The sequence below is a fragment of the Streptomyces sp. NPDC021224 genome, from assembly GCF_044332905.1.
GTDB lineage: Bacteria > Actinomycetota > Actinomycetes > Streptomycetales > Streptomycetaceae > Actinacidiphila.
In genome coordinates, this window is record NZ_JBIRPW010000003.1 from 698,369 (window position 1) to 746,501 (window position 48,133).

The following is a 48,133-nucleotide window of genomic DNA, read 5'->3' on the forward strand; positions in this document are numbered from 1 at the left end:
GCGGCCCAGATTCCGGAGCCGCTGCGGACGGCGAGCCCTTCACGCTGCTTGCGCAGGACACCGCTGAGTATTCCGCCGTGCAGCGGCGAATACGGGATCAATCCCAGCCCATAGTGCCGTGCGGCGGGCAGCACCTCCAGCTCCGCCCAGCGGGTCATGAGGTTGTAGATCGACTGCTCGGTGACCAGTCCGAGGAAGTGCCGCGACCGCGCGGCCTCCTGCGCCTGCGCGATGTGCCAGCCGGCGAAGTTGGACGAGCCGAAGTAGAGGACCTTGCCCTGCTGCCGTAGGACGCTGAATGCCTCCCAGATCTCTTCCCACGGCGTGTTCCGGTCGATGTGGTGCATCTGGTACAGGTCGATGTAGTCGGTCTGCAGCCGTTTCAGTGACGCGTCGACCGCGTGCCGGATGTGTAGCGCGGACAGCCCGTTCTCGTTGGGCCCGTCCCCCACCGGTTGGTAGGCCTTGGTGGCGAGGACGGTCTTGTCGCGCCGGCCGCCGCCCTGGGTGAACCACCGGCCGAGGATCTGCTCGGTGAGGCCTTCGCCTTGCTGTGCGCCGTAGGAGTCGGCCGTGTCGAAGAAGTTGATGCCGTACTCGTGCGCACGGTCCATGATCGCGTGACTGTCCTCTTCGGACGTTCGCGACCCGAAGTTCATGGTGCCGAGGACGAGTCGGGACACCGAGAGGCCGCTGCGGCCGAGGCGGATGTACTCCACGTGCTCCAAACCTTTCAGGAGAAGTCGCTAGTTGCATCAAGCAGGGCGCAGTGAATCTACAACGTGCTACATCGTTGATGCAACTCTGCGATGAACCGTGACGCTGTCGTATGCTTTCTCTATGAAGACACAGAGGCAGTCGACGCCCGCCAGCAGCCGGCCGCTGCGCGCGGACGCCGAGCGGACGATGACGGCGATCCTGGAGGCGGCCGAACGCGTCCTCAGCCGCGACCCCGCGGCCACGATGGAACAGATCGCCGAAGCCGCCGGTGTCGCCCGCACCACCGTGCACCGGCGCTTCGCCACCCGCGAAGCACTCCTCGACGCCCTGGCCATGTGGGCCACCCAACGGTTCGCCGCGGCGGTAGGCGCCGCCCACCCGGACACGGCTCCGCCGCTGGTCGCCCTCTACCAGACGACGGCGAACGTCCTCAGCGTCAAGGTCAGCTGGGGATTTGCGATGAGCCATGCCTCCTCGGCCAACCCGGAGGTGGCGCGCGTCCACGGCGATGTACGGGACACGTGCGAACAGTTGTTCCGCCGGGCCCGGGAGGCAGGCGTCTTGCGCGCCGACATCGACATTTCGTGGACCCGCCGCGTCTACTACGCCCTCATCCACGAGGCCGCACAGAACAAGAACGAGAAGGACACCGACGCCCTCGCAACGCTCGTCGTGGACACACTGCTCCGCGGCGCGGGCACCCCACACCCCGACCGCCTGTGACGCCGCCAGTTGCGGGCAGCTCCGGTGTACTCCTCAGGATTCCCCCTTCACGGGGTCGGTTTCGGCAGCCTGCTCCAAGTAGCACCCGTGTGGAGTCCGCGTATCGCATCGCGGTTTTCTCGTCGAGCCCGAACACCTCGGCGAGATGGAGTGGGTCAGGCCCCTTGACCATGGCCTCTTCGAGCTAGCGGTCGACGCGGAGTCGCTCCAGGGTCACGTCCTTGCCGCGCATCGCGGCGCTGATCCTGTGGTTGCTCGCGCGGCTGGTCTTCGTGGCGGTGCTCCTGCCGAAGACTTCGTCTGTGCAGGTCAGGCTGCATGTTGGTATTCGTGGAGGATGCCGCCGAGGCGGTCGCGTTTTCGTATGTCGAGGCAGGCGATCTGCTCCGGGTCGGTGATGGGCGGCGGCAACGCGTGAAGGGGGCGGGCGTTGGCGATGCCCTGGTGCGGGCGGTGCCCGTTGTAGAACCGTTCGAACTCCCGTAGGACGTGGAGCAGGTGGCGGTGGTTCCATATGAGGGTGCGGCCGAGGAGTTCGTGGCGGCAGGTCTGCGTCCACCGTTCCATGATTGAGTTCATGCGTGGGATGCGCATGCCGCTGAGGACCAGCTCGATGCCGGCGTCGGCGACGACGGTGTCGAAGAGGGCGGGAAACTTCCCGTCGCGATCGCGGATCAGGAACCGTGCCCGGCAGCCGGCGTCTTCGAGGTCCATGACGAGGTTCCTTGCCACCTGAGTCATCCAGGCTGCAGTGGGATGAGCGGTCGCGCCCAGGACCCGGATGCGCCAGCTGGAGTGCTCGATCACCGCGAACACGTACAACCGTGCTCCGGACAGGGTGGTGGTCTCGAAGAAGTCGCATGCCGACAGAGCGTCGGCTTGGGAGTGCAGGAAGTCGGCCCAGGTGCTCGAAGCCCGTTCGGGCGCTGGTGGGATGCCGGCGTCCTTCAGGATTTCCCAGACCGTGGACGCGGCTACCTTGACGCCGGGAACGAGCAGTTCGCCGTGCACGGGCCGGTATCCCCAGTTGGGATCTCGTGCCAGGCGTAGTACGAGGGCCTGGATGGAGCGGACGGTGAGTGGCCGGCCTCCGCGATGGGGCCGGGATTGGGCGGCGTTGTGGGCGCCGAGAATCCCATCCGCGCATGTCAGCGGCCTGATGGTCGTCCGGTTCGAAGGACCCGGCGAGGTCGGATCTGAACCTGTTCAAGCAGGCACTGAGAGCCGTCGTAGTGAATTGAGCTGCAGCCAGCTACGTCAACCGTCCTCCCCGTGTGCGGAGCTGCGCTGCAGGGGCTGGCCGTGCGAGCGAAAGCCCGGCCGGCAGCTGAGTTGGCCAAGGATGTCGTAGCGCTGGGGCAATACCGTCGGCACACTGCTCCTCTGCCTGAAGCAGCGGGCGGACCGTCGTACACGGCGACCCGTGGGTGATCCGCCTGAGGGCGACTTCCTGATGCGGTTCACGTTGCCTCTCACGCGGCTCTCACGGACTGTGCGTCATGAGGTGGCGTCAGCTGTCATGCGAGGTGGACGGGACAGGCCCTGACCTGGGAATTGGGACTGGTGAACGACAACCGCACTTGTTCTCGACCGCTGGGGGTCAAGGGGTCGCAGGTTCAAATCCTGTCGTCCCGACGGTGCACGAAGGGCCCGCTGACTGGCATTTGGCCAGGTCAGCGGGTCTTTTGACTTGTTCGGAACGGTATTCATGTGGTGCCGTGTCAGGTCGCCAGGGACCACCTGGGGACCAGAGGGGCCAAAAACGCGAAGTACGGCGCTCTTCCGCCCGGAACCGTGATCGTTTGGGCGAGGAGACGTACTTGTGGGGTTCCTGCAGACGCCGGAGCGTTGCCGCGAGGGCGGGCGGAGCCGGGTTCGCGAACGGTGTTCCGGCCGGGCGAAAGGAACCGGTCGCATGAGTGGCGGCGTTCGGCCGGGCTGCCGTAGGGGATGCGGCGGTCGCTCAGCTGCACGCGCGTCGGGAGCTGTTCAGCGGGGAGGGGTGGGTGGCTGTCATGGCTGGGGTGTGCGGGTGACGATGACCGCGTAGCGGCACTCGGCCTCGGTGGTGTTGTGGAAAGCGCATGGCGCGGGCTCTGCGAGTTCCAGGGTGTCACCGGCGTCGAGTTCGTGGACGGTGTCGCCCTCGTGGAAGGTCAGGTGACCGTCGAGGACCCAGATGACCTGGCGGATGAACGCGAAGGCGGCAGCCGGGTAGGCCACGTGGGCTCCGGCGGGCAGGCGGATCTCGGAGACCTCCGCGGGGAAGGCCGCCCCGGAGATCTGGCGCCGCCGGTATCCCGTATCGGGGTCGCACCACTCGGTGGCGTGGGCACGTCGGGTGAGTCCGGCCGGTCCGTCCGGATCCCGGCTCGCGGGCTGTTCGGCGAGGGCGAGCAGTTCGGACACGCTGAGCTGGAACGCGGCGGACAGTTTGCCCAGGACAACCGCGGTGGGGCTGCTTTCGCCGTTCTCGATCCGGCTGATCATCGCGCGGGACACACCGGAAGCTTCCGCCAGTTGCGCCAGGGTCCAGCGGTGGCGGTTGCGCTCGGTGCGGATACGGGTTGCGATCTGCCCGACCAGTGGTTCTACTATGTTGGACATGGATCTAGTATATAAGAAGAGCCAGGTTGTGGTGCGACCGGCCGTCTCACAGGACGCGGAGGCGGTCCGCTCGATCCGGAATCGGGCGATCGAGCACTCGACTGCGCTGTGGACGAATACGCCGCTGTCGGAAGCCGACGGTGCCGCCTGGCTGGCCGCTCACCTCCGTCGGGGCTCGGCGTTCGTCGCCGAGGTTTCGGGAGAGGTGGTCGGCTTCGCCGTGTACGGGCCGTGGCGGCATTCCGACGGCTACCGCCACACCGTCGAGGACTCGGTCTACGTCAGCGACGGCGAACACCGGCGCGGCATAGGCTCCGCCCTGCTGGGCACACTCGTCGAGGCGGCCCGCCACGCCGGCCACCGCATCGTCATCGCTGACATCGAGGCCGGGAACACCGCGTCCATCACGCTGCACGAACGGTTCGGATTCGAGCACGTCGGCACCATCCGCGACGCGGGCACCAAGTTCGGGCGCCGGCTCGACCTGACGATCATGCGTCTGCCCCTTTCTTGACCGGATCGCCCCTGCCGCCGGCAGCGTCGGCCTTCCGCACCCCCCTCGACCCCGAGGCAGGCCTTTCGCCCGCGGGCCCGGGCGGGGACGCCCTACGACGTGGTCGGATGTTCCTGCGGCGCACCTGCCCGGCACCGGTCCGGCAGCGCCACCCCTCTCGCTGCCACGACGCGCGGGCCCTGGTGGATCCCTCCGGTGGCCGAGTCGATGCCGCAGGGTGCGGCATCGACGCCTGCCCATCGTCGTGCCGGTGGACTACCAGCGCGGGCCACCGGTTTCACGGGCCTGCGGTCCCCGCGGCATCAGGCCCGCCTGCGCCGTCGGTGCCAGGGGAGCGTCCACGAGACTGGCGTGCTGTGCCGTGGCCGCGAGCGGTCGCAGAACCGGAGGGGCAGCCGTTGTGGTTTCCTGCGACCGGTGGGTGCCGAAGACGATCAGTGCCCAGAGCAGGCAGCCGAAGGCGGCGGTGTGGAGAAGGGCGCGGACGATGTTCCAAGCGACCCAGCTGTCCTCGAAGTCCTTGCGCGCGGCTGCCAGGTTCTTGATCCGGTCGGGGCTGCCCGCCTTGGCGAGCTGGTCGTTGAGGGGGACGTTGAGGCTGCTGGTGACCATGAAGGCGAGCAGGTAGAGCACGAGCGCGGCGATGAGCCACGGCAGCGCCGCCCGTCCGTGGCCGCGCCAGGCCAGGACGACCGCGAGGGCGAGCAGTGGGATCGCCGTCATGAAGGGCAGCATGAAGACCGGGTTGAGGATGGCCTTGTTGATGTTCTGCATCGTTTCGACGAAGGTGCGGTCGGAGGAACGCGCCAGGCCCGGCATGACGGAGTAGGCGAAGGCCGCGAACAGGCCGGCCATCAGGCCGGTGGCGAGGGCGGTCAGGATCAGGGTGGTCTGCTGCAGGGTTTTCATGCGTGGTGCCTTTCGTTCCAGATGCCGATGGCGGCGGTGCGGTGGGCGTAGTCGGCGAAGTCGCGCGGGGCACGGCCCAGAGCGCGCTGGACGCCGTCCGCCAGACGGGAGTTACGGCCGTCGAGAGCGGTGGTGAACGGGTGTCCGGGCGGATCGGTGGTGTCCTCGGGCGCCTGCGCCCGGACGAGGGCGTATTGCCGGGCGGTAAGCGGTACGAGGGCGATGTGCCGCCCGGTCGCCGCGCCGAGCCGGGCGGCGACGTCGGCGAGTGTGAGGAGTTCGGGGCCGGTCACCTCGTACAGCCGGCCCGTGTGTCCGTCCCCGGTGAGGGCGGCAACCGCGACGTCAGCGACGTCGTCGGCGTCGACGAAGGGCTCGGGAGACCACTCGGCCGGAAACGGGATCCGACCGGCGATCACCGCGTCCCGCAGGTGTCCTTCGCTGAAGATCTGATGGAAGACGGCCGAGCGCACCACCGTCCACTGCGCGCCGGACCGCTTCAGCGCCTCCTCCGCGCGCATCGCTTCAGGCTCGCCGCGGCGTGAGAGCAGCACCAGCCGGCGCACCCCCGAGGCCACCGCGAGGCCGGCGAGGCGGCCGACCTTGTCTGCCGCGCCCGAGGCGGCCGGATCGGGCTGGTAGGCGACGTACACCGCGCGGGCGCCGGCAAGCACCGGCTCCCACGTGGCCGGCTGCTGCCAGTCGAACGGCAGTCCGCCCGAGCGGGATCCGATCCGTACCGGCAGGTGCAGTGCCGCCAGTCGCCGGACCACCCGGCGGCCGGTCCTGCCGGTCCCGCCGAGGACCAGCACGGGTGCGTGTCGTTGCACGGTGGGACTCCTTCGCCCTCTTCGCCGCGATCGGGGTGTCGATCCGTGCCTCCAGCCTCGGGCCGCGCGAAGCGCGGACCAACTACCGGTCCACGCACCTTTGTTAAGGTGAGCGTTAACGACCGCGGCGGGAGGCTGCCAGGACGAGGGGGCGCGGGCGTGGAGCGTCGCGACATCGAGATCTTCCTGACCGTTGCGGAGGAGCTGCACTTCGGACGCACCGCGGAACGGCTGCGTATCTCCACCGCCCGGGTCAGCCAGACCGTCAAGCAACTGGAGCGGCGCGTCGGCGTGCTGCTGTTCGAGCGGACCAGCCGCCGGGTCGCGCTGACGCCGGTGGGACAGCGCCTGTACGACGACATCCGCCCCGCCTACGACCAGATCGTCGAAGGGATACGGCGGGCCGAGACCGCCGGCCGCGCCGTCGACGGCCTGCTGCGCGTGGGATTCGTCGGAGCGCCCGGAGGCCCGTTCATCCTCGCCGTGGCGCAGTCGCTGCGACGCCGGCACCCCGATGTCGAGGTGCGCATCCGCGAGGTGCAGTTCAGCGACGGCTACGGCCCGCTGCGCAGCGGCGAGATCGATGTCCTCCTGTGCTCCCGGCCTGTCGAGGAGCCTGATCTGACCGCCGGGCCGGTGCTCATCCGCGAGCCCCACGTCCTCGCCGTCTCAGCCCGCCACCCCTTCGCCCGACGTGCCTGCGTCTGCCTCGACGACCTTGCCCGCGACATCGTGCTGCGCTCGCCCCGCTCCGTCCCCGACTACTGGGACGAGCACCACATACCGTCACGCACCCCCGGCGGCCGCCCCGTCGAACGCGGCGAGAGCGTCGAGACCATTCAGGAACTCATCGCCCTGGTCGGCGCCGGACAAGGCATCTACCCTGCCCCCGCTCACGCCGCCGCCTACTACGCCCGCCCCGACGTGACCTACGTCCCGATCAGCGACGCCCCGCCGTACGAATGGGGTTTCGTATGGCGTCCTTCAGCCGCAACGGCCCGGCTCAGGGCCTTCCACGAGGCCGCGCTCACCCACGCCGACGGGAAACCCGACACGGGATGGGGCACCCCCTGACCTACCCGGCGCACTCGGAAAGCAGGCCTGCGCGGCCTGTCGCAGCCTGGCGCCGTTTGAGCAGGTTGCGGTGCCGGCGCAGGACGGTTTCCGGACGTCCAAGCAGCTGGTGCCGCAGAGCGGGGATCTCGATGTCCTTGTCGCGGTCGTTTACCGGCGGCAAGTGATCAGGGGCGTGAACTGGGCGGACGAGTTGTCGGCTCCCGCAGCGTCGTGCACGGCGTGATCGCCCGGTGGTGCACGCCCGTTGACGTGACGGGCTGTCGGCTGGCTCTATGGGAGCGCTCCCAGTACGGCTCCCCGGGCGCCCGTCGCCCGTCCCCTCACACTCGTGGAGAAACCTTTGTCCCCCCGCACCCACCGCCGTGGCAGGCTCGTCCGGCTGCTGGTCGCCTGCCTGCTCACCCTTCCGGCAGCCGCCGTGCTGGCGCCCGGCGCCGCCCATGCGGCGGATCCGCCGCCCACCGTCGTCTACCAGGCCGAGGACGCCGCCCTCGACGGGGTGACCGTGGGCACGTCCGTCCCCGGCTACCAGGGCACCGGATACGCGGAGGGCTTCGACACCGCCTCCGACAAGGTCACCTTCACCGTGCCGGACAGCCCCGGAGGCCTCTACAGCCTCTCGATCCGCTACGACGGCCCGTACGGCGACAAGAAGACCAACCTCCTGGTCAACGACGCGGGGGTCGGTGAGATCTCGCTCCCCGGCACCACCGACTGGACGGACGCCGCCGCGGGCAACGTCCTGCTCAAGGCCGGGACCAACACCGTGACCGTCGTTAACGACTGGGGGTGGTACCTGATCGACTCGATCTCGCTCACCCCGGCCCCGCCCCGCCCGCCGCACCAGGTCACCGGCGAGCTGACCGACCCGCAGGCCACGCCCGAGGCGAAGTCGCTCATGAAGTACCTGACCGCGCACTACGGCCAGGACATCCTCAGCGGCCAGCAGGGCGCCGCCGACGAGAGCTGGGTGGAGGACAGCGTCGGCAAGGCCCCGGCGATCGAGGGCCTGGACATGATGGACTACTCGCCCAGCCGGGTCGAACGCGGCGCCACGTCCACCGAGACGGAGAACGCCCTCGCCTGGGACGCCCGCGGCGGCATCGTCACCTTCTGCTGGCACTGGAACGCCCCCTCCGGCCTCATCGACCAGCCCGGCAAGGAGTGGTGGCGGGGCTTCTACACCGACTCGACGACCTTCGACCTCCAGGCGGCACTGGCCGATCCGTCCGGCACGGACTACCAGTTGCTGCTGCGCGACATCGACGCCATCGCGGTGCAGCTCGGCCGGCTCCAGGACGCCGGGGTGCCGGTGATCTGGCGACCGCTGCACGAGGCCGAGGGCGGCTGGTTCTGGTGGGGCGCGAAGGGCCCGGAGCCCGCGAAGGCGCTCTACCGGCTCATGCACGACCGGCTGACCCGGGTGGACGGCATCCACAACCTTGTCTGGCAGTGGAATTCGGTGGACCCTGCCTGGTACCCGGGTGACGACGTGGTCGACATGGTCAGCGCCGACTCCTACCCGCAGGCGGGCGACCACGGGCCGGTCGCCCTGACCTACGACCACGAGCTGTCGCTCACGGGCGACACCAAGGTCGCCGCCCTGGCCGAGGTGGGCACGATTCCCGACCCCGACCTGCTGCGCGCCTACCAGGCCCAGTGGTCGTACTTCGTCGCCTGGTCGGGCTCCGAGCAGGACCCGGCGAGCAACGACCTCGACTTCCTCAAGCGGGTGTACGCCGACCCGTACGTCGTGACGCTCGACGAACTCGGCGACGTCAAGCACTACGGGGACTGCACGGCCACCTACGTCGTCACCGCGGACTGGGGCAACGCCTTCGTCGCGAACGTCACCGTCACGGCCGGGCCGAGGGACGTCAACGGCTGGGAGGTCAGCTGGGACTACGGCGGCGGCCAGCGGGCGGGCGGCGGCTGGAGCGCGACCCTCACCCAGCACGGCACCAGGGTCACCGCCACCAACGCCGACTACGACGGCCACCTCGCCGCGGGCGGCTCGACCACCTTCGGCTTCCTGGGCAGCTACAGCGGCAGCAACCCGCCGCCCACGCTTACCTGCACCGCCCGCTGAGCACACCGGTCGGTCTGGCCTCCGGCCCCGCCCAGAACCGGGCGCCACCGGCGCCCGGCCGTACCCGCAGGTCAGCGGGTACGGCCGGGCGCCGGTCGGCCTACGGGTCCATCCCGAAGTTCGGCCCCAGGATGTTCTCGTGGTCCTGCAGGGACTGCGTCAGGTTGCGGGCCTGCTGCTTCCAGGTGTCCTGGGCGATCCCGACCTTGACGCCGAGCCAGCCGAACAGGCTCGAGCCCGTCGTGTGCGCCTTCTGCGTCAGGTAGATCCCCTTCTTGTTGGACGAGATCGAGAACTTGATCTGCGAGCCGGGTTTGTCGAAGTAGCCCTCGTTGGTCACGGTGAAGGTGAAGGAGGTCGGATCGTCCACGGACACCGTCACGTCCCCCGGGCCGCCGGCGATCCTGCCCAGCCCGTGCAGCATCGCCTCGGCGGGGTGCAGGGTGCACTTCGCCCCGTCCGTGAATTTGCCGCAGCCGGTCACCTTGAACGGGAAGATCTCATGGGGGTGCCTCATGAAGAAGGCCATGATCCCCTTGGGGTCGCCGAGGCTGTTCGGCCCGATGTACTCCGTGGTCGTGTACGAGTAGCTCAGGCCCGACGTCTGCGCGGGGGGCGGGCTCCGGTATTCCTCAAGCTCCTTCTTGTAGCCGCCGTACACCCACTTGAGCCAGTTCTGGTACATGGCCGGGTAGCCGAGGTAGTACCCATGGCCCGGGACCTGGCACAGGGTGTGGCAGCGCCGCTTGTCGCGGACCTCCCGCTGCTTCTTCAGGGACACGTCCGGGTTCTGGTTGACCTTGCTCGAACCGCACTCGGTGTGCACGCAGTCGCCCGCCTGCGTGGCCCACGCGCTGCAGTCGCTGCCGCAGGCGTTGCCGTGCTCGTTGCAGCCCTCGTGGCCGTTGCGGCAGGTGTAGAGGCCGGTCGGATCGCTCTGGCTGACGGGGTCGTTGCCCGCGTAGGCGTAGCCGTTGAGCGACTGCGGGTCGCTGCTGTCGAGTTCGGGGTCGACGGAGATGAACCGGCCGGTCACCGGGTCGTAGTCGCGGGCCCCGAGGTGGGTCAGCCCGGTGCCCGGGTCCTTGACGCCGCCGACGAAGCCCCGGTCACCGGACCAGCCCGTCGGCGCCGTACCGCGCAGGGCGCCGAACGGGGTGGTCCGGCGCTGCTGCAGGGCCAGGCTCGCGCTGTCGATCTGGAGCTGGCCGGTGCCCTGGCTGTCGGCGATGAGGAAGTACACCGTGTTGTCGTCGGTGCGCATCGCCTGGTTGCCGTCGCCGAGGTCGTAGTAGCGGGTGGCGTGCGCGGTGGTCGCCCCCTTGGCCACGGTGACCTCGGTGCCGCCGAGGTAGAGCGTGCTGCCGGTGTCCGTGCGGGCGATCAGCCGGTTGCCGTCGGCGTCGTAGACGTAGTCGGTGGTCTGCCCCGCATCGGTGACCACCCGGGTGAGCCGGCCCTCGCTGTCCCACGTCAGGGTCTGCCCGGCGCCGTCGACCGTACGGGTGCCGGTGTCGCCGACCGCGTCGTAGGTGAAGGAGTCGACCGTCGTTCCGCCCGGCCCCGTGGTCGTGACCTGGCCGAGCGTGTGCGGCTGCGGCGCGGTGGGAGCGGGGTAGGTGTAGGTCCGGACGGTGTCCGGGGCCGGGTTCGCGCCGACGCCGTGGTCCGTCTCCTTGGTGCGGTCGCCGACCTTGTCGTAGCCGAAGGACTGCCAGTACGCCGCCGGCCCGCCGAGCACCTGGGCGGACGGGGTGGCGGCGCAGCCCGCCGTACCCTGCGCCCAGGCCTCCGTCAGCCGGCCCAGGGCGTCGTACTGGAAGCACTGGGCGTCGGTGCCGTCGCGGGAGACGTCCGTCGTCGAGGTGATGTTGCCCGCCGGGTCGTAGCCGTAGGTGGCGGACTTGTCGGTGCCGGGCACGTCCTGCCGGTCGACCCGGGAGTTGGACAGCCGCTGGGTGCCCCACTCGAAGGTGTTGGTGACCTGGACCGCCTTCTGTCCGGCTGCCTGGAAGGTGTACTGCAGTACCTGACCGGTGTAGCTGTACGCGGTGTCCGTGGTGTAGGTGGCGCCGCCGGAGCCGGACACCGTCACGGGCCGCAGCGCCTCGTCGTAGGTCGGGGTGACCGCCTCCGCGGGCAGGCTGCCCGCCGCGGGATAGCCGACGGACTGGGTGGTGCCGTCCGCGTTGTACTGGACGTTGCTCTGGTAGGAGCCGGCCAGCGCACCCTCCGAGGCCGGGATCGTCGTCGTGGTGCGGTGGGCCCGGTAGAGGTTGTCGTACAGGCTGTACGTCACGGTGTACGCCGAGCCCGTGGCGCCGCCGACGTAGCGGGTGGCCGAGGCCGGCTGGCCCTTGAAGCCGGCGGGGTCCCACACGTGCTTGGTCAGCAGTGGCCCGTTCGCGGCGCCGTCGTGGGTCTCGGTCTCGCGGCCGAGCCCGTCCCGGACGTGGTAGATGCTCTTCGCGCGCTGGTCGGTCGTGGAGACCACCTGGTTGCGATCGTCGTAGACCGTGGTGGTCGTGCCCTTGTCGGGGTCGACCGCGCTGGTCTGGTTGCCGCGCTGGTCGTAGCCGTACGTCCAGGTGGTGCCGGCCGGGTCGGTGATCTTGGTGAGCCGGTCGGCGCCGTCGTAGTCGTACAGCGTTGTGTCGTACGGCCCGGTGGCCGTCGGGGCGTGGTACTGGTCCAGCTCGCGGGTGTTGCCGCGGGCGTCGGTGACCGTGGTGGTCGGCGTGCCGCCCTGCGGCGGGGTGACCGTGGTGCGGTCGCCGCCGTAGGCGGTGGTGGTGGTCGCCAGGACCGCGCCGCCGTCGCTGTTGCCCGCGACCTGCCGGCTCTGGGTGATCCGGCCCATCCCGTCGTAGGTGTTCCAGACCTGCGTCTGCACCGACAGTGCGTCGTCCAGCGTGTACAGGGCGGTGGAGGGCGCCTTGGCCGCGTAGTAGGAGGAGAAGGTCTTGGCGACCAGGCCGCGGGGGTCGTAGAAGGTGTCGGAGACCAGCATGCCGCCCTTCGGACCGGGCGCCTGGGCCTGCCGCACCCGCAGGAATCCGTCGAAGAGGGCGTAGGCGGTCCGGGTCCCGGTGCCGGCCTGGGTGGTGGTGCCCACCGCGGAGGGCTTGCCGTCGGTGATCGTGTAGGAGTACGCGTAGTCGGGCGTCTGGTTGTTGGTCTTGGAACGGTCGGGCAGCCAGACCTTGAGCTTGCGGCCCAGCGCGTCGTACGTGGTGTCGGTGCGCTTGCCGTTGGTGTCGACGACGGTGACCGGCATCCGGCGGACCGGGTCCAGGGTCGTCGTGGTGGTCTGGGCGGTGGTCAGGTCGCCCACGGTGGCCGGCGGCGTGGTGACCGTCGTCGTCTTCGGGAAGCCGGTCGCCGGGGCGTAGGCCGTGGTGGTCACCCGGCCGTCGGTACGGTCGGTGCGCTGGGGTGCGCCGGTCACGGTGGCGGTGACGGTGCCGGTCACGTCGGTGGACGAGACCTGGCGGCCGTAGTCGTCGTAGGCGGCGCCGGCCTCCAGGTAGGTGGCGGTGGTGCCGTTGTGGGACTTCAGCGTCGCCACCCGGGTGGCGTCACCGGCCGTCGGCACCGCGCCGTAGGCGTGGCCGTCGTAGGCGGTGCGGAGGTCGGACAGGACGTCCTTGGTGTAGTCGGGTGTGGCCTTGCAGTGCACCGCGACCGCCTGGACCCGCGAGGGGGAGTCCAGGATCCAGGCGGTGGGGTTGTCCACGTAGCTGGTCGTGGTGCAGCGGTCGTCCGCGGTGGTGGACACGTCGCCGTGGTCGTCGACGGTCAGGACGCGGCCCGCGGTGTTCTCGAAGGTGCGGCCGACGTCGGTGATCCGCCACGAGGAGCCGGCGCCGCCGTCCAGCGAGGTCCAGGAGCGGGTGTCGGCGGTCCCGGTCAGGTTCGCCGCGATGGTTCCCCAGCTGCGGGTGACCGAGCCGGTCTCGTGGTGCCAGGGGGTGTTGACGGTCTTGTCGAGCACCTTGCCGCCGGGTCCGGAGTAGTGCTCCGTCCGGTACTCGAATCCCGACAGCGAGTCGTGGTCGGTGATGGTGCCGCCGTTGTCGTCGGAGACGCTCACGCTGCGCTTGCCGCTGGTGGTCTTGTCGGCGTCCATGCCGCGCAGGTAGTAGTGGTCGGTCTGCGTGAGCATGCCGACCGGGTCCTGGCCGCCGGTCCGTACCTGTACGTGCGCGTAGCCGCGGAAGGTGGACCAGGTCTTGTACTTCTCCTTGGTGATGCCGTCGTCGGAGTCGTAGTGCCAGGCGGGCGTGCCGAGGTAGTCGTACGTCGTGACCTCGTCGGGCGAGGTGCGCGTGCGGTCGGTCTGGACGACCTTGGCGACGACGTACTTGTTGAACCACTGCCGGCTGGGGTTCTCGGCCCCCTGCACGGTGACGTACTGCGGGAAGCACAGGGTGCCGTTGGAGTCCGGCGTCGGCAGGTGGGCGGCGTCGCAGACGGCGGTGGAGTAGGTGACGTCGGTCTGCGCGCCGGACTCGTCGTCGACGGTGGCGACGCGCTCCTTGATGAAGGGCGAGGTGTTGTCGCCGGGGATGTCCAGCCGGTTGGTGCGCTGGTCGTAGCCGAAGGTGACCTTGGGCGTGCTGAGGTCCGGGGCGCCCTCGGGGGTGTCGGCCTTGCCGGTGTGCTGGACGGACGCCAGCTCCAGCTGGTAGTCGATGTCGGCCATGCCCCACTGCTGGGCCATGGTCCAGGTGTCCACCGGGGTGTAGCCGCCGGCGGCGGTGAGCACCTGCGAGGTGACTCCCGTCAGGCGCTTGCGGGTCCAGAAGGACGGCTGGAAGGCGTAGCAGTCACCGGTGGACTTGCAGTTCAGGTCCCACGGCGTGTCGTACCAGGGGGTGGCGGCGGTCTCGATCTTCGCGGCGTCGCAGGCGCCCGCGGTGGTGGACAGGCAGCGCTCGGCGCTGGCGAACTGGAACTGGGCCAGCGCCTTGGCCGAGTAGACCGCCGAGGACTTCAGCCCGTAGTCGATGTGGTCGAGGGTGCCGCCGCGGACGTAGACGGTCGGGTCGGACGCGGTCCTGTCGCGGCCGTAGTAGTTGGTCTCCTTGTCGTAGTAGTAGGCGATGGCGTTGTTGTGCAGGTCGACGGAGTAGTCCAGGTTCCACCGCCAGCCCTGCTGGCACCAGGAGGTGGCGAAGGTGGAGCCGTGGCAGGGCTCGTCGGCGTTGTTGCCGTAGACCGGCACGGTCCAGGCCGAGTTCGTGGTCGCCTTGCCGCTGGCCCAGCCGGGCAGCTTGTTGTAGCCGAAGTAGTACTGGGTGCCGTCGGTGGTGGTCACCCGCCAGTACTCGTCGTTGCGGGCGCCGTTGGAGCGCACGTCGGTGCTGCTGCCGTAGACCCGGTCGACCTTCGTGCCGTCGTCGCCCTTGATCCGGAAGCTGTTGGTGCCGGTGGACACCAGCTGGCCGGAGTGGCCGCCGAAGGAGATGTTCGCGTTGTCGTACGCCCAGCACAGGTCGTCGACCTTGTTGCCGGAGGAGTCCTTGACGCCTTCGTCGCCGCAGGGCTTGTAGCTGCGCTCGATGAAGCCGGGGGACATGTCGAAGCCGTCGCCCACCCAGGACGCCTGGTTGTTGGTGCTGCTGGTGCGGCCGTCGACGGACCCGGAGTCGTAGCTCAGGCTCACGTCCGGGGCGAAGCTGCCGGGGACGTCCGGCGCGGGCATGTCGTAGGACCAGGTGAACGTACCGGTGTTCAGCCCCACGTCCCAGGACGAGGAGGGCGACAGCGACGTGGCGGCGTAGTCGCCGTGGTCGCTGGAGGTGCCGGCGACCGCCGCGAGCACCATCGGGGCGCTGCCGGAGGCGGATGCCAGGGACAGCGCGTCGGCGGTCAGGGTGTGGCGGGCCGCGTCGTTCGCAGTGCGGACCGGGGCCGGCGTGCTGCACGAGGCCTGCGCCGGGGTGGTCAGCGCGCAGGCCGGCAGCCGCACCAGGTGCAGCCGGGCGGCGTAGGCGCCTCCGTAGGCCCGGGCGTAGGCGCTGTCGTCGACCTGTACGCCCACGGTGCCGCCGCCGGCTCCGGCGCCCGGTGCCACGGTGAAGAGCAGGCCGTCCACGCCGGCCGCCTGCGCGGTCCGCCGGTCGAGGACGCGGACGGTCGCGGCGCCGGTCAGCGGGGCGGCCGTACCGGCCGCGGTGACGCCCCGGCTCGTGGCCGCTCCCGCGGCGGGGACGGTCAGGGTCACCGGGAGGTTCCCCGCGCGGACCGCCGCTGCCCCGGCGTGCGCGGCCGGGAGCGTGACGGTGGCGCTGCCCGGCCGGTCCCAGTCGGTGTCCTGCTGTGCCACGGGGTGGTGTGCGAGGCCGTCGTCGGCCCGCTTCAGCCCGGTACTTCCCGAGTGCCCGGCCATCGGCACGCCGGGGGACGGCCGGGCCGCCGCGCCGTCCGCCTGGGCCGCCGGCACGGCAACCGCCTGCAGCATGCCGGCCATCAGCGCTCCGCCGGCGAGCAGCGCGGCCGCGTCCCGCAGTCTTCTCGATGGCATCCGTCTCTTGGTCACGCCTGTCCCGCCCCCATCATCCTTCGATGTCTTCTGCGTCACGCCGTGCGTGCGCGGGCGGCGCGCGATGCCCGCGCGCCGCCCAGGTGATGCCACCGGGTCAGGGCCCGGCGGTGGTGTCCAGATCCGACCCGCTGGCCAGCGCCGCGATCTGGGTGTCGGAGGCCACTCCGCCGAAGGCCCAGACGTCGTCGATCACTCCGGGCCAGAACTCGCCCCAGGTGGTCGCGCCGGTCTTGGCGCGGCCCAGTTGCAGGCCGTAGGTCGCGTCGAACGGCAGCACGGAGGAGTTCCACGACACCGACTCGGTGCACGACGCGTCGTCGGGAGTGCCGTCGTCGTCGCTGTCGGCGCACAGGGCCGCCTGCAACTGGCCGTTGACGTACAGCCGTGTCTGCCCGGCCATCAGGTCGTAGACCACCGCGATGTGGTCCCAGGCCCCGTTGTCCTGGAAGCTGGTGTGGGACGCGGTCGAGACGACGGCGGTGGCGCTGTCGTCCTTGGCGGTCGTCAGCTGCCAGCTGCCGGCGTCGGCCGGATCGGCGGAGTCGGGTACGTAGCGCACCGCGAATCCGTTGGCGGTCTTGCCGGACGCGCTCAGCACCGTCACCGGTTTGGTCGGCCGCGCCGGCGTCGAGACCCACGCGCTGACGGTGTAGCTGCTGTCGGTGTGGATCGGTGTAGCGGTGGTGGACGCGTAGCCGTTCGACGTGCCGTCGAGCACCAGCGATCCGGTGCCCACCATGCTGTCGGCGCCGGTGGCGTCGATCCGCGCGCCGCTGCCGAGGGTCAGCGGGTGCCGGTCCGCCGCCGAGGCCAGCGCGTCGGGGGAGACCTGCGGGCTGCCCGTGGCGGTGTCCAGCCGCCACCGGCCCTCGACCTGGAGCTGGTTGTGGAAGAGCGCCGCGGCCTCCGGTGCCGACAGGGCCCGGTCGTACATCTGGACGTCGTCGATCATTCCGGGGAAGAAGGCGCTCGGGGCGCCGTCGTAGGACCCGGCGCCGATCTGGGTCGCGCCGCCGCCGTAGAAGGGTGCGGCGAACTTGGTCGTCGCCACCCACAGGCCGTTGACGTACAGCCGCATGTCGTCGGTGTTCGCGTCGTACGAACCGAGCAGCTGCGTCCACACGCCGGCCGGGGAACGGGTGGTGTCGCCCTGGGCGGCCCGCACGATGGAGGCCGTGTCGGAGTCCGCGGTGTAGGCGTCGAACGACCAGCCGTAGGTGGCCGAGTAGTACAGCTCGAAGCCCGGCCGGTGCACTCCGGCCTGGGTGGCGACGATGGCGGCCTGGGACGGTTTGGACGACAGTTTCGCCCATGCCACCACGGAGTAGCTGTTCCGGTTCTCGATGTGCGAGGACGTGGTGGACGCGTAGCCGCTGGTCCCGTCGAAGGTCAGCGCGCCGTCCTGCGCCCCGGCGCCTCCGGCGGTGACCCCGCCGTGGAAGACGGCGGGCTCGGTGTCCGCCCGTCCGTGCAGCTGGGTGGTCGCCGTACCGTCGTCCTGCGTGGCCGGCTCGTCCAGCGGGAAGACCGCCCGGGCCTCGCGCCCGGTCCCGATGGGCGCGTCCTGGGCCAGCCGCGCCACGTCAGCGGCCACCAGGGCCTTGTCGTAGATTCTGACGTCGTCGATCGTGCCGGGGAAGTACGAACCCGGTCCCCCCGAGTAGCGGCCCGCGCCGATCTGGAGCCCGCGCCGGGCGTCCCACGCCGTCGTGTAGCTCGTGGTCCCCGCCAGCGTCCCGTTGACGTACAGCGACAGCAGGTGGGTGCTCGTGCTGTAGGACCCCGCCAGGTGGTACCACTGGCCGGCCACCACTCCGCCCGCGGTGGCGGACATCGCCCGCACCGGGACGGCCGTGGCCGTGTCGTCGCTGTACTGGTTGAACACCCAGCGGTCGTAGCCCTTCGAGTAGTACAGCTCGAAGCCCGGCGCCTGGTTGCCCGGCTGGGCGGCCACCACCGCCGCGGCGGTCGGCATCCGGTCGAGTCTGACCCAGGCCGACACCGTCATGCTCTTGTCGGTGTGCACGGTCGGGATGTCGGACGCCAGGTAGGAGCCGGTCCCGTCGAAGCCGACCGCGGTCCCCGTCCTGCCCTCCACGCCCAGGGTCGGGGAGCCCACCATGTCCAGGGTCCGGTCGCCGGCGGTGCCCGCGGCCTGCGTCGCGCCGGCCGGGTCGTCCAGCTTCCACTCCGCGCGGGCGGGCTGGCCCTCCTTGACGCGGAACTGGTACTTCTCCGGCTCGCTGCCGTTGCCGGCGCTGTCGAAGCTCTGCGCGTAGACGAAGTTGGTGCCGGCCCGCGTCGGCCGGAACTTCACCGTCTTCGCCGCACCGCCCGAGGTGGTCAGTGTGTGGCCGCTGTCGCACACCGGCTCCGCGTCGACGCCGTAGCAGTACTTGACGACGTCCGTGGAGACCGAGTCGAACGTGAAGCTCCCGTCCCTGCCGACACCGTCGTACGACGGGTCGTCCGGGTCGCTGTCCACGACCGCCGGGTAGTCACCGGAGGTGATCACCGGGCCGGCCGGCACGCTGGTGTCGTACACCCAGTAGCAGTTGGTCGCGGAGCCGGTGGACGACCACGGCGAGTAGCTGTAGTACGTGCCCTGGTCGTAGTCGACCGCACGGGCCTGCCAGGCGATCGTCTGGCCCTTCGGGATCGTCTTGCCGGACAGGGCCGCCGTGAGCTGTGTGGAGAAGCTGGACCCCGATTTCTTCGGCCCGATCCTGGCCGAGGTCCACTTGGTGCTCAGACCCTTGCCGTCCTTGGCGTCCCACGCCACGGCGAACTGCACGCTCACCTGGTCGCCGTCGGGGTCGGTGACGTCGCTCGCGCTGATGGTCGGCAGGGTGCGGATGCGCACCGGTGACGACGGGCCGTGGCACGAGCTGCCGGGGCTCATCGACAGGTGGGACATGGGGATCTGCCGGGGCGGCATGTTGTAGTGCACGCGCAGGTACGCGTCGTCCGTGAACCGCTTCCAGCTGTACTTGTCGCCCTCGCTGGTGGCCCTCAGCCCGAAGGTGGTGGTCGTGTAGTTGTGCGATGCCGCGTACTTCATGCCGGCGGTGGCGTTGAACTCCACGTCGGAGGACTTGCAGCTGGAGGAGAAGCCGTGCGCCTCGTTCTTGGTGTCCAGCAGGTCCAGCCAGTTGTCGGACGAGGAGTTCCACGTCGTACCCGAGGTGAATCCCTTCGTCCGCCACAGCTCGATCTTGCTCGCGTCGCACGACGCGGACCACACCTCGTGCCCGACGAAGGTGGCGCTCACGATCGTCTTGCCGGCGAACTTCGAGGTGGGGAAGGAGTAGAACAGCCGCTTGACGTCGTAGGGAGCGCAGTAGTTCCAGGCGCAGTCGCCGACGCCGGAGTCCCCGTCGCCGTTGAAGCGGTGCTGCGGGCTGGATGCCCAGTACTTCGACACCATCGTCCAGTCCCCCGCCTTGGGGGTGTACGTCTGGGGGTCGATGTACAGCGGGAAGGAGACGGCCGCGCCGGAGAGCAGGGCCGGGTCGGGTGTCAGCGTCAGCTGCGTGTCGTCCCTGTCGACCGCGACGCCGATGGGGGCGACCTTCGAGGTGTCGGTCGGGCCCTGCGCCGGGTCGTCCGCGGTGGCGGCCCCGGTGCCCTCGTCGGCGGTCCGCGCGCTCCGCGCGGTCTTCGCGCTGTCGGCCGTCCCCGCCGCGGCGCCGGCGCCGGAGTCCCACATGATCGGCTGCGGCGCGGCGAAGACCTCGCCGCCGCCCGCGGTGTCGGTGGCGGTCAGGCCGCCCTCCGCGGTGCGCGAGACGTCCAGGCCGGTCGCCTCGACCCCGAACGTCAGCTTCGCCAGCGCCGGGTTCTTCGCGGCCGCGGCGGTCTTGACCACCACCAGTTCGTGGAATCCGTCGACATCCGCGCGCACCTGGAGGTCGACGTCCGGCAGCACGTTGCCGTACGTGGCCGTGTCACCGCTGAGCGTCGGGGCCGGCAGCGCCGACGGCCAGGTGTACGACAGCTTCCTGCCGTCCTGGTCGAGCGTCACCAGCGGGGCGGAACCGCCGCCCGACAACGTCATGCCGACCGACGCCACCGCGGGTGCGATGCTGCCGTCCGGCTGCTCGACCAGGGTGTTGTCGAGCGTCTTCCAGCCACCGCCGACACGCGCCCGCACCGGGCGCAGGTGCTGGTCGGTCTCCATGCCTCCGTCCGGCGTGGCGTAGGTCTCGCTGGACTCCGTCCGCAGCGAGCTGATCTCCACGTTCTGGCCGGCGTCGGCGGCCTGGGCCGCAGCCGCGCTCTGCGTCAGCGCGGTGCGGACGCTCCGGGCGCCGCCCTTCTTCGCGGGCTGCGCCTGTGCGACGGGCTGCGCCCCCTTGGCGCCGTGCGCCGGTGACACCGCGGCGGCCTGCCCGGCGGTCGTGAGACCGGCCGCGACGACCACGGTCGCGACCGCCCCTGTCAGTAGCCGAACCCGACGCGAACGCGCGCGTCTACCCCCACCCGAATCCATGACCCCCCCGGAACATGAGCGCATCCGCGAGCGTCGCGGCGCGCGAGATATTTCGAGGACCGTAGATCACCGTGCATACGCCAGGCAAGTGACCGAGCCCGAACGGCCTTTTTAGCAAAGCTTTATGATGATCTGTCACCTCGATCTCACTACATGCCGGTTACTGACCTTCGCGGGGTGGTGCGGGGTCCTGGTCATGCCTGAGGAAGACGCCGCCAGGTTTCCCGGCCGGCGGATAACCGAGGTCAAACCGGCGTATTGCTTCCCGGAAAGGGCCCTTCCGGGAGTGACGTCCGGTCACGCCGAGGCGGCTTGGAGAAGGGTTTCGGCTGCGGTTGTACGGGCGTAGAGGACGGAGCGTCCGACGCGGTGGGCGCTGACCAGGCCCGCGTCCCGCAGCGCGGTGAGGTATTGGGACACCCCGGCCGTGGAGAGCCCGGTACGGTGGGCCAGCTGCGTGGTGGAGGCCGGAATTTCCAGCTCGGTCAGCAGCAGGGTCCGCGAACGGCCGAGTACGGCCGAGAGGGTGTCGGCCCGGGTGGCGGGGCGCGCCGTCCACAGGGAGCCGACTCCGCGTGCCTGGTACGCGAGTTGGGGCGGGTCCGGGGGCGTCGTGCGGGTCCGCAGCCCCGGTCCGGAGAAGGCGGAGGGGATCAGCAGCAGCCCTGTGCCGGCTGTCGTGCGGGCCAGCGGCTGCTTGCGGCGGTCCATCCGCAGCGTGTTGCCGTGCCAGTTCAGCGAGGTGTGCAGGTCGTTGAGAAGGTAACCGGTGCCGTGCTCGGCGGCCAGGCGGGCCCGGTGGAGGATGTCTGCGTCGAGGATTGCCCGGATTCGTGCCCAGTAGGGGGCCAGCGCCACCTCCCAGTACATCTCGATCTCTTCGGCGACCTTGGCCAGAAGGCTCTGCGGGTCGGCGTGCAGTGCCCGCAGCCGGGGGCCGAGGTTCCCCTGGTGGCGGGCCAGATGGTCGAGGTCCTGGCGTACCCGGTCGGCGGGTGAGGCCCGGATCGCGTCCCGCTCTGCCGCCGGGGTGGGAGCCGGCCCGGCGGGGGCCGGGTTGAGGAAGTCGGGGACGTAGCCGGGGGTGGGCGGGATCAGCTCGCAGAGCCATCCCCGGTCCAGCCCGGCGGCCACCATACGCGGGCGCACCTGGTCAGCCCAGGGCTGGTGAATCGGATGTGCGGTGCCGTACCGAAGCAGCCGGAAGCTGGGGGCGACCTCCCACAACGGTGATACGGCGAACCGCACCTGCGCCAGATCGCTTGTCGAGAACGCCAGCTCTGCCAGGGCAATCACTCCTCAAAAGATTCAGGCATATATGAATCAATGGCGGGTCGGTCCACTGTGTGGGGATCATCCCGCCATGACCTCACAGACGATCACCGCGGCGGCATCGGGTACCTGGATGCTCGGCGACATGACGGTCAACCGAATCGGTTTCGGCACGATGCGTTTGACGCAGCACGGCGAGGCATTCGCGGCCGATTGTGTCCCACGCGACCGTGAGCAGGCGATTAGCGTGCTGCGCCGCGCGGTCGAACTCGGAGTGAACCACATCGATACCGCTGCGTTCTACTTCTCGGCGCTGCGCTCGGCCAACGAGCTGATCAACCAGGCACTGAGCCCTTACCCGGACGATCTCGTCATCACCACCAAGGTCGGCCCCGGCCGCGATCCCTCCGGCCGGTGGCTGCCGCACGCCACGCCGGACCAACTGCGCGGCCAGGTCGAGGAGAACCTGCGCCAGCTCGGCCGCGACCACCTCGACGTGGTGAACCTTCGCATCGTCGGCGACGATTCCATCGCCGAACGCTGGGGCGCGCTCGCGGAACTGCGCGAGGCCGGACTCGTCCGCCACCTCGGCCTGTCCAACGTCCGCCCGCACCACCTCGCCGAGGCCCGGACCATCGCACCGGTGGTCTGCGTCCAGAACGTGTACGGCCTCGGCGCATCAGCCGAGCAGAGGGAGCTGCTGCGCATCTGCGGTGAGCAGGGCATCGCGTTCGTGCCGTTCTACGCGATCGCCGGCACCGGACGCACCGCCGGCTTGACCACCGACCACAGTCCGGAGGTGCACGCCGTCGCGCGCGCCCTGGGTGCGACCACAGCCCAGATCCGGCTGGCGTGGACCCTGCACCAGGGCGCGCACGTCCTGGCCATCCCCGGCACCGGCGACCTCGACCACCTTGCCCAGAACGTCGCCGTCGGCTCCCTGCACCTGTCGGAGGACCAGCTCACCGCCCTGGACGCCCTTCTCCAGCAGGAGGCCGTGTGAGGAGGACTCGCGAACTCCCGGGCGGTGGCCGGCCCGGACGACGTCGCGCACCTCCGGGTTGCCGTACGGTCCCGCTTCCGCTGCCGTGCGGGGACCTATTACGGTGACCGGGGCCACGGCCGTTTCGAGCGCACTGGCCTTTTGCGAGCGGAGGACCTGGTGGGCGAAGAGGCAGGCGCGCTACCGCAGCTCCGGTTGGACGAGCTGCTGGAGGAGCTGCAGGTCCGCATCGACGCGGTGCGCGGCACCCGTGACCGGGTGCACAGCCTGCTGGAGGCGGTGCTGTCGGTGGGCGGCGAGCTGGACCTCGCCCAGGTGCTGCGGCGGATCGTGGAGGCCGCGGTGACACTGGTCGACGCGCGGTACGGCGCTCTCGGCGTCATCGAGGGGAACCGGCTCTCGCAGTTCCTCACCAGCGGCATCTCGGACGAGCAGGCGCAGGCCATCGGCCCGCTGCCGTCCGGCCACGGCATTCTCGGCGAGCTGATCCGGCATCCGGAGCCGCTGCGGCTGACGGAGATCTCCGACCACCCCGCCTCGTACGGGTTCCCGTCCGGCCACCCGCCGATGCACTCCTTCCTCGGCGTGCCCATACGCGTGCGTGACGAGGTGTTCGGGAACATCTACCTCACCGAGAAACGCGGCGGCGCCCAGTTCGACGGCGAGGACGAGACCGTCCTGCGCACGCTCGCGGTGGCCGCCGGCGTGGCCATCGAGAACGCCCGCCTCTACACCGCCGCCCGCGACCGGCAGCAGTGGCTGGAGGCCAACGCGCAGATCGTGGGCGACCTGCTGTCGGGGTCCGACGAGCAGGCCGTGCTGCGGGGCATCGTCGAACTGGCCGGCCGCATCCTGCACGCCGACCTCGGTGTGATCGCCCTGCCCGTGGGGGAGAGCACGGACCTGCAGGTGGTCATCGCGGTCGGGGTGGCCGCCGACGACCACCGCGGCCTGGTGCTGCCCGCGCGGGGCTCCTTCATGGGGGCCGCGCTGGCCGCAGGGGGGTCCATCTCCACCGGCGAGATCCGCAAGGACCCCCGGGTCACGGTGGGGCCCCCGCGCTGGCAGGGGCTCGGGCCGGTGGTGGCCGTGCCGATGCTGGCCGAGGAACGGGCGCGCGGTGTGCTGCTGCTGGCCCGCGCCGAGCAGGCCCCGCCGTTCACCGAGGACGAGATCGCCCCGCTGGCAGCCTTCGCCGGGCAGGCCGCCCTCGCCATGGAGCTGGCCGAGCGCCGGAGGAGCGCCGAGCAGGTCGCGCTGCTGAAGGACCGCGACCGCATCGCCCGCGACCTCCACGATCTCGCCATCCAGCGCCTCTTCGCCACCGGGATGACGCTGCAGAGCTCCCTGCGCTTCGTCGACCACCCGGAGGCGAACGAGCGCATCATGCGGGCGGTGGACGACCTCGACGAGACCATCAAGATCATCCGCTCGACCATCTTCGGCCTCCGGGCCAAGGAGGCGGACCGCAAGCGGCTGAGCCTGCGCGCACGCGCCGTCACCGCCGTGGAGTCGGCGGCCGGCACCCTCGGCTTCACGCCGTCCCTGCGGATGGAAGGCCTGATCGACACCGACGTGCCGCAGACCGTGGCCGAGGACGTGGTCGCGGTACTGGAGGAAGCCCTGTCCAACGCCGCACGCCATGCAGGCGCCTCGGCGGTCGAGGTCTCGCTGATCGTCTCCTCCGGCAGGCTTGCCGTGACCGTGACGGACAACGGCGTCGGCCTGCCCGAGCAGGGCCACCGCAGCGGCCTGCGCAACCTCGCCGAACGCGCCCGGAACCTGGGCGGCGACATGACCGCGGCCGCCCGCCCGGAAGGCGGCACCCAACTGGCCTGGCGAGTGCCGCTCCCACCCGCGCAGGTGCCGGGCCAGGGCATGTCGGGTACGCCGGCGGCGGGACGGTACGGCCCCGCGGGGACGTGACCGGGGCGGGCGCCGGGGCTCCCGGGCCGCAGGCTGGCCGGCCCCGTGGTCAGCGCCGGCCGGTTCCGGACTCGGACGGCGGCGCGCTGTTCGACGCGATGACGGCGGCCTGCACCCTGCGTTCCACACCGAGCTTCGCCAGCAGCCGCGAGACGTTGTTCTTCACGGTCTTCTCCGACAGGTACAGCTGCTTACCGATCTGGCGGTTGGTCAGGCCGTCGCCGATGAGCGTCAGGATCTCGCGCTCCCGCGGGGAGAGGGCCGCGAGCGCGTCCGGTTCGGAGTCCGCGCCGGAGTGCTCGTCCCGCAGACTGCTCATCAGGCGGGCCGTGGTGGCCGGGTCGAGCAGCGACTGGCCCGACGCGACCGTCCGTACCGCCGAGACCAGATCCGAACCCTTGATCTGCTTCAGTACGTAACCCGCGGCACCCGCCATGATCGCATCGAGCAGGGCGTCGTCGTCGTCGAACGACGTCAGCATCAGGCACGCGAGCGAGGGCATCGCCGAACGCAGCTCCCGGCACACCGAGATGCCGTCGCCGTCGGGCAGGCGGATGTCGAGCACGGCGACGTCCGGACGCAACGCGGGACCCCGGGCCAGGGCGTGGCCCGCCGAGTCGGCCTCGCCGATCACCTCGATGTCGGACTCCGCGTCCAGCAGGTCGTGGACGCCGCGGCGCACCACCTCGTGGTCGTCGACCAGGAAGACCCGGATCGGGGACTCCGCCGAGAACCGCGGCACCTCACTCATGACCATCCCTCACCTGCCGCCCGCCCGGCCCCGTGCCGCGCTGGGCCTCCGATCATCGCGCGCGGGTCCGTCCGGCACCAGGGCCGAACGGACCCGCCCACAGGCCGCTCGGACCCCAGGACCCGCAGCGGGGGCCGCCGGGCTCAGAGGTTGTGCGACCGTTCGCCGGCGACGCCGTGCGCGGACGAGGAGCCCGCGCGCGGTGCGGAGTCGTCGAGCCGGCCGGTGAGGCGGTTGTCGACGGCGACGACGCCGTCGATCCGCGCGGTCGCGCTGCCCGCGACGGACACCTCGCTCCGGCGTTCCAACTCGCCTTCCAGCGTCACCACACCGTCCTCGACCCGCACGTCCACTGCCGGCGGGGTCAGCCACAGGGTGTTGACCACCACCTCCTTGACGACCTCCTCGCGGATGTCGGTGTCGGGGCGGAGGAAGACCTGGAGCAGGTCGCGCCTGGTGACGATTCCGACCAGGCGCTCCTCCTCGTCGAGGACAGGAAGGCGCTCGACCCCGTGCTCGGCCATGGTGCGGGCGGAGAAGGCGATCGAGTCGTCCGCGTGGACGGTCACCGGCGGGGTGGACATCAGCCGGCCGGCCGTCAGCGCCTCGACCTCGGCCTCGGCCGCCATGCGCCGGGACCCCGGGCCCCGGAGCCGCCGGCGCCACGACGTGGCCGCGCGGTCCCGGGTCCGGCGGGCCGCCAGGTCGGATTCCGAGACGACACCGACGACCTTCTCGTCGTCGTCGACGACGGGAAGCCCACTGATCCGATGCCACGCCAGCAAGCTCGCGACCTGTTTGAACGAGGTCCCCTCCGCGACCCGGACGACGTCGCTCGTCATGACGTTTCCTACCTTGCGGTGCTTCATGATGTGCCTCCTGTGAGATGCGGACCGAGCGCTCGGCGCGGACGGCGAGGGCAGGTGGTGGAGTGGAACTCCGGGTGGGCGGCGGGCCGTCCGGTCGGTGCGGTGCACGGCCCGTCCGCAGGCCGGGCCGTCACCCGGCGCCGCCCGGATCGGACGGGTGCGGCGGCTCGTGCCGCCGAAGCCGCGGGTGGGGCGGCTGCTCAGGCGTTGCGGTGGTTCCATGTGGGGCCGACCCGGGCCCATTCGGTTTCCCAGCGGCCGAGGCGGCGGCGCGCGTGGGAGGCGGCCGCGATCCCGCCGCCGACCAGGGCGCCCCCACAGATCCCGACCCCCGCGGCCGAGCCCGTCATGGCCGCACGGAGCCGGGCCGCCGACGGGGAGAGCGGCTCGGCGGCCGGCCTGCCGTGGCCGTCCAGCCAGATCGTGGTCCGCTCGCCGCGGCCGAGCCCGGCGCTCACCCGCACCAGACCCGTACGGGACTCTCCTCCGGGCAGAGCCCAGCGCACCCGGGTCCATGACGGGGTCCCGTAGGTCGCGTCGGTGTCCTCGGTCAGCACCGCCGTCACGGGACACCGGTCGTGCCGCTGGTGCGCGTACCGCACCTCCGCGTCCCTGGCGACGCACAGACCCGTCAGGGCGGCGCCGACCACGGCGGCCGCGCCGAGCGCGAGGAGAGCCCAGCCCTCCACCAGGTACGAACGGCCGCGCAGCGGGTTGCGCCGAAACCGCCAGAGCACCGTGCTGCGCTTCATGATCGGTCCCTCCCTTTCGGCTCCGGGGCGGACAGCCGCCCGCCGCTTTCACCATCCCGGGTGGGACCCGCGGCCGCGGAGAGGCGAACGGCCCTTCCGGGAGGGCGGATCGGGCCGTGAACGCCGTGCGGAACGGCCCTGCCGCCACCCGGAAGGGAGCCCCAGGATCGGTTCGGAAACCGGTGGGTGAAGGGAGCAGCCATGAGTCCGCCACGTGTGCTCGTCGGGATCGACGGGTCGGTGGCGTCCTTCGCTGCCCTGGACGTGGCAGCCGCCGAGGCGCGGCTGCGTACCGCCGGACTCGAAGTGGTCACCTGCGCCGACGATCCGGACGAAACCGGCCCGGTTCTGCGGGCCGCGGCGGCACGGGTGGCCCGGCGTCACCCCGGGACCCCCGTGACCACAGTCTCGGCCGTCGGCGATCCGGCCGACGTACTCGCCGAGCGGGGCGGCGGCGCCGCCCTCACCGTCGTCGGCAGCCGCGACGTCAGCGGCATCGCAGGGCTGTTACTGCACTCGGTGAGCCGGCGGCTGGCAGCACGGACCTCCGGGCCACTGCTCGTCGTGCGTGGTGCGGACACCCGGCCGGTCTCGCGACGGCACCGCGCCGGCACTCTGCTGCTCGAACTGGAGGGCGACGCCGACGCGGACGCGGCGCTGTTCGCCTTCGAGGAGGCGCAACTGCGCGGCGCGCGACTGGACGTCGTACGCGCCCGGACCCACCGGCGGGCTCCGCTCGACGTCGCGCTGATCGCGGCGACCGCGGAGGCGGAGATGGTCGTGGTCGGCACCCACCCGTCGCGCGGCAGGTCCGGCCCCGAACCGGACCCGGTCGCCGTCGCGTTGCTGCGCCGTGCGCACTGTCCGGTGGCGATCGTCCCGGCCCCCGCCGGAGGGGGCCGGGCGCGCGGGTAGGAGCCAGGGAGCGAGGGACCGGTGGCCCTGACGACCGCGCCGCCCTCCCACGTCCTGCGGGGCCCGCCAGGCACGCCCGGCGGGCCCCGCAGTGTGCGGGCCCGCCACCGAGGAGCAGCAGCCCGAGCCCAACCAGCCCCGGCAGCAGGGCCGTTCGGCCCCGCGGCTCGGGCCGTGGGCCCCCAGCGCCCGCGCCCCCGCGCGCAGGACAGTAATGCCGTACCGAACAGCAACCCACCGACCAGGGAGTCACCATGGCCGCCCACGACCACACCCCCCACCGCACCGGCTTCCACCTGCCCACCTGGAGCAGGGCGTCCGCCAGCAGCCTGAGCGACGCGGCGACCACCACCGCTGGCTCCACCGTGGCCGCACGGTCGCTCGCCACCGTGCGCATCGCGACCGGCTTCATCTTCCTGTGGGCGTTCCTCGACAAGACCTTCGGCTGGCACTACGCCACCGGCTCCGGCAAGGGCTGGATCGACGGCGGCTCGCCCACCAAGGGCTTCCTGACCGGCGTCTCCGCCGGACCGCTCCAGTCCTTCTTCCACGACATCGCCGGCAAGGGCTGGACCGACACCCTCTTCATGCTCGCCCTGCTCGGCATCGGCGTGGCCCTCACCACCGGCATCGCACTGCGCGTCACAGCCGCCGCCGGCACCGTGCTGATGGCCATGATGTGGGCCGCCGAATGGCCGCCCGCCCAGCACCTGACCGGCGGCGCCCCGAGTATGTCGTCCAACCCGATCGTGGACTACCACGTCGTCTACGCCCTCGCGATGATCCTCTTCGCCCTCACCGCGGCAGGCACCACCTGGGGACTCGGCCGGCTGTGGGAACAGCTCCCCGTCATCCGCCGCAACACCTGGCTCCGGTAACGGCACCGAGTTCCGATCCACGGTGCACCGCCCAACGGCGGTGCACCGTTTCGCTTCACCCTCCGTCACGGTGAGACCTGTCGACAGGTCGGTAGGACCCAGAAGCCTGATGAGGCCGCTTCCTGCGGAGGGACGGCAACCCCCGAAGTGCGAGGAATCCAGGGTCTCCCACCGCCAGCCCGTAGCCGGCCGGGGGTCAAGGGGGCGCAGGTTGCTGTCACAGAAGGAACCTGCTCACCGGGGCGGGGACGGAACGACAACGGACACCTCGACGACGGCATCGACCTACGGAACAGCCTGAGCTTGCCCGTTGACCATGATGCTGCGCCGAAAAACTCCAGGATTCCCGACAGAGTCAAGCTAACGCGATGTGACTCATGACGGAGCAGCGCAGCCGTGATTCCGGGCTGACGCAGGTCGACGGTGCCGCTCGCGGCTCCCGTCATGGCGCCGGATGCCATAGAGCTCGTCCTGTCCGCGTCAGCGGCCGGTCTGCTCGTGGGCGACGGCCGGGCCGAGCCCGGCGGGGAGGTTGCCGACGACGAGGGACACCGCGGCGGCCTCGGCGGGATGCCGGGCGTCTGGCTGGAGCCGTCGGGACTGATCGTCACGGTGCGCTGCCCCCTTCTTTCAGGAGCGGATGGGGAAGGATCCCTGGAACGCCAGGCGACCGTCGGCGTCATCGCCGATGCGGGAGAGGACTTCGTCGAGTGCGATGAACTCCTCCCATGCCGCTCGGCCGGTTTCTTCGGCCAGCCGGGCAACGAGGAGGTCCTCCAGGTCTGAGACGCGCTTGTTCTTCCAGATCTTGTCGGCGAGGCTCACCAGGAGGTCCTCCAAGCCGACACCGGGGGTCTGGTGCAGGGTTGGGTGACAGGTTCGGTCACGCGGCCTGGAGGGCCGGTGTGGTCGTGGGAGGTCGTCGTGCACGGGCGGGCCGGACTTCTTGACCCGGCCGCGCTTCTTGCCGAATACGCTCCCCCCGTGGTTGTCCCGGCAGAGCCGCCATGCTGCCCGGTCCGCCATAGGCCGCGGCCCGGCGCAGGACCTCGTTCTCCTGCTCCAGCAGCTTGACGCGCCGACGTGCCTCCCGCAGCTCCACGCTCTCCTGGCCGGTCGTTCCGTGCTTTGTCCCCTCGTCGATGTCCGCCCGGCGCATCCACTCGGACAGCGTCATCGCGTGCACTCCGAAGTCGGCAGCCACCTGCCCGACCGTCACGCCCGGCCCGCGGTTCCTCGCGACCCGCGCCGCATCCTGGCGGAACTCTTCCGGACAAGGCTCGGGCACAGCGACATCTTTCCCACCCGCCCCACAGGGCAGGCCAATCCGGACGTCACCCGCTCGTGCCCCAGACCCACCGGCACTGATGAGCGCTCCCGGCGAGCTGGGCTTCCGGTGTTCCGCGCTTCGCTGACCTGCGTGGCGGTGGCCGGCGTTGGGCATTGTCGGTCGGCGCTGGCCGGCCTCGGACGGCCCGCAGGCGGCCCCGAGGCCGGGTGCTGAGGCCGCCGCCGGAACCGGCGGCGGCCCTGCAGGCCTCCTTCCTCATGGGAGGGAGCCCGGCATGGATGCCAGCACCGTCACGGCCGTCGCCGCCACGGCCATAGCGAGCGCGTCGTTCGTGGTCTCGATCAGCGAGGCCCGCACCACGCGGCGCCACAATCGGCACTCGGTGGCACCCGCCCTCGAACTCTGGACACAGCGTCGCCAGGGCGGCACGACGGGCCTGCGGTTGTGCAACTACGGCCTCGGACCCGCCGTCGTCACCGGGACCGCCGTGGCGCTCGACGGCGTCGCATTGGGCGGCTGGACCCGCTCGGTCGTCGATGGTCTCCGTGGCGGCCTCGCCGAATGGCCGCACGCCCTCGCCATCAACCCGGGGCACCACGTGATCCCGGCAGGCACGGAGCGTTTCCTGATGTACGTCACCGCATACGACCCCGCCCGCCATCGCGATCTGTGGCAGCTCCTCACCACGCGGCTCACCCTACGGGTGACGTACGACTCGCTCTACGGCGGCGAGGGCTTCGAAGTCCACCACCCGCTCCCGACCGCCTGAGGTTCGGGCTCGGCCCGCCGCGTACCCCCACCAACGGACCGGCCTCTAGAGCCTGTGCCAGGTTCGGATCATGTTGGTCGGAGGCTGCGGATCCAGATGATGGCTTTGCATAGGTGGAGTCCGGCGAGGTAGCTGGTGGCGGTCTTGTCGTAGCGGGTGGCCGGGCCCCGCCAGTCCTTGATCTTGTTATTGCCAGGCCCAGCCGCCCTGCACCGGCAAATCCCGAAACTCATGATCTGAACCTGGAACAGGCCCCAGGCGGTACGAGCCTGTGGTGCAGCAGGAGGTCGAGGCGCCCGCCGTCGAGCAGGGCGGGTACGAAGTCGAGATGCAGGAGATGGGCGAACAGCAGGGGCGGGCCGCGGGTGCGGCCCGCCCTTCGCGTTCCCGTACGGTCGCGGTTGGTTGTCGCCAATTGGTGACTGGTGGCCGGTGCGGGTGGTTGCGTGTTGGGGTGAGCTCAGCGGGGGGACGAGGTGGCGGACCAGCCGGCCAGAAGTTTGAGGCGGTCTTCGGACGCCGTGCCGGGCTCCGCCGTGTAGATGATCAGGTCGTGCACGGCGCGGCCCGGCAGGGGGAGGTCGAGGGACTGGAAGGTCAGCTCGACGTGGCCGACCTCGGGGTGCCGGAGGCGTTTGACGCCGTCGTGGCGGATCAGGACGTCGTGCGCGGCCCAGCGGCTTCGGAACTCGGCGCTGCGGGTGGACAGTTCGCCGACGAGTTCGCGCAGCGCCCGGTCCCGGGGCTCGCGTCCGACCTCCGCGCGCAGTAGCGCGGCCGTCGCGGCGCAGGCGGCGTCCCAGTCGACGTAGAAGTCGTGTGCGCCGGGGTCGAGGAAGGTGAAGCGGGCGATGTTGGGCCGCTCGCGCCTGTCCACCGTGGCGCTGTCGAACATCGGCGCGAACAGGGCGCCGGCCAGCGCGTTGCCGGCGACGATGTCCGTGCGGCCGTTGCGCACGAAGGCTGAGGACGCCGTCATGGAGTCGAGCAGCCAGCGCACCCGGGGCGGGATCTCGACGTCCCTGCGGCGCGAGGGCGTACGGCTCTCCTGCCGCGACGACCGGGCCAGGTCGAACAGGTAGGTGCGCTCGTCCTCGTCCAACCGCAGGGCGCGGGCGACCGCGTCGAGAACGTCCTCGGACACGCCGCCGATGTGACCCTTCTCCAGCCGCGTGTACCACTCGGTGCTCACACCCGCGAGGACGGCGACCTCCTCACGCCGCAGCCCGGGGACCCGGCGACGCGTGCCGCTCGGCAGCCCGACCTGCGCCGGTGTGATCCTGGCGCGCCGGCTCGCGAGGAAATCCCGGATCTCGCCGCGCTTCCCGGGGGATCGCTCCATGCCACTCATGGTAGGCGCCGGTCACGACGGCAAGGGGGTCGAGCTTGTACCCCCGCAAACGCGACCTTCTCCTGCGGCGGCGATCGCGGTCTCCTGGAGGTCGACCGGCCGGACAGCGCGACGACACGCCTTCCAACACGCGGACCGGCACCCGTTCCGACACGGTCGCAGGAACAAGCACCGGAGGTAAGAGATGACGAGCAACGCGCTGACTGTGCCCGCGGTGGCGCTGGGCACCTGGGCCTGGGGCGACAGCGGAGAGGCGGGCGACGGCTACTTCGGCAGCCGGCTGAGCGAGTCCGGTCTGCGCGAGGTCGTCGAGACGGCGCAGTCCAGCGGGTTCACCCTGTGGGACACCGCCGTGGCGTACGGCATGGGCCGCTCGGAGACGGTCCTGTCCCGGGCGCTGACGGGCCTGGACCGCGGCAAGTACCAGCTGTCGACGAAGTTCACCCCGCAGCTCGCGGGCGACGGCGACGATCCCGTCGCGGACATGCTGGCGCAGAGCCTCGACCGGATGGGCACGGACTACGTGGACGTCTACTGGATACACAATCCCGCCGACGTGGAGCGGTGGACGCCGTCACTGATCCCGCTGCTGCGCAGTGGCAAGGTCAGGCACGCCGGCGTCTCCAACCACAACGTGAAGGAGATCGCCCTCGCCGACCAGATCCTCGGCGAGGCCGGCTTCCGGGTGGAGGCGGTCCAGAACCACTTCAGCCTGCTGTACCGCGGCCCCGAGCGCGCGGGCGTGCTCGACTACTGCCGCGAGCACGGCGTTCCGTTCTTCGCCTACATGGTCCTGGAGCAGGGAGCGCTGACCGGCCGGTACAGCCCGGCGGACCCTCTGCCCGAGGGCAGCAACCGGGCGGCCGCGTACAACGAGATCCTGCCCCGGCTGCGGGCGCTGGCCGACCGGATGGGGGCTATCGGAGAGGACCGCGGTGCCTCCACCGCCGAGGTCGCCACCGCGTGGGCACTCGCCAAGGGGACCACCCCGATCGTCGGGGTCACGAAGCCGGCCCACGTCGACGGGCTGGTACGGGCCCGCGGCATCGAGCTCGCCGACGCCGATATCGCGGAGCTGGAGGCGCTGGCGGACGCGACAGGCGTGGACACGCGCGGCTGGTGGGAGCAGGCGATGTGAATGATCCGAACCTGGCACAGGCCCTAGGTGTGGCTGCGGTGGCGGTGCGGGGTTGAGGCGGTGGATCTGGTCGATGAGGACCAGTTGGACACCTGCGGCGGCGTAGGTGTGGCAGACGGGTCGGTGGTCTGGGTCCGGGTCGTGCGGGTGGGGGTGGGGCTGCCAAGGTAGCGGGCGAACTCGGTGACGAGGGTTTTCGCGGTGGCGCCTTGCGGGACGAGGACGTAGGTGACGGGCACGGTGGCATGTCCTGCACACCCACCGCGAACACGCCAGATGGCTGGTGGAGGAGAGGAAGGCGCACTACGTGTTCGTGGTCAAGCAGAACCAGCCGACGCTGCACGATGTGTTGCGTTCCCTGCCATGGAAGGAGGTGACCGGGCGGCGCTACGAGCGCGATTCCGGGCACGGGCGACGAGAGAGACCCGCTCGGTGCGCGCGCCCACCGTCACGGGCCCTGGCCTGGACTTCCCGCACGTGGCGCAGGCGGCGAAAATCCAACGGCACCGCACCGGCATCAGGACCGGCAAGACCACCCGCGAGACCGTCTACACCGTCGCCGACCGGCCGGTGCCTGCGGCATCACCGCACCGGCCACGGACCGGAGAACATGGCCACCCTCCGAAGCTTCGCGATCAGCACCTTGCGGGCTGCCGGCCATCACACCATTGCCGCTGGGCTACGGCGACGTCTCGTACACGCCCTTCACACACCCACTGGACCTGATCGGCCTGCCCCCTGGGCGGCGGTTTGGCGGGTGGTCCGGCGGAGCCGGGGTAGCCGCTCGGCACACCGCCGTTCCGGTCCCGAGGAGAAGTATGTTCCTGTTGGCGTCACGCAGGCTGCGCAGCACCGCCCGCCGGGTCTTCGGCTGGGAGCGGCTGCGTCCGGCGCAGCTCACGGCGATGAAGGAGGTGATGAAAGGCCGCGACGTGCTTGCCGTGATGCCGACCGGCGCGGGCAAGTCGGCCGTCTACCAGGTGCCGGCGGCGCTGCTGGGCGGGCCCGTCGTGGTGGTCTCCCCGCTCATCGCCCTCCAGCGGGACCAGATGCAGGGCCTGCTCGCCTCCGGCGCGCTGCGTGCTGCCGCGGTCAACTCCGCGCAGCGGCGCGGCGACACCGAGAGCGTGTGGGACCGGATCAGTGCCTCCCGCGTGGACGTGGTCTTCCTGGCGCCCGAGCAACTGGCCAAGCCGGAGGTGATCGCACGGCTGGCCGCGGTACGGCCCCGGCTGCTCGTCGTCGACGAGGCGCACTGCGTCACCTCCTGGGGCCACGACTTCCGCCCGGACTACCTGCGGCTGCGCCAGGCCCGGGAGAGCCTCGGTAATCCGCCGGTGCTGGCGCTGACCGCGAGCGCCGCGGCCCCGGTGCGCCGGGACATCGCCGAACGGCTCGGCATGCGCAGCCCGGTGGAGATCGTGGCCGGCTTCGACCGGCCGAACATCGCCCTGGAGGTGGCGTCCTTCCAGGACAAGGCGGCCAGGGACCGCTTCACCGTGGAGCGGGCGGCGGGGGAGCCCAAGCCCGGCATCGTCTACGCCGCGACGCGCAGGCAGGCCGACTCCGTCGCCGCCGACCTGGCGGAGCTCGGCCTGTCGGCCAGGAGTTACCACGCGGGGCTGCCGGCCCGCGAGCGCGGCGACGTCCAGGACCGCTTCCTCGCCGGCGACGTGGACGTGGTCGTCGCCACGTCCGCCTTCGGGATGGGCATCGACAAGCCCGACGTGCGCTTCGTCCTGCACGCCGCCGTGCCGGGGTCGCTGGACGCCTACTACCAGGAGATCGGGCGGGCCGGCCGCGACGGGGCTCCCGCCCGGGCGATCCTGGCGTACCGTCCGCAGGACCTCGGCCTCCAGCGGTTCTTCGCCGCCGGGGCGCCGGACGCCGACGTGCTGCAGCGGGTGGCCGAGCGGTTGCGGGAGGCCGGCGGGCCGGTCGGCGCGACGAAACTGCGTGCCGCGTGCGGCCTGAGCGCCACCCGGCTGTCGGCCGTGCTCAACCTGCTGGAGGAGGCGGGGGCGGTGCACACCGGGCGCACGGGCAGCCGCTGGACGGGGCAGGACGCCGAAGGCGCCGTCGACGCGGCCGTCGCCGGCGCGCTCGCCGCGGACACCGCGCACCGCCGGCTGGAAGAGTCCCGGGTCGAGATGATGCGCGGCTACGCGGAGACCCCCGGCTGCCGCCGCGCCTTCCTGCTCGGCTACTTCGGGGAGACCGTCCCGACGCCCTGCGGGGCCTGCGACGTCTGCGCGGGGCGGCCCGCGGAACCGCTGCCGGGCGAAGGCCGGGAGGTACCCGCGGGGCGGGAGCCGCGGTCCGGCCGCGCCGGGGTGCCCGCGCAGGGCGGCCGGCTCCGCCGGGGTGCGCGCCACGCGGGCGCGGCGTCGCAGCAACCCGCCGCGGACGCCCATCCGTACCGTCCCGGTGTCCGCGTGCACCACGAGCGGTGGGGCGAGGGCGAGGTGATGAGCGAGGGCGAGGGAAGGCTGACCGTCCTCTTCGCGTCGGTCGGCTACCGCACCCTGTCGCTCGATGTGGTGACGCACAAGCAGCTGCTCGCGGTGCTGCCCGAGCAGGCCCGCTGACTGCCTCCGCCACACCCTCCGCCACCGCCGGACCCGTCCGCGAAGCCGCGCCTGCCGCACGGGGGCCCGGTTTCCGGCAACCGGCTGGTGGACGGCCGTCGAAGCTGCCGCCGAGATGCTGGGGCGAACGGCGAGTTTGTCGTACTGGTGGCAACGGCCCGGACCCGGTCCGGTCGTTTGCGCGGCCTGCCCGCCCAGGCCTGGGCAGGCCGCACCGCCTCCAGGACCGGCTCGAACTTGAGGGCAATCAGTTCCTGCACCCTAGCCTTTTGCCATCGGGTGAGCCGATGTCTTGGATCAGCAACGATCGTTTGTGGGGATGTCTGGGTGCTGTCACGGTAGGGGCATGAACCTGCAGACACGCCCCGACATCCTGCGCTACACCGCTTTCACGACCGATCCTGCCGGTGGGAACCCGGCCGGTGTCGTCCTCGACGCGGCCGCGCTGGACGATGCCGCCATGCTCGCGACCGCTGCCGAAGTCGGCTACTCGGAGACCGCGTTCGTCACCGCCGCGGACCACGGGGCACGGCGGTTCCGGCTGCGGTACTTCAGCCCGCTGGCCGAGGTCGCCTTCTGCGGGCACGCGACCGTCGCCACCGCGGTGGCGCTGGCCGAACGCCACGGCCCCGGCCCGCTCGTCTTCGACACACCGGTCGGGGAGATCGCCCTGGACACCACCGCGGACCCGGCGGGTGCTGTGACGGCGACGCTCACCAGCGTCCCCACCCGCTCCCGGCCGGCGACCGGCGAGGAGGTGAGCACCTCGCTTGCGGCTCTGCGCTGGTCGCCCGGCGACCTCGACCCGGCGCTCCCGCCGCACGTGGCCTTCGGCGGCAACGAGCACCTGGTCCTGGCCGTGGCCACCCGCGAGCGCCTGGCGGACCTCGACTACGACTTCGACGCCCTGGCCGCGATCATGCACCGCCACGGCTGGACCACGCTCCAGCTGGTCTGGCGTGAGAGGCCGGAGGTCTTCCACGCCCGTGACCCCTTCCCGATCGGCGGTGTCGTCGAGGACCCGGCAACCGGTGCCGCGGCCGCCGCCTTCGGCGGCTACCTGCGCACCCTCGCAGCCCTCCCGCCCTCCGGCGCCTTCACCATCCACCAGGGCGAAGACCTCGGCCGCCCCAGCCTGCTTCGGGTCGAGGCCTCCGCCACGGACCCACGCGTCCGCGTGAGCGGCCAGGCCGTGGTGATCACGGGTGCCTAGTCCGAGAGCGCCGGGCGACGCCGCTTGGCCCCCTGGCCGCTTGGAGGAGCCTTGACAGCCGCGGAGGACGGGGCGGATGGCAGTATGCTGTGCGGTTGCGGACGGGGGCTCGGTGGAACGGTACGAGATCGAGACCTTCCTCGCGCTGGCCGAGGAGCTGCATTTCGCACGGACCGCCGAGCGGTTGCAGGTCTCTCCCGGCAGGGTCAGCCAGACGGTCAAGGCGCTGGAACGGCGCATCGGCGGCGCACTGTTCGAGCGCAGCAGCCGGCACGTTGCCCTGACTCAGGTCGGTCGGCAGTTCCGCGACGATCTGCTGCCCGCGTACCGGCAGATGCAGCGAGCGGTCGCCGATGCTCAGGGCGCCTGCGCGGACGTCCGTGGTGTCCTGCGTGTCGGCTTCACCGCTGCGTGGTCCGGTGAGATTGTCGTGCGGGCAGGAGACCTTTTCTCCGCCCGGTACCCTCACTGCACGGTCGAACTGCTGGACGTGTCCTACAACGACACCGCCATCGCGGCACTGCGGGCGAAGCAGGTCGATCTGCTGATCGCTGAGCCGCCCGTTCAGGAACCGGACGTGGTCGTGGGTCCTGTGGTGTTCTGCGAGCCCCGTGCACTCGTGGTGCCCGCCCGCCACCCCCTGGCCCAGCGGGAGACGGTGACGCTGGAGGATCTCGCACTGCTGCCGTTGGTGACCACCGCGGGGATATCGCCGGCCTGGAGCGAGGAGTTCTTCCCGCAGCGCACACCGCTGGGCCGGCACATCGCGCGCGGTCCCACAGCCGGCGGCTGGCAGGGGGTGCTGTCGCTGGTCGGCGCCGGAAAGGGGGCCACGGTGGCCGCGGTCAGGGCCGGGAGGTACTACGTCCGGCCTGACATCGCTTACGTGCCGTTCGAGGACGCGGATCCGGTCGCGTACGCGCTGATGTGGCGGGACGAGGACCGCTCGGCCGGGCTGCGGGCACTCGTCCAGACCGTCCTCGACCTCGCCCAGACCAGCGCCTAGCCGGAGATTCCACGGGAGGAGCGGGCAGCTCTGCCCGCGCCGTCCGGGCCGGTGCTCGTCCCGGCTCCCGGCTTGTCGGTTGGAACGCGGTCCTTGCGCAGTGTCAGCGTTGCCGCCGTGGTGGCCAGCAGACCGGCCGCCGCGAGCAGCACGCTCCAGCGCATCCCGGTCAGAAACGACTCCGCGCCGGCCAGCAGCGCCCCGAACACCGCGACCGCGACCGCGCCGCCGACCTGACGGGCGGTGTTGAGCACGGCTCCGGCGGTGCCCGCCCGGTCCGCGGGCACGGCGTCGAGAAGCATCGCGGTCAGCGCCGGTACCGCGAGCGCGCCGCCGAGGCCGACCGGCACCATCAGCGCCGCAACCGCCCACACATCGGTGTGCGCACCGATGGTGAGCAAGGCCGACAGGCCGACTGCGGAGACGAGCTGGCCGGCCACCAGCGGCACCCGTGGGCCGTGCCGGGCGGCCAGTCGCGCCGAGGCCAGGTTCACCACGGCGACCAGCGCGGTCATCGGGATGAACATCACGCCCGCGCGCAGGGCAGACTCCCCGCGTTCCTGCTGGAGGTACAGGCTGAAGTTGAACACCCCACCGTAATAGGCGGCGTTCAGCATGAAACCCACCACCAGGGACACCGCCACCACCCGGGTCCGGAACAGCGGCAGCGGCAGCATCGGATGGGCGCCCCTGGCCTGTGCGGCGAGGAAGCCGGCCGCCGCGACCGCGGCCACCAGCAGCGACAGGACCACGGCCGGATGCCCGAAGCCCTCGGAGCCGCCTTCGATCACGCCGTACGTCAGCCCCCCCATCGTCAGCACCGCCGTCACCTGGCCGACGCCGTCGAGGCGGGCCGGAAGCCGGGGCGACGCCGGGACCCGGGTTGTCAGGGCCAGGGCCAGAACACTGGCCGGCAGGTTGACGAAGAAGATCCACCGCCATCCGACCGAGGCGGTCAGTGCCCCGCCGACCACCGGCCCGGCCGCCACCGCGACGGCACCGCCCACGGTCCAGATCGCGATCGCTCGCGCTCGCTCGCCCTGGTCGGGGAAACCCTGCCGGACCATGGCCAGGGAAGCCGGCATCATCACCGCGGCCGCCGCTCCCTGGAGCAGCCGGGCCACGACCAGCACCCCGAGCCCGGGAGCCAGCCCGCACGCAGCTGAGGCCAGGGCGAACAGCACGAGCCCGCCGCCGAACGCCCTCGTGGCGCCGATCCGGTCGGACAGCGCGCCCGCGGAGAGCATCAGGGCCGCGAACATCAGCGTGTAGCCGTCCACCACCCACTGCAGCCCTGACATGCCGACGTCCAGGCTCCGGCCTATGTCGGGCAGCGCGACCGTGACGATGAGCGCGTCCAGGGAGATGAGGAAGAAGCCCAGCAGGGCCGCGCCGAGGACGAGGGGAGAGCCACCGCGGGCCGTGCCGGGCGGCGCTCCGGACGACGTCGTGGCCAGGGCCGGCATCAGCCGGCCGCCTGCGTGGGCAGCGCCCGGTTGCCGTCGCTCCAGGTCGCGGTCATCACCACCGCGTCGATCAGCCAGCGGTCACCGGTCCGGACCAGCTCCCAGCGGTACTCGCCTCCCAGCGTCCACAAGGGCGCGCCATGTGCGGCGGCCAGACGGTGGGTGGCCTGGAAGGAGGCGGTGCACACGGCACGGTCGCCGTCGAGGTCGACGAGATGGTTGGTGACGAGATGCTGGGTGGTGTCGAATCCGCCGAGCGTGCGTGCCCAGGCGTCGGTGATCTCCTGCGGGCCCACCCAGACCGGTTCACCGCCGGCCAGGCTTGTGTAGTCGAGCAGAACCTTGTCGGCGAACAGCGCGCGCAGTTGCCGCCATTCGCCGCGGTCGGCGTGCACGGCCATCCGGGTGCAGGTCTCGGCGATGGCGTACTTGGACTCGACAGTCGTGACGGGCTCAGGCAAGAGACGACCTCCTGGAAGCGGTGGTGACGGAGGGGTTGGGGTGTTCACAGCGTGCGGGCGAAGTGCTCGGCGGCCGCGGTTGCGACGGCCGGGCGGGCGGTCAGGAAGTCCGCCGCCGCCCGCAGGTCGCGGATCTTCACCTCCGGTGACTCGTAGGCGCGTGGCGCACCGTCCGACTCGCCGTACCCGGTGAAGTCGAAGGACAACGCCGCGAAGCCGCGCCGGGCGAGTTCCTCCGCGTAGCGGTCGGCCCTCTGTTCCTTGACGGAGGTCCAGGTCCCGGCGACGAGGGCGCCTGCCAGGGGAGCGGTTTCGTCGCCGTCGCCGTCGGGCAAAAAGACCGGCCGGCGAGCTTGCCCGCCTCAGCGGCAAGGCTCACCTGTTCGCATACGGGCATGGGAGGACTCCTTCGAAGGCCGGGCCGCGGGAGAGATCACCACGCTCGCATCCTGCGCGGCCCGGAACAACGCCCACCTGCTAAAAGCAGGTTGAGGAGGGCTAAACCTGGTCCTCGTCCCACGCCCGCCCCCGGGGGCGCCGGTGAACGGTTCACCTCACGGTCGTGGTCGCATCCCGGCGAAGAGGGCGTCGAGAATCCGGTCGACGTAAGCGTGGGTGAGTGGCTCCTGGGTGATCAGGAGACGGAAGTACAGGGGTCCGGAGAGGATCGCCATCGCGAGGTCCAGGTCGAAGTCGGGGGACAGCTGGCCCTGGTCTCGTGCCGCTTCGAGGCGGGCGACGGTCTTGGCCGCCTGGGGGGCGATGAAGCGCTCGTTGAGCGCGGCCGCGACACCGCGGTCGTGCTGGGCCTCGCCGACCAGGGTCTGGAACAGGGGGCTGAGCGGCTCACCGGCCAGGAGGTCGACGGCCTCGTAGATCTGCTTTCGCAGGTCGGCGACGACATCGCCCGTGTCGGGGTAGTCCAGGGCCGACTCGCCGAGCGACAGCAGCGCGTCGAGGAGCAGGGCGCCTTTGGAGGGCCAGCGACGGTAGATGGTGTGCTTGCCGACGCCGGCCCTGGCGGCGATCGCTTCGATGCTGAGTTTGGCGTAGCCGAGTTCCTGGCCCAGTTCCAGCGCGGTTCGCTTGATGGATTCGGTCAGGTCGGCGCCACCGCGACGACGGGCGTTGGTCATGCTCCCAGGATAGCGGCACGGCACGTGCCGTGCTTGACAGGAGCGCATGATCCCCCGCACGCTGTGGGACACACACGGCACGGCACGGCACGTGCCGTGCCTCTAGAAGGAGTGGGGTATGGACACGGACGTGATCATTGTGGGCGCCGGGCCGACAGGCCTGATGTTGGCCAACGAACTGCGCGCCGCGGGCGTGCGTCCCCTGCTCCTGGAAAGGCAGCAGCGGCTTCGCGAGACACCGCGGGCGAACGGCCTGAGTGGCAGGATCCTGGACCTGCTGCACTACCGGGGCATGACGTCCGGCCTCCATGCGGCCGCCACCGACCCTCACCCCGCTCCCCGGTTCCCCTTCGGGAACGTGCACCTGGATCTCAGCGGGCTGGCTGATCCGCCCATGCGCGCTGTGCAGATACCGCAGCCGCGTCTTGAGCGTCTGCTCGAAGAACGCGCGGAACGACTCGGCGCCCGGGTCCGTCGCGGTCACGAGGTGGTCGGGGTCGGCCAGGGGCAGAACGGTGTCCTCGTGGACGTCCGTTGCACGGACGGCCCGTACCGGGTGAGCGCCCGGTACCTGGTCGGCTGCGACGGTTCGCGCAGCCGTGTGCGTGACATGGCGGGCATCCCCTTTCCCGGGGCCACCTGTCCCGAGATCAACCGGCTAGGCCAGGTCACGCTGGGGGAGGGGGCCGAGCGGTCCGGCGACGGCGGCCTCCAGGTGCCGGGGTTCGGAAGACTGCCCGCGGGCTTCACGCGGACCGACCGCGGTGTGCTCGGGCTGGGTTGGCTCACCTCCGAGGTGCTGATGGTCTCCACCACCGAGGACGAGGACACCGGCTACGACGACAACACACCGATGTCGCTGACCGAGCTTCAGGACAGCATTCGGCGGGTTCTCGGCGTGAGCTTGCCGCTGGGTGAGCCGCTTCGCCTGTCGCGTTACCAGTTCCAGGACCGGCAGGCCACTCGCTACCGCGAAGGACGCGTCCTGCTGGCAGGCGACGCGGCCCACCAGTTCCCTGCCACCGGGGTCGCGCTCAACGTCGGCATGCTCGACGCGGTCAACCTCGCGTGGAAGCTGGCCGCCGAGGTTCACGGCTGGGCACCACCCGGCCTGTTGGACACGTATCACAGCGAACGCCACGCAAGCGCGGCGCGGACGGGACTGCACACCCGCGCCCAGGCGGCGTTGCGGCGCGGACACGACCCCGCCGCAGAAGCGCTCCGCGAGGTCTTCCAGGAACTGCTCGGCGACGAGGCGCCTCTGCGCCGGATCGGAGCCATGGTCGCCGGAACCGACATCCGCCACCCGATGCCCGGCAGCAACGAGCACCCCCTGACCGGTGCTTTCGCACCCGATCTCGTCCTGGACACCGGCCGGGGCGCCACCAGCGTCGCGGAACTCATGCACCCCGCACGCCCGGTGTTCCTCGACCTCGCGGACCGCCCGGACCTCCGCGAGGCCGCGGCAGGGTGGGGACACCGTGTTGACGTCCACACCGCGGGCACCCAGGACCGGCCGGCTGACGCCGTCCTGATCCGGCCCGACGCCCATATCGCCTGGGCCGCGCCCGTCGGCGCACCGTCCGACACCCTCCTGCCCGCGCTGCGGCAGGCCCTCGCCACCTGGTTCGGACGCCCGCGGGCCGACGAGGGACCGCACCGCCGGCCGGCCACCGACCCCGTAGCGACCGCCCGCGCATGAAGAGGACCCCGCCGTGCACGTACCCCCCGGCGACCCCGACGTGCTGTACCGCTACGGGCCGGAGTGGATACCCTCACCGCGCTCCTGGCACGGCTTCTGAGCGCCTCCGAGTCCACCACCACCGACCTGGAGGTCACAGCAGCCGGTTGACCAGCTGGTCGATGTAGTCCGGGGTGAGCGGGCTCACGTCGAACAGGACGCGGATGTACATCGGGGCCAGGACGTGGTCCAGCACGTCGAGAGCGTCGGGTGCTTGCTCGCCGCGTTCGCCCGCGCGATCAAGCATGGCCTGCAACTGCCGGGTGCGTTCGGCGCGGAGGGCGTCAGCCGCCCGCTTGCCCGGCTGACCGCCGTTCGACAGGGCGACGGCGAGGCGTACGAGCAGCAGGCCGTCCGGTCCGGTGATCTCGCGGGCCACCTGGGCCGCATAGATGCGCAGGTCACCGCTCAGGCTCCCGGTGTCGGGCATCGGCGACTGCGCGTTGAGGCGGGTGAGGGCCACATCGCTGAGCAGGGTCTCCAGATCGCCCCACCGGCGGTAGATGCTGCTGTCGGCCACGCCCGCGCGGACCGCGACCTCGCCGACGCTGAAATTGCCGTAGCCACGCTCATTGATCAGGTCGGTCACGGCCTGGTGCACCTGCGCGCCGACGCGGGCGCTGCGCCCGCCGGGCCGCCGGGCTCGCTGTTGCTCGCTCATGCCCGCCACCTTAACGCAGTCAGGGCTTGCGTTTGCAGTTGGCCCTCCCTACAGTCATCTAATGCAGTCGCTGACTGCGTTAGCGTGCTCGGCTGCATCGCCACCGCGTCGACCGCGGCAGGGCGCAGCGACTGAGCGCAACCACCAACGAAGGAGAACCCGCGTGACCGCATCGCATGTGGCCGCAGGCGGTCGATCGAACCGGGGCGTGCTGCTCACGGTGACCTGCCTGGGCCAGTTCATGGTGCTGCTCGACAGCACGATCGTCGGAGCGGCGCTGCCCGACATGCAGCACCGGCTGCACACCCAGCTGACCGGCCTTCAGTGGATCGTCGACGCGTACGTGCTGCTGGTCGCGATGCTCCTGCTGTCCGGCGGCATCTTCGCCGACCGGTTCGGTCGCAAGCGGGTGTACCTGACCGGGGCCGTCGTGTTCACCGTCGCGTCGGCGCTGTGCAGCCTCGCCCCGTCGACCGGTTGGCTGATTGCCGGCCGAGCGCTGCAGGGCATCGGAGCCGCGGCACTGGCGCCCGCGTCGCTGGCCCTGCTCGCCGCCGCGTACCCGGTGGCGCAGGAGCGCGTCAAGGCGATCGGGCTGTGGGCCGGGTTCAGCGGAATCGGCCTGGCCGCGGGCCCCGTGGCCGGCGGTGTGCTGACCGACGCCTTCGGCTGGCCCGCCATCTTCCTGGTCAACCTGCCCATCGGGGCGATCCTCCTGCTGGTCGGACTGCGCCACCTGGGCGAGTCCCGCAATCCGAACGCCCCCACGATCGACGTCCCGGGCACCGTGCTGTCCGTGCTGGCTGTGGGGACGCTGACCTACGGGCTGATCGAAGGCGGCGCGCGCGGCTGGACCTCGCCGGTCATCCTGGGCAGCTTCGCCGCCGCGGCGATCCTCCTCGCCGGCTTCGTCGCCGTCGAAGCGCGCCGCCCCGCGCCGATGATGCCGCTGCGGCTGTTCCGCGAGCGACTGTTCACCGTGTCCAACGCCGCCATGGTCGTGGTGGGGTTCGCGCTGATGGGCTCGTCGTTCTTCTTCTCCCAGTTCTTCGTCTACGTTCAGGGCAACTCGATCCTGAGCGCCGGCCTCAAGACGCTCCCCACCTCGCTGACGATGGTGGTCGTCAGCCCGATCGCGGGCCGGCTCGCCGTCCGGTACGGCTTCCGAAGCGTGGTCACCGCCGGCCTGGCCCTGGCCGGCGTGGGGCTGCTGGCGCTCGGCACGGTGCACGCCCACACGGGCTACACGAACGTGTGGTGGCGCCTGGCCCTGGTCGGCACGGGCTTCGCCCTGACCCTGTCCCCTCTGACGGGAGCCGCCATCCAAGCCGTCAGCTCGCAGGAGGGTGGCCTGGCTTCGGGGATCAGCAGCACCACCCGCCAGATCGGCGCGGTGATCGGTGTGGCGGTGCTCGGAGCCGTCGTCCGCAGCCGGCAGTCCGGCGGCGCCTCGTTCGAGGCCGGCCTCAACAGCGCCTTCATCGCGGCCGGCGCCATCACCGTGGGCGCCGCCGTGCTCACCGGCCTGTGGCTGACGAAGTCGCAGCCCGCGGAGGGCTCGACGGCGCCACACCGTTCCACCGAGCCGGATGCGGTGGTCACCACCTCGAACAGGGCGTCCGCGAATAGCTGTTGACGGCAACACCGACCGTGGACCGCATACGTCCCGATGGATGGTCATCGTCCCGCACCAACCATCCGCGCGGCGGGGGCTCAGACGTGAGACGACCGCGCGGTCTGCCGGGCGGATCCTGCACCACTTACGAAACCGAGGAAACAACCGTATGCGTACTCTGACCTACCTCGTGGCGGCCACCCTGGACGGCCATATCGCCGAACCCGGCGGCGCCGATCCCACCGGCACGCTCTTCGACGTCGGCCAGGACTACCTGGACCACGCCATCGCCAACTATCCCGAAACGTTGCCCACCGGCGCCCGCCAGGCCTTCGGCGTCACCGATCCCGGCACCCGGTTCGACACCGTGCTGGAGGGCCGCCGCTCCTACCAGCTCGGCCTGGACGCCGGCATCACCAACGCCTACGCGCACCTGCGGCACCTGGTGTTCTCCCGCACCCTGGCCGACAGCCCCGACCCAGGTGTGGAAGTGGTTGCCGACGACCCCGCCGCAACGGTGCGCAAGCTCAAAGCCGAGCCTGGCCGCGGCCTCTGGCTCGTCGGAGGCGCCGCACTGGCAGGCGAACTGTTCGAGGAGATCGACGAGATCGTCGTCAAGGTCAACCCCGTCGCCTCCGGTACCGGCATCCCGCTGTTCACCGGCCGGAACCAGGCCTTGCGCCGCCGCTTCGCCGTACGCGACCACACCGTCCTGGCCGGCGGAGTGGTGATCCTCACCTACATCTCCGACTGAAGCAGCTGCTACGGCTCACCGATCGGCCGCTCCCGGTAGCGCATCCCGGGACGCTCCGGCCGGCAGCCCCGCCGACGGCTCGGCGTTCCGCCCTGCGGCCTGCCGTATCTCGACCCGCAGCGCGTCAGGGATCCTCTCGACCGTGCCGTCGTCCTGATCGCCCCCTTCCGGCGTCGATTCCCGGACCGGCCGAACCATCGGAGACGGGTCCGGTGGGTACTCCCAGTCGGGCGACGACTGGTACCACTCGGCCAGTCTTGCCAGTTCGTTCTGCGTGCTCCGAGAGATCGGCAGCCTGTTCAGCTCACAGGGGTATCCGTAAGGACTGTCGATGAGATGAGGATCGCCGGACGGGCCTGGCCACAAAGGGGTGTCGAGGCCGTACTCGAAGAAGAACCGCAGATGACAAGGCACCCCGCACCCTCTCACAGCCCTGCTGACGCTGCGCGTGCACGACGACCGACGGCGTTCCTCCTGCGTCCCGGCGGTCGCTGCCCCTCAACTGAGGACGCCCGGGCGGGGACGACGAGCTGGGCGGATACCTGGCCACCCCGCGGCTGCTCGCAGGAACGTCAGGCGGTGGTCCCGACGGGGTAGGCCAGGCGTCATCCCCTCTGCGCCCAGAGGGGATGACGACGTCCGTGCGAGGGCGGGGGAGCCGCTGACCGGTGAGCAAGGCCGTGACCTTGGCGGATGACCTGTCGGGGCCCGGCGAACTGGTGCCGAGGGGGACGTGCCCTACCGAAGCGTGCTGCCGGAGACCTGCGGCTTGCCCGCGCCGATGAAGAAGACGCCGGGGTATCCAGCGGTGGCGAAGCCGTGGCTGGCGTTGGAGCGCAGCTCGCTGCTGTGCAGGGCCAGGGTGCCGGTGTGGTCGTTGCTGACGAAGAAGAACGCCCCGCCGCCCTCCACGGCGTCGTTGTGCGCGATCAGCGAGCCCTCGACGGTGACCGTGTACGTGTCGCCGTCGGTGTAGACGCCGCCGCCGCTGCCGCCCCCGGGCGTGCCGCCACGGGCAGGGTTGGCCCCTTTGCCCACCGCGGAGTTGTAGCTGATGACGCTGTTGAGCACCACCCATGACACCCCGATACTGCTCAGCGCACCGCCGTTGGAACAGCTGCCGCCCAGGCCGGGCGCCCCGCCGAAGGTGCTGCCGGTGATGTAGACGGGCAGGCCGTGGTACTGGTCGAGGACGCGAATCGCCGCCCCGCCGAGGTCGGGGCCGGTGCGGTCGCAGCGGTTGCGGACGAAGCGGTCGTTCACCGCCTTGAAGCGACCGCCGCGGACGAAGATCGCGCCGCCGCCCCCGCCCTCGGCGGTCTCGCCGGTGGAGTTGCCGTCCGCGAAGGTCAGGTTCTGCACGACGAGCTGCGGCGTGGCTTGGTCCTGGCAGTGCGAGGTGGTCCAGCCCTGCGCCTGGTCGCAGGTGTCCATGGAGAGGATGCGCCGCCTGCCCGCGCCGCTGAGGGTGACCTTGCCGCCGCCGTCAAGGACGACGCGGGCGGCGGCGTTGCGCACTTTGGCCGTTGCCTTCATGGTGATCACCAACGGGTCAGGGCCGCAGGAGAAGGTGATGACGCCGCCCGCGGCGACCGCGGCCACGACGGCGGCCGAGGTGCAGCTCGCCGGGGTCCCGTCGCCCACGGTCCGGGTCGGCGACGAGGTGTCCACCGCCCGCGCGGCGGCCGGGACCGCCGCATGGCCGTCCGGGTTCCCCGCGGCGGGAGCGCCCGGCGCGGGCAGTTTCACCGTCGCGGACGGCTTGGGCCGGTGGGTGCTCGACGCGGTGGCCGGCTGCGAGGAGGCGGCACCGGGGGAAGCAGGTGCTGTGGGGGCGGACGCGGACCTGGGGGCTGCCGACGGCGCGGCGTCGGCACGGTCGGAGGACCCGCCGCAGGCCGTGGTGAGGGCGCAGGCCAGCAGGCAGGCGAGCGCTGCTGTGGCAGAGGGCGTGAGGCACATCGCCCGATGCTAGTCTTCTGAGTCAGGAATTTCGTTCATATCTGTAGACTTGGCCTGTGGCACGGACGGGTCGGCCGAAGGCCGAGTTGGTGTTGTCGGTTGAT

At 71.2% G+C, this 48,133-nt stretch carries 36 protein-coding genes, 1 tRNA gene and 1 pseudogene (1 of these 38 only partly in view); 17 read left to right on the plus strand and 21 right to left on the minus strand.

Features of this window, described 5'->3' with window-relative positions; translation table 11 throughout:
• Nucleotides 1-719, minus strand: partial view of an aldo/keto reductase gene (locus ACH4PY_RS11525; protein ID WP_398179147.1) — the 5' portion only. It extends 274 nt beyond the left edge of the window; 719 of the gene's 993 nt are visible here — the first part of the coding sequence; its start codon is at nt 717-719; its stop codon lies off the left edge, out of view.
• Nucleotides 720-840: 121 nt separating this feature from the next.
• Between ACH4PY_RS11525 and ACH4PY_RS11530 the strand changes: the two genes are divergently transcribed.
• Nucleotides 841-1,443, plus strand: a complete 603-nt coding sequence (locus ACH4PY_RS11530; protein WP_398179150.1) for a TetR/AcrR family transcriptional regulator — start codon at nt 841-843, stop codon at nt 1,441-1,443.
• A gap of 309 nt (nt 1,444-1,752) precedes the next feature.
• Here the strand turns inward: ACH4PY_RS11530 and ACH4PY_RS11535 are convergent.
• Nucleotides 1,753-2,562 (minus strand): annotated as a pseudogene (locus ACH4PY_RS11535) (integrase core domain-containing protein); the annotation flags it as partial.
• A gap of 412 nt (nt 2,563-2,974) precedes the next feature.
• On the opposite strand from ACH4PY_RS11535, the gene ACH4PY_RS11540 reads away from it, so the two are divergent.
• Nucleotides 2,975-3,078: transfer RNA gene (locus ACH4PY_RS11540), tRNA-OTHER, on the plus strand.
• Nucleotides 3,079-3,456: 378 nt separating this feature from the next.
• On the opposite strand, the gene ACH4PY_RS11545 is transcribed toward ACH4PY_RS11540, so the two are convergent.
• Nucleotides 3,457-4,050: a helix-turn-helix domain-containing protein gene (locus ACH4PY_RS11545; RefSeq protein ID WP_398179153.1), complete on the minus strand. Its 594-nt coding sequence runs from the start codon at nt 4,048-4,050 to the stop codon at nt 3,457-3,459.
• Between ACH4PY_RS11545 and ACH4PY_RS11550 the strand changes: the two genes are divergently transcribed.
• Nucleotides 4,040-4,564, plus strand: coding sequence for a GNAT family N-acetyltransferase (locus tag ACH4PY_RS11550; protein ID WP_398179156.1), 525 nt, complete (start codon nt 4,040-4,042; stop codon nt 4,562-4,564). The two genes, ACH4PY_RS11545 and ACH4PY_RS11550, sit on opposite strands and share 11 nt — an antisense overlap.
• Before the next feature lie 255 nt (nt 4,565-4,819).
• On the opposite strand, the gene ACH4PY_RS11555 is transcribed toward ACH4PY_RS11550, so the two are convergent.
• Both ACH4PY_RS11555 and ACH4PY_RS11560 read right to left on the minus strand, forming a co-directional pair.
• Entirely contained in the window at nt 4,820-5,473 is a 654-nt protein-coding gene (locus tag ACH4PY_RS11555) for a DUF1772 domain-containing protein (protein WP_398179159.1), read from the minus strand.
• Nucleotides 5,470-6,303, minus strand: coding sequence for an SDR family oxidoreductase (locus ACH4PY_RS11560; RefSeq protein ID WP_398179162.1), 834 nt, complete (start codon nt 6,301-6,303; stop codon nt 5,470-5,472). The genes ACH4PY_RS11555 and ACH4PY_RS11560 overlap by 4 nt, the downstream gene beginning before the upstream one ends.
• Before the next feature lie 159 nt (nt 6,304-6,462).
• On the opposite strand from ACH4PY_RS11560, the gene ACH4PY_RS11565 reads away from it, so the two are divergent.
• Together ACH4PY_RS11565 and ACH4PY_RS11570 are read left to right on the plus strand one after the other, a co-directional pair.
• Nucleotides 6,463-7,377: a LysR family transcriptional regulator gene (locus ACH4PY_RS11565; protein ID WP_398179165.1), complete on the plus strand. Its 915-nt coding sequence runs from the start codon at nt 6,463-6,465 to the stop codon at nt 7,375-7,377.
• 343 nt (nt 7,378-7,720) lie between these two features.
• Nucleotides 7,721-9,469: a glycosyl hydrolase gene (locus tag ACH4PY_RS11570; protein WP_398179168.1), complete on the plus strand. Its 1,749-nt coding sequence runs from the start codon at nt 7,721-7,723 to the stop codon at nt 9,467-9,469.
• 100 nt (nt 9,470-9,569) lie between these two features.
• Here ACH4PY_RS11570 and ACH4PY_RS11575 read toward each other — a convergent pair whose 3' ends face one another.
• The 3 genes from ACH4PY_RS11575 to ACH4PY_RS11585 all read right to left on the minus strand — a co-directional run bounded on the left by ACH4PY_RS11575 (nt 9,570) and on the right by ACH4PY_RS11585 (nt 21,804).
• Entirely contained in the window at nt 9,570-15,998 is a 6,429-nt protein-coding gene (locus ACH4PY_RS11575) for an RHS repeat domain-containing protein (RefSeq protein ID WP_398179171.1), read from the minus strand.
• A gap of 115 nt (nt 15,999-16,113) precedes the next feature.
• Nucleotides 16,114-20,442: a LamG-like jellyroll fold domain-containing protein gene (locus tag ACH4PY_RS11580; RefSeq protein ID WP_398179174.1), complete on the minus strand. Its 4,329-nt coding sequence runs from the start codon at nt 20,440-20,442 to the stop codon at nt 16,114-16,116.
• A gap of 366 nt (nt 20,443-20,808) precedes the next feature.
• Complete coding sequence (locus tag ACH4PY_RS11585) at nt 20,809-21,804, minus strand: ArsR/SmtB family transcription factor (protein WP_398179366.1); 996 nt, start codon at nt 21,802-21,804, stop codon at nt 20,809-20,811.
• A gap of 70 nt (nt 21,805-21,874) precedes the next feature.
• On the opposite strand from ACH4PY_RS11585, the gene ACH4PY_RS11590 reads away from it, so the two are divergent.
• Both ACH4PY_RS11590 and ACH4PY_RS11595 read left to right on the plus strand, forming a co-directional pair.
• Nucleotides 21,875-22,786, plus strand: coding sequence for an oxidoreductase (locus ACH4PY_RS11590; RefSeq protein ID WP_398179177.1), 912 nt, complete (start codon nt 21,875-21,877; stop codon nt 22,784-22,786).
• A 159-nt stretch (nt 22,787-22,945) separates the two neighbouring features.
• Nucleotides 22,946-24,712, plus strand: a complete 1,767-nt coding sequence (locus ACH4PY_RS11595) for a GAF domain-containing protein (RefSeq protein ID WP_398179180.1) — start codon at nt 22,946-22,948, stop codon at nt 24,710-24,712.
• A 49-nt stretch (nt 24,713-24,761) separates the two neighbouring features.
• On the opposite strand, the gene ACH4PY_RS11600 is transcribed toward ACH4PY_RS11595, so the two are convergent.
• The 3 genes from ACH4PY_RS11600 to ACH4PY_RS11610 all read right to left on the minus strand — a co-directional run bounded on the left by ACH4PY_RS11600 (nt 24,762) and on the right by ACH4PY_RS11610 (nt 27,084).
• Nucleotides 24,762-25,463, minus strand: coding sequence for a response regulator (locus ACH4PY_RS11600; protein ID WP_398179183.1), 702 nt, complete (start codon nt 25,461-25,463; stop codon nt 24,762-24,764).
• 143 nt (nt 25,464-25,606) lie between these two features.
• Nucleotides 25,607-26,332, minus strand: a complete 726-nt coding sequence (locus ACH4PY_RS11605) for a CBS domain-containing protein (RefSeq protein ID WP_398179186.1) — start codon at nt 26,330-26,332, stop codon at nt 25,607-25,609.
• Nucleotides 26,333-26,532: 200 nt separating this feature from the next.
• On the minus strand, nt 26,533-27,084 hold the full coding sequence (locus tag ACH4PY_RS11610; protein ID WP_398179189.1) for a hypothetical protein: 552 nt from the start codon (nt 27,082-27,084) through the stop codon (nt 26,533-26,535).
• Nucleotides 27,085-27,285: 201 nt separating this feature from the next.
• Here ACH4PY_RS11610 and ACH4PY_RS11615 point away from each other — a divergent pair, with 201 nt between their 5' ends.
• Both ACH4PY_RS11615 and ACH4PY_RS11620 read left to right on the plus strand, forming a co-directional pair.
• The gene (locus ACH4PY_RS11615) at nt 27,286-27,999 is read left to right on the plus strand and encodes a universal stress protein (RefSeq protein WP_398179192.1); all 714 of its coding nucleotides are present in this window, start codon (nt 27,286-27,288) and stop codon (nt 27,997-27,999) included.
• A 254-nt stretch (nt 28,000-28,253) separates the two neighbouring features.
• Nucleotides 28,254-28,877, plus strand: a complete 624-nt coding sequence (locus tag ACH4PY_RS11620) for a hypothetical protein (protein ID WP_398179195.1) — start codon at nt 28,254-28,256, stop codon at nt 28,875-28,877.
• A 630-nt stretch (nt 28,878-29,507) separates the two neighbouring features.
• Here the strand turns inward: ACH4PY_RS11620 and ACH4PY_RS11625 are convergent.
• On the minus strand, nt 29,508-29,702 hold the full coding sequence (locus tag ACH4PY_RS11625; RefSeq protein WP_398179198.1) for a hypothetical protein: 195 nt from the start codon (nt 29,700-29,702) through the stop codon (nt 29,508-29,510).
• Nucleotides 29,703-29,760: 58 nt separating this feature from the next.
• On the minus strand, nt 29,761-30,081 hold the full coding sequence (locus tag ACH4PY_RS11630; RefSeq protein ID WP_398179201.1) for a transposase: 321 nt from the start codon (nt 30,079-30,081) through the stop codon (nt 29,761-29,763).
• Between the two features lie 361 nt (nt 30,082-30,442).
• Between ACH4PY_RS11630 and ACH4PY_RS11635 the strand changes: the two genes are divergently transcribed.
• Nucleotides 30,443-30,937 carry a hypothetical protein gene (locus ACH4PY_RS11635; protein WP_398179204.1) on the plus strand — a complete coding sequence of 165 codons (495 nt, stop codon included), beginning with the start codon at nt 30,443-30,445 and terminating at the stop codon, nt 30,935-30,937.
• Nucleotides 30,938-31,397: 460 nt separating this feature from the next.
• On the opposite strand, the gene ACH4PY_RS11640 is transcribed toward ACH4PY_RS11635, so the two are convergent.
• The gene (locus ACH4PY_RS11640; protein WP_398179207.1) at nt 31,398-32,279 is read right to left on the minus strand and encodes a helix-turn-helix transcriptional regulator; all 882 of its coding nucleotides are present in this window, start codon (nt 32,277-32,279) and stop codon (nt 31,398-31,400) included.
• 193 nt (nt 32,280-32,472) lie between these two features.
• Between ACH4PY_RS11640 and ACH4PY_RS11645 the strand changes: the two genes are divergently transcribed.
• The gene (locus ACH4PY_RS11645; protein ID WP_398179210.1) at nt 32,473-33,426 is read left to right on the plus strand and encodes an aldo/keto reductase; all 954 of its coding nucleotides are present in this window, start codon (nt 32,473-32,475) and stop codon (nt 33,424-33,426) included.
• 23 nt (nt 33,427-33,449) lie between these two features.
• On the opposite strand, the gene ACH4PY_RS11650 is transcribed toward ACH4PY_RS11645, so the two are convergent.
• A complete protein-coding gene (locus ACH4PY_RS11650) occupies nt 33,450-33,665 on the minus strand; it encodes a hypothetical protein (protein WP_398179212.1) in 216 nt (71 codons plus the stop codon).
• Between the two features lie 579 nt (nt 33,666-34,244).
• On the opposite strand from ACH4PY_RS11650, the gene ACH4PY_RS11655 reads away from it, so the two are divergent.
• The 3 genes from ACH4PY_RS11655 (at nt 34,245) to ACH4PY_RS11665 (ending at nt 38,233) form a co-directional block, all read left to right on the plus strand.
• Complete coding sequence (locus ACH4PY_RS11655) at nt 34,245-36,014, plus strand: RecQ family ATP-dependent DNA helicase (RefSeq protein ID WP_398179215.1); 1,770 nt, start codon at nt 34,245-34,247, stop codon at nt 36,012-36,014.
• Nucleotides 36,015-36,360: 346 nt separating this feature from the next.
• On the plus strand, nt 36,361-37,227 hold the full coding sequence (locus tag ACH4PY_RS11660) for a PhzF family phenazine biosynthesis isomerase (RefSeq protein WP_398179218.1): 867 nt from the start codon (nt 36,361-36,363) through the stop codon (nt 37,225-37,227).
• Nucleotides 37,228-37,339: 112 nt separating this feature from the next.
• On the plus strand, nt 37,340-38,233 hold the full coding sequence (locus ACH4PY_RS11665; RefSeq protein ID WP_398179222.1) for a LysR family transcriptional regulator: 894 nt from the start codon (nt 37,340-37,342) through the stop codon (nt 38,231-38,233).
• Here the strand turns inward: ACH4PY_RS11665 and ACH4PY_RS11670 are convergent.
• The 4 genes from ACH4PY_RS11670 to ACH4PY_RS11685 all read right to left on the minus strand — a co-directional run bounded on the left by ACH4PY_RS11670 (nt 38,230) and on the right by ACH4PY_RS11685 (nt 41,296).
• Nucleotides 38,230-39,699, minus strand: coding sequence for an MFS transporter (locus tag ACH4PY_RS11670; RefSeq protein ID WP_398179225.1), 1,470 nt, complete (start codon nt 39,697-39,699; stop codon nt 38,230-38,232). The two genes, ACH4PY_RS11665 and ACH4PY_RS11670, sit on opposite strands and share 4 nt — an antisense overlap.
• Entirely contained in the window at nt 39,699-40,160 is a 462-nt protein-coding gene (locus ACH4PY_RS11675) for a nuclear transport factor 2 family protein (protein ID WP_398179228.1), read from the minus strand. The genes ACH4PY_RS11670 and ACH4PY_RS11675 overlap by 1 nt, the downstream gene beginning before the upstream one ends.
• 44 nt (nt 40,161-40,204) lie before the next feature.
• The gene (locus ACH4PY_RS11680) at nt 40,205-40,495 is read right to left on the minus strand and encodes an alpha/beta hydrolase (RefSeq protein ID WP_398179231.1); all 291 of its coding nucleotides are present in this window, start codon (nt 40,493-40,495) and stop codon (nt 40,205-40,207) included.
• Between the two features lie 219 nt (nt 40,496-40,714).
• Nucleotides 40,715-41,296: a TetR/AcrR family transcriptional regulator gene (locus ACH4PY_RS11685; protein ID WP_398179234.1), complete on the minus strand. Its 582-nt coding sequence runs from the start codon at nt 41,294-41,296 to the stop codon at nt 40,715-40,717.
• Between the two features lie 118 nt (nt 41,297-41,414).
• On the opposite strand from ACH4PY_RS11685, the gene ACH4PY_RS11690 reads away from it, so the two are divergent.
• The gene (locus tag ACH4PY_RS11690) at nt 41,415-42,998 is read left to right on the plus strand and encodes an FAD-dependent monooxygenase (protein ID WP_398179237.1); all 1,584 of its coding nucleotides are present in this window, start codon (nt 41,415-41,417) and stop codon (nt 42,996-42,998) included.
• 133 nt (nt 42,999-43,131) lie between these two features.
• Here the strand turns inward: ACH4PY_RS11690 and ACH4PY_RS11695 are convergent, their stop codons facing one another.
• Nucleotides 43,132-43,698 carry a TetR/AcrR family transcriptional regulator gene (locus ACH4PY_RS11695; RefSeq protein ID WP_398179240.1) on the minus strand — a complete coding sequence of 189 codons (567 nt, stop codon included), beginning with the start codon at nt 43,696-43,698 and terminating at the stop codon, nt 43,132-43,134.
• A gap of 241 nt (nt 43,699-43,939) precedes the next feature.
• On the opposite strand from ACH4PY_RS11695, the gene ACH4PY_RS11700 reads away from it, so the two are divergent.
• Nucleotides 43,940-45,334 carry an MFS transporter gene (locus tag ACH4PY_RS11700; RefSeq protein WP_398179369.1) on the plus strand — a complete coding sequence of 465 codons (1,395 nt, stop codon included), beginning with the start codon at nt 43,940-43,942 and terminating at the stop codon, nt 45,332-45,334.
• A gap of 148 nt (nt 45,335-45,482) precedes the next feature.
• Nucleotides 45,483-46,067 carry a dihydrofolate reductase family protein gene (locus tag ACH4PY_RS11705; RefSeq protein WP_398179243.1) on the plus strand — a complete coding sequence of 195 codons (585 nt, stop codon included), beginning with the start codon at nt 45,483-45,485 and terminating at the stop codon, nt 46,065-46,067.
• 738 nt (nt 46,068-46,805) lie between these two features.
• Here the strand turns inward: ACH4PY_RS11705 and ACH4PY_RS11710 are convergent.
• A complete protein-coding gene (locus tag ACH4PY_RS11710) occupies nt 46,806-48,029 on the minus strand; it encodes a hypothetical protein (RefSeq protein WP_398179246.1) in 1,224 nt (407 codons plus the stop codon).
• Nucleotides 48,030-48,133: the final 104 nt, after the last annotated feature.

Bases quoted from the DNA above. Each gene is read 5' to 3' on its own strand.
- ACH4PY_RS11530 (WP_398179150.1), top strand. From the start codon at position 841: ATGAAGACACAGAGGCAGTCGACGCCCGCCAGCAGCCGGCCGCTGCGC.
- ACH4PY_RS11550 (WP_398179156.1), top strand. From the start codon at position 4,040: ATGTTGGACATGGATCTAGTATATAAGAAGAGCCAGGTTGTGGTGCGA.
- ACH4PY_RS11545 (WP_398179153.1), bottom strand. From the start codon at position 4,050: ATGTCCAACATAGTAGAACCACTGGTCGGGCAGATCGCAACCCGTATC.
- ACH4PY_RS11555 (WP_398179159.1), bottom strand. From the start codon at position 5,473: ATGAAAACCCTGCAGCAGACCACCCTGATCCTGACCGCCCTCGCCACC.
- ACH4PY_RS11575 (WP_398179171.1), bottom strand. From the start codon at position 15,998: ATGCCATCGAGAAGACTGCGGGACGCGGCCGCGCTGCTCGCCGGCGGA.
- ACH4PY_RS11590 (WP_398179177.1), top strand. From the start codon at position 21,875: ATGACCTCACAGACGATCACCGCGGCGGCATCGGGTACCTGGATGCTC.
- ACH4PY_RS11600 (WP_398179183.1), bottom strand. From the start codon at position 25,463: ATGAGTGAGGTGCCGCGGTTCTCGGCGGAGTCCCCGATCCGGGTCTTC.
- ACH4PY_RS11605 (WP_398179186.1), bottom strand. From the start codon at position 26,332: ATGAAGCACCGCAAGGTAGGAAACGTCATGACGAGCGACGTCGTCCGG.
- ACH4PY_RS11610 (WP_398179189.1), bottom strand. From the start codon at position 27,084: ATGAAGCGCAGCACGGTGCTCTGGCGGTTTCGGCGCAACCCGCTGCGC.
- ACH4PY_RS11615 (WP_398179192.1), top strand. From the start codon at position 27,286: ATGAGTCCGCCACGTGTGCTCGTCGGGATCGACGGGTCGGTGGCGTCC.
- ACH4PY_RS11620 (WP_398179195.1), top strand. From the start codon at position 28,254: ATGGCCGCCCACGACCACACCCCCCACCGCACCGGCTTCCACCTGCCC.
- ACH4PY_RS11635 (WP_398179204.1), top strand. From the start codon at position 30,443: ATGGATGCCAGCACCGTCACGGCCGTCGCCGCCACGGCCATAGCGAGC.
- ACH4PY_RS11640 (WP_398179207.1), bottom strand. From the start codon at position 32,279: ATGGAGCGATCCCCCGGGAAGCGCGGCGAGATCCGGGATTTCCTCGCG.
- ACH4PY_RS11645 (WP_398179210.1), top strand. From the start codon at position 32,473: ATGACGAGCAACGCGCTGACTGTGCCCGCGGTGGCGCTGGGCACCTGG.
- ACH4PY_RS11655 (WP_398179215.1), top strand. From the start codon at position 34,245: ATGTTCCTGTTGGCGTCACGCAGGCTGCGCAGCACCGCCCGCCGGGTC.
- ACH4PY_RS11660 (WP_398179218.1), top strand. From the start codon at position 36,361: ATGAACCTGCAGACACGCCCCGACATCCTGCGCTACACCGCTTTCACG.
- ACH4PY_RS11670 (WP_398179225.1), bottom strand. From the start codon at position 39,699: ATGCCGGCCCTGGCCACGACGTCGTCCGGAGCGCCGCCCGGCACGGCC.
- ACH4PY_RS11685 (WP_398179234.1), bottom strand. From the start codon at position 41,296: ATGACCAACGCCCGTCGTCGCGGTGGCGCCGACCTGACCGAATCCATC.
- ACH4PY_RS11690 (WP_398179237.1), top strand. From the start codon at position 41,415: ATGGACACGGACGTGATCATTGTGGGCGCCGGGCCGACAGGCCTGATG.
- ACH4PY_RS11695 (WP_398179240.1), bottom strand. From the start codon at position 43,698: ATGAGCGAGCAACAGCGAGCCCGGCGGCCCGGCGGGCGCAGCGCCCGC.
- ACH4PY_RS11700 (WP_398179369.1), top strand. From the start codon at position 43,940: ATGGTGCTGCTCGACAGCACGATCGTCGGAGCGGCGCTGCCCGACATG.
- ACH4PY_RS11705 (WP_398179243.1), top strand. From the start codon at position 45,483: ATGCGTACTCTGACCTACCTCGTGGCGGCCACCCTGGACGGCCATATC.
- ACH4PY_RS11710 (WP_398179246.1), bottom strand. From the start codon at position 48,029: ATGTGCCTCACGCCCTCTGCCACAGCAGCGCTCGCCTGCCTGCTGGCC.